We start from the raw sequence: 45,815 nt of genomic DNA, 5'->3' as shown, positions 1-45,815 counted from the left end.
ACCAGACCACCGCTGGTTGAAGCAAAGTTAACTACCGAAGCAACTAACTCTTAAATGGTGCACTCGACAGGATTCGAACCTGTGACCGCTCGGTTCGTAGCCGAGTACTCTATCCAGCTGAGCTACGAGTGCATTTGAAGCTGCGTATTATAGACCGTTGAATCTCTCTGCCAAGTGTTTTTTTCAATAAATTCAACAACTTACTGAAATGGCTAGATTCGAACGTGCTACATGAATAATGGCGGAGAAGGGGGGATTCGAACCCCCGACACCCTTTTGAGATGTACTCCCTTAGCAGGGGAGCGCCTTCGGCCACTCGGCCACCTCTCCGCAACACGGGGCGTATAATAACCAGCCTTTTCCCCGTATGCAACTAAAAACTTAAATAAAATTAAAGACTTGGTTCTTCATCCTTTTCCTTCTTGATCCGCAGGTAGATTTCCTCCCGATGAACAGCCACTTCCTTGGGCGCATTCACACCAATTCGCACTTGGTTTCCTTTGACGCCTAGCACGGTCACAGTAATTTCACCGTCGCCTATGATCAGGCTTTCTGCGCACCGGCGAGTCAGAATCAGCATACGTTTCTCCTCACGCTTTCATTTCAGGAACAACAGTCTGCAAAAAAAAAGGGCTTTGGCCTACTAGCTAATCAGCTAAATCGACCTTGCGCCCTTAGTATTGACCAACATGACAAAAGTTAAAGTTTTCGGTCACACCAATCAAAAAACAAAGGGCGCGGATCAACCGCGCCCTCTGGGCAAAGCTTTACTCACCCTGTCGGGCAGGTGCATCCAATTCAAAAGCGGTGTGCAGGGAACGCACAGCCAGCTCAAGGTACTTCTCTTCAATCACTACCGAGACTTTGATCTCAGAGGTCGAGATCATCAGGATATTGATGTTCTCTTTGGCCAGCGATTCGAACATGCGGCTGGCAACACCCGCATGAGAGCGCATGCCCACGCCGACAATCGACACCTTGGCAATGTTGGTATCGCCGACCACTTCACGCGCACCGATCTCACGCGAGGTATTTTCCAGAACCTGATAAGCAGCCTGGTAGTCGTTGCGGTGTACCGTGAAGGTGAAGTCGGTGGTGTTATCGTGCGCAACGTTCTGCACGATCATGTCGACTTCAATGTTGGCCGCACTGATCGGGCCCAGGATCTTGAACGCCACGCCCGGGGTGTCTGGCACGCCACGGATGGTCAGCTTGGCTTCGTCGCGGTTGAAAGCGATGCCAGAAATGATCGGCTGTTCCATGGATTCCTCTTCATCAATAGTAATGAGGGTACCCGGACCCTCTTTGAAGCTGTGCAATACGCGCAGCGGAACGTTGTACTTGCCTGCGAACTCGACAGCGCGGATCTGCAACACCTTGGAACCCAGGCTGGCCATTTCCAGCATTTCTTCGAAGGTGATCTTTTCCAGACGCTGAGCCTTCGCCACAACCCGTGGGTCAGTGGTGTAGACGCCATCAACATCGGTATAGATCTGGCATTCATCAGCCTTCAAGGCTGCTGCCAGCGCCACGCCGGTCGTGTCCGAGCCGCCACGGCCCAGGGTGGTGATATTGCCGCCTTCATCCACGCCCTGGAAACCTGCAACCACAACCACGCGACCGGCCTTGAGGTCGGCGCGAATCTTCTGGTCATCAATTTTCAGGATGCGGGCTTTGGTGTGCGAACTGTCGGTCAAAATGCGCACCTGGCTGCCGGTGTAGGACACCGCGGGCACGCCGCGCTTGTTCAGCGCCATCGACAGCAGGCCGATCGTCACCTGCTCGCCGGTGGACACAATCACATCCAGTTCACGGGGCAACGGCTGATCGCTGATCTGTTTAGCCAGCTCAATCAAACGATTGGTCTCACCGCTCATCGCAGACAGCACAATCACCAAGTCGTGGCCAGCTTCACGGAACTTCTTAACTTTATCGGCGACCTGCTCGATTCTTTCGACAGTGCCGACCGAGGTGCCTCCGAATTTCTGTACGATCAAAGCCATTTCAAAGCAGCCTCAGCCCATAAAGGGCGCCCATTTATCATTCAAACGACGCGCGGCCACTAGACGACCGCGCGTACTGGACCTCAGATACCCTGTTCGACAAAAGGCACAGTCAGGGCCAACGCAGCGTCCAGAGCCGCAGCGTCAACACCACCGCCTTGCGCCATGTCCGGACGACCACCGCCCTTCCCGCCCACTGCCGCAGCGGCCTGCTTCATCAAATCACCGGCTTTGAGTTGGCCAGTCAGGTCTTTGGTTACGCCTGCAACCAGTACGACCTTATCTTCATGAACACTGCCGAGCAGGATCACCGCGCGGCCGAGCTTGTTCTTCAGCTGATCTACCAACGCCAATAGCGCCTTGCCATCTTGACCGTCCAGGCGAGCGGCCAACACTTTCACGCCGTTTATATCCACTGCCGACGATGACAGATCATCGCCCGCAGCGCTTGCGGCCTTGGCCTGCAATTGCTCCAGTTGTTTTTCCAGCTGGCGGTTACGTTCCAGCACAGCCGACAGCTTGTCGACCAGGTTGTCACGCGAACCCTTGACCAGGCTCGCGGCTTCCTTGAGCTGCTCTTCGGCGGCATTCAAGTAAGCCAGCGCAGCTGCGCCCGTGACCGCTTCAATACGACGAATACCCGACGCCACACCGCCTTCGCTGGTGATTTTCATCAGGCCGATGTCACCGGTGCGCTTGGCGTGGATACCGCCACACAGCTCCACCGAGAAATCGCCGCCCATGCTCAGCACGCGCACGTTATCGCCGTACTTCTCGCCAAACAGCGCCATGGCGCCTTTTTGCTTGGCGGTTTCGATATCGGTTTCTTCGGTCTCGACCGGGGTGTTCTTGCGAATCTCGGTGTTGACGATGTCTTCCAGCGCCTTGATCTGCTCAGGCTTGATGGCTTCGAAGTGGCTGAAGTCGAAGCGCATGCGCTGACTGTCGACCAAAGACCCCTTCTGCTGAACGTGCTCACCCAGCACCTGGCGCAAGGCAGCGTGCAGCAAGTGAGTCGCCGAGTGATTCAGCGAGGTGGCATGACGCACATCGCCATCTACCTGAGCCTGAACGGTTTCACCGACTTTGAGGCCACCCGCAGCCACCACACCGTGGTGCAGGAACGCACCGCCGGTTTTGGTGGTGTCGCGCACGTCAAAGCGCGCTGCGCCAGCTTGCAGGTAACCGCAATCACCGACCTGACCACCCGATTCTGCATAGAAAGGCGTCTGGTCAAGAACGACCACACCCTCGTCACCTTCATTCAGGGTCGCAACGGACTGGCCTTCTTTATAGAGGGCAATCACTTTGGCCGAGCTGTGGGTCGCGTTGTAGCCGACGAACTCGGTTGGCACGTCAACTTTAACCAGCGTGTTGTAGTCCAGGCCGAATGAGCTGGCCGAACGTGCGCGCACACGCTGAGCTTCCATCTCGCGCTCGAAACCTTCTTCGTCCACGGTCAGGTTGCGCTCGCGGGCGATGTCGGCGGTCAGGTCCATCGGAAAACCGTACGTGTCATACAGTTTGAACACGACGTCGCCCGGCACCACAGTGCCTTTGAGATCAGCAAGATCCTGTTCGAGGATTTTCAGGCCCTGCTCCAGGGTCTTGGAGAACTGCTCTTCTTCGGCCTTGAGTACACGCTCAATGTTGGCTTGCTCGCGCACCAGTTCCGGGAAGCTCGCGCCCATCTCGGCCACCAGCGCCGCGACGATCTTATAGAAGAAGTTACCGGTAGCGCCCAGCTTGTTGCCGTGACGGCAGGCGCGACGAATGATGCGGCGCAGCACATAGCCACGGCCTTCGTTGGAAGGCAATACGCCATCAGCAATCAGGAAGCTGCACGAACGAATGTGGTCAGCCACGACTTTGAGCGATGCCTGGCCTTCGTTATTGCAGCCAATGGCTTGGGCGGCGGCGGCCAACAGGCTCTGGAACAGGTCGATGTCGTAGTTGGAGTTAACGTGCTGCATCACCGCACTGATCCGCTCCAGGCCCATGCCGGTGTCTACCGAGGGCGCTGGCAACGGATGCAACACGCCATCGGCGGTGCGGTTGAACTGCATGAATACGTTGTTCCAGATTTCGATGTAACGGTCACCGTCCTCATCTGGCGAACCCGGCGGGCCGCCCCAGATGTCCGGACCGTGATCATAGAAAATCTCGGTGCACGGGCCGCACGGGCCGGTATCACCCATGGTCCAGAAGTTGTCCGACGCGTACGGAGCACCTTTGTTGTCGCCAATGCGGATCATGCGTTCGGCAGGCACGCCCACTTGTTGGGTCCAGATGTCATAGGCTTCGTCATCGCTGGCGTAAACCGTGACCCAGAGTTTGTCTTTGGGCAGCTTCAAAACGCCGGTCAGGAAGGTCCAGGCGAAGTTGATCGCGTCTTTCTTGAAATAATCGCCAAAGCTGAAGTTGCCGAGCATTTCAAAGAAGGTGTGGTGACGAGCGGTGTAACCGACGTTTTCCAGGTCGCTGTTCTTACCACCGGCTCGCACGCACTTCTGGCTGCTGGTCGCTCGAGTGTAAGCACGTTTTTCTTGGCCCAGGAAGCAGTCCTTGAACTGGTTCATCCCCGCGTTAGTGAACAGCAGGGTCGGGTCGTTATTCGGGACCAAGGAGCTGGAAGGGACACGGGTGTGACCTTGCTCCTCGAAGAAGCGAAGGAAGGCTTCACGGATTTCTGCGCTTTTCATAGGTTCTTCCACGGAGGCTGCGGCCAGAGGCAAGTAAATCACGTCAATCGACAGTGCGACTCGCAAAGGGCCGCATTATATCGGCCCTTCGCCTCGGGTACAGCGTGTTTATACGATAGCGACAAGCAATTGGACGGATTGCCAGCTTATTGATGGGAAAAGGCGCTGAAAACCTCGATGGTTTGCTCGATCTGGCTGCGACTGACGTCCATGTGAGTCACCAGACGCAAGCGCGGTGCAGCACTGATCTTGATCCCGCGCTCTTGTGCAAAGTGTTTGAGCGCCTCAGCCTCGCCGTTGACCTGCGCATATACCATGTTGGTCTGCACCGGCTCAACCTCATAGCCTGCAGCACGCAGGCCTTCAGCCAGTAACTGGGCATTGGCATGGTCATCGGCCAGACGCTCGACCTGGTTGTCTAGCGCGTACAGGCCTGCCGCTGCCAGTTGCCCCGCCTGACGCATGCCGCCACCGAGCATTTTGCGCAAGCGCCGGGCCTTGCCGATCAGGTCCGCGGTGCCGCACAGCACCGAGCCCACGGGAGCACCCAGGCCTTTGGACAGGCACACCGAGACCGAGTCGAAATGCCGAGTAATGTCGCCTGCATCGACCCCCAGGTTGACCGCCGCGTTGTACAGCCGGGCACCATCAAGGTGCAACGCCAGACCATGTTCGCGGGTCAGTCGACTGGCGGCGGCCAGGTACTCCGGTGGCAAAACCTTGCCCTGCATGGTGTTTTCCAACGCCAGCAAGCGGGTGCGGGCAAAGTGAAAGTCGTCAGGCTTGATCGCGGCAGCGACCTGTTGCAGATCCAGACTGCCATCGGCCTGCACGTCCAGCGGCTGCGGCTGAATAGACCCCAGCACCGCCGCCCCGCCGCCTTCGTACATATAGGTGTGCGCCTTCTGCCCGACGATGTATTCATCGCCGCGTGCGCAATGCGCCATCAACGCCAGCAGATTGCTCATGGTGCCGGTGGGCACAAACAGCGCCTTGGTAAAGCCCAGACGCAAGGCCATCTCGGACTCCAGCTTGTTCACCGAAGGATCTTCACCATAGACATCGTCCCCCAATGCAGCACTCGCCATGGCCTCACGCATTCCGGCACTGGGTTGGGTCACGGTGTCACTGCGCAGATCAATAACCGTCATGTAAAAATCCTCAGCCATGTGAGATGAGCACCTCGGGATACTCATCGGAAATTTCCCTGTCGGACAAGAATACCCGCATACAGGCATCGGAAAAAACGATGGCTATTAGCAAAAAGCAGCGATGCATCTTTGAAACATATGTGATACAAAATGCCCGCCACCCGAAAAACGGGTGGTAACGTTCTCAGGGCGGGGTGCAACTCCCCACCGGCGGTAATTGCGCGCAATGCGTATAGCCCGCGAGCGCTTGGCACCGACAACAGCGTCTAGCTGAAAGAAGTGGCAAGGTCAGCAGACTCGGTGTGATTCCGAGGCCGACGGTCATAGTCCGGATGAAGAGAGAACGGGATTGGCGCCAAAGGGCCGTCAACCAGGCAGGTATGTACCGTCGCGTGATCACGGTATCCAGCCTCTGGGGCGCACCCTTAAATCCCATTCAATTCATATGCCCTGTTTTTCACACAAACAGGAGTCAGAACATGCAACCCACCACCATTCACCACAACGAACGCGTAGCTTTTATCCAGGCCAGCTGGCACAAAGAGATCGTCGATCAGAGCCGTAAAGGGTTTCTGGCCGAAATGCTGGTGCAGGGCTATCAGGAAAGTGACATCGACTTTTTTGAAGTGGGCGGTGCCTTTGAAATCCCGCTGCACGCCAAACTGCTGGCCAAAACAGGGCGTTATGCCGGTATCGTCGGCGCCGCACTGGTCGTCGATGGCGGCATCTATCGCCATGATTTCGTGGCCCAGTCGGTCGTTAGCGGCCTGATGCAAGTGCAACTGGAAACCGAAGTCCCGGTATTCTCGGTCAGCCTCACACCGCACCACTTCCACGCGGGCGAAGAGCATCAGAAGTTCTTCTTTGATCACTTCGTGCACAAAGGTCAGGAAGCAGCGAAAACATGCGTTGATACCTTGCAGAAAATCCGCGCTATCAAGCGCCTGGATACCCAGCAAAAACGCGCGATGTAATTAGCCCGCAAAACAAAACAGGCCCTTTTAAGGGCCTGTTTTAGGTTGGGCACATAACGTGAAGCCGCTGGTGCAGGCTGCAACAAGCCCCTAAGGGCCTTCGTTTACAGCTCAAAGACAGGGCCGCTGCGCAGGCAGCGCCTACAGGGTTGCAGGCTCGATGATGATCCCCGCACGCAGGCCATTCTTGACCTTGGGGTTCGGGAAGATGATTCGAGCGCCCTCCTCTTCGATAATCCAGCGGGTTTTCGGCGTGTCCTGCGCCAGCAGGTACCCCTTGGACAACTCGTAAAAGTTCTCGACATCAACCGGCAAGTGCAGCAGGAACGCATCGCTGTGCTTGATCACTTCACGTGCCACCTTAAACAGCTGCAAACCTTCCAGAGAAGCGTCTTCCAGTGGCGGCTCGGTGCCTTCAATGATTTGCTTTAGGCGCAATTCCAGACGTTCGACGTTCACCCCGGCGTTTTCCCCAAACGGCCGGGCCTTGCCCAGCTCAAGGGTAAAGGCCTCGGCACCCAACCGATCGTAGGTGAAGGCACTGAACACAATGGAAGGCTTGTTCTGCAACAACACCGCTTCCATCCCGGCAGCGCGCAGGCGTGCAAGCTCCAAGCGGGAGTGCTCACGCCCTTCTTTATAGGGATACAAGGCGAACTGCTCGATTTTCGAACCACGAATGGCCGTGTGCAGGTCGTAATGTAAGCGGGTGCGCTCAGGCTTATTGAAAAACGTCTCCGCCAGACGCTCAAGTTCACAAGCGCGCAAGGCTTCTGGCCCGCTGCTGCTTTCGTGGCGGCCATTGAACAGGCGGTTGAGGTCTTCTTCGACAAACCGTTTGCCGGAGCGCATGGCGCCGGGGTTGCCAAATAGAAACAGAATTCGGGCTCGCGGCTTTACGTCGCCACGAGCAATGGCGTTCAACAGGCGATCCAACAACTCGATCGGCGCAGTCTCGTTACCGTGGATGCCAGCCGACAGCAGCACATCCATGCCGCTGTCGTGCGCCTCGGGAGGACGCACCTCGAGTGCGCCCTCAGCCAGCCAGCGCATCCGCACGCCGTCGACAGTCAGTTGAGTTTTCTCGGCCGGCTCACGTCCGGCCAAGGTCAGTTCAAGCAGTTTGCCGAGAGCGAGCATAGAGCTTCCTTAATCAGTGATTACAGTCTGGGCCGTGTACGTGACCGTTTTCGCCATCTTCGTCACTCAAGTCAGCCGGCTCCATTTCCAGCTGCAGACTAACAAGGTTAGTCGCCAATGGACGCAGCAGAAGGTTGGCATATTCAGCATCGCCTTCTTCCACGTCAACACCGATCAACAACTGGCCACGGCCGTCTTGCTGAATCCACAGCTCTTTGCCCTGCCACAGGATTGCGACGCGGGTGCAGGAAGTTTCCAGTTGCGTGCCATCAGTGTCTTCAAGGATCAGCTGCAGGGAATCGCTCATAATTTCGCTCTCATTGGAAAGTCAGGTGGCGCGCCTAAAAGAGTCGGCGCGCACATCAATTGATCTGAAACGGGTAAACCGAGCCCAGTTTAAGGATTTGCGTCAGTTCATCCAGTGCCGTCCGGCATTCAAGCAACAACTGTGGGTCTGCCAGGTCGCTTTCGCGCAAGGCATCGCGGTAGTGCTTGTTCACCCAGCCGGTCAACGTGTCGTACAACGGGGCGGTCATGATAACCCCCGGATTGACCGCCGCCAGCTCAGTTTCGTTGAGCGCGACGCGCAGTCGCAGGCACGCCGGGCCACCGCCGTTCTGCATGCTCTGCTTAAGATCAAAGACCTTCACCTCACGAATCGGACCGCCTGCGCTGGTCAGGCCTTGCAGGTACTGCCAGACACGCGGGTTCGCGCGGCACTCTTCGGGCACGATCAGCAGCATCGAACCATCGGCACGGCTGAGCAACTGACTGTTGAACAGGTAAGAACGCACGGCATCGTCTACGGCCACCTGGTCACGCGGCACGCTGATGGACTGGAACTGCGCCCCACGTGCCGCCAGCTTGCGGCGCAACTCGTCGAGCATGGCTTCAGTATTCAGAAACGCATCCTGGTGATGGAACAACAATTCACCGTTACCGACCGCGATCACGTCGTTATGAAACACGCCCTGGTCAATTACCGACGGGTTTTGCTGGGCGAACACCACGCCCTCCTCGCTTAGGCCGTGCAGCCGTGCGACGGCTTGCGAGGCTTCAAGGGTCTGGCGAGCCGGGTACTTTTGCGGTGCCGGGTAACGGCTGTCGAACGCGCTGCGCCCGTACACAAAAAACTCAACCCCGGCCTCGCCATAGTCACGGCAAAAACGCGTGTGGTTGGCCGCGCCTTCGTCACCGAACTGGGCTACGGCAGGCAATGCCGCGTGGTGCGCAAAGTGTTGCTGATCGGCAAACATCGCCGCCAGCACACGGCTGGTGGTCGGGTGCTCGATGCTGCGGTGGAATTTACAGTTGAGGTTGGCGGCAGTGAAATGCACACGACCATCCGCGGTGTCGGCACTAGGGCTGACCGTGGCCGCGTTGGCCACCCACATGCTGGAGGCCGAGCAACTGGCAACCAGTAATGGCATGGCGTCTTTGGCAGCGCGCTCAATCACTTGCGCGTCGGTACCGCCAAAGCCCAGGCTGCGCAATGCGCCGACGTCCGGACGTTCTTGCGGAGCCAACACGCCCTGGACAAACCCCATGTCCATCAGCGCTTTCATTTTTTCCAGGCCTTGCAGCGCCGCTTCCTTGGGGTTGGAAGCCTGCTGGCTGTTGCTCTGGGACGCGACATTGCCAAACGACAAACCGCCGTAGTTATGGGTCGGCCCCACTAGACCGTCAAAATTGACTTCAAAGGATTTCATCGGTGAGGCTCCGGAAAACGGTGGTTATAGACATGACTCAAAATTCTGTAGCGGCTGCCAAAGGCTGCGATAAGGCCCCTCGCTTTTTATTTAAAAGCAGGGCCGCTTCGCACCCCATCGCAGTTTCGGCGGCGGCTACAAGGTCCGCATCAGGACAAGCGCACGCCCGGGGTCAGCGCCGCTGGTAATGCCAGGGTCGGGGTTTCCAGCGATGCCACCGGGTACGCGCAATAATCGGCCGCGTAATAGGCACTGGCGCGATGGTTGCCCGACGCCCCAACGCCCCCAAACGGCGCGCTGCTGGCTGCACCCGTCAGTTGCTTGTTCCAGTTCACAATACCCGCCCGGCTTTGCAGCCAGAATTGCTGGTAACGCGCCTCGGAGTCCGACAGCAAGCCCGCCGCCAAACCAAATGCGGTGTTGTTGGCCTCGGCAATCGCCGCGTCAAAGTCGGCGTAGCGAATCACCTGCAACAACGGCCCGAACAGTTCTTCGTCAGAGCGTTCGCTCACGGCGGTCACATCAATAATGCCGGGGGTCAACAACGCAGCTGTCGCATTCGGCTGGGTCATTCTCAGCAGTACCTGGGCACCGTTCTCGATCAGCAGCGTCTGCGCGGCCAGCAAATCACGCGCGGCCGAAAGGGAAATCACCGCCCCCATGAATGGCGCTGGCTGCTGATCAAACGCGCCGACGACGATGTCTTTACTGACCGCAACCAAACGCTCAAGCAGGCTGTCGCCCCAGGCGCCTTGCGGCACCAGCAAACGGCGAGCACACGTGCAACGCTGCCCGGCCGAGATAAAGGCCGACTGAATAATCGTGTAAACCGCAGCCTCCAGATCGGCCACCTGATCGACCACCAGCGGGTTGTTACCCCCCATTTCCAGCGCCAGAATCTTGTCCGGACGACCGGCGAACTGCTGATGCAGGCTATTGCCCGTGCGGCTCGACCCAGTGAAGAACAAGCCATCGATGCCCGCGTGCGCCGCCAGCGCCACACCGGTCTTGCGTGCACCTTGCAACAGGTTCAACACGCCGGCCGGCAGACCGGCTTCAATCCAGCACTTGACCGTCAGCTCAGCAACCTTTGGGGTCAGCTCGCTCGGTTTGAACACCACGCTATTACCCGCCAGCAAGGCCGGGACAATATGCCCGTTAGGTAAATGGCCAGGGAAGTTGTACGGGCCGAACACCGCAACCACGCCATGCGGCTTGTGGCGCAGGACAGCGGTGGCATCGCCCAGCGGACCGCTTTTTTCACCGGTGCGCTCGCGATAGCTTTGTACCGAGATGGCCACCTTGTTGATCATGCTGGTGACTTCGGTGGCCGACTCCCACAGCGGCTTGCCGGTTTCTTCACCGATGCAATGCGCCAGCTCATCGGCGTGGGTTTTCAGGCTCGCAGCGAAGGCTTCGAGCACCGTCAAGCGCTCCTCGAAAGAGCGCTTGGCCCAGGCTGGAAACGCCTGACGCGCGGCCTTGACCGCCTCGAAAACCTGTTCGGCATTGGCCGCGTTGCCGGTCCACAGCACCTGTTGGGTCACCGGATTCAACGATTCAATGGCTTCGCCCTGACCGTTCTGCCAGGCGCCTGCGATGTACAACGTGCTCATTATTTGGACTCCCGTGGGGCAACTGGCTGCGCGGACAACGGTACGGCGCGCACTTGATCGCCTGCACTCAGTTGCAGGCGTCTGGCGGTCAGTTTATCGACCACCAGGGTGCCGGCAGCCCAGCGCGCCGGGGCGGCAGTGATGCGGCAATCTTCGCGTTTGCGGTTATGAATCAGATAAGGCGTCGCGTCGTCGCCCGGCGTGCCAATGGCCAGCACCAGCGTTTCACTGTCACGCACGGCGCGAATCTTGGTGGTTTCGCATTCCACAGCCGGGCCAGCATCGAAAATATCGACGTAGCCCTGGTAGCTGAAACCTTCGCTTTTAAGCATGTTCAAGGCGGGCTCGGTGTGGGTATGCACCTTGCCGATCACCGCGCGAGCATCTTCGGACAAGAAGCAGGTATACACCGGAAATTTGGGCATCAGCTCAGCGATAAAGGCTTTGTTGCCCACGCCAGTCAGGTAATCAGCCTGGCTGAATTCCATTTTGAAGAAGTGCCGACCCAGGCTTTCCCAGAACGGCGAGCGGCCACTTTCATCCGACATGCCGCGCATCTCAGCAATGATCTTGTTGCCAAACAACTCGGGAAACTCAGCGATAAACAGCATCCGCGCCTTGGCCAGCATGCGGCCATTGAGGCCGTTACGGTAATCGGCACTGAGAAACAACGAGCACAGCTCAGAGTTGCCCGTCAGGTCGTTGGCCAAAAACAGGGTTGGAATTTCACGGTAGATCTTCAGCTCCTGGGAGGCGCTGACGGTCAAGCCAACCCGGAAGTTGTACCACGGCTCACGCAGGCCGACTGCGCCCGCAATGGCTGAAATGCCGACAACTTTACCGTCGTCATTTTCGAGCACAAACAGGTAGTCCGCATCGCCGCGCTCGGCTTCGCCACGGAAGGTTTTTTCAGCCCAGGTGACTCGGTGCAACAAGCGCTGCTCGTTGGCCGGCAAGGTGGTCAGGCCAGTGCCCGTGCTGCGGGCCAGTTCTATCAGGGCCGGTAAATCGCTATTGCGTACAGGACGAACGATCATGCTATCTCCTTAAACAGGGCGCGCTGGCGAACCCCGTGAAACTCGCTCAAACGCGTTAAACCGCAACCACTCGTACGCTGGCACCTTCGCCAACGCCCAGTGCTTCGGCCGCTTCCAGATCCAGCGTGACCGGCTTGCCCGGCGCCCAATCGAGCTCCAGCAATACGGCGCGGTAGTCCTGCAACTGGGCATTTGCCACCAGGTACTGGCGACCGCCGCCTTTGCTCAGTTCACCGATCTTGACCGGGACTACGCGACTTTGAGCGATCGAACGAATGCCCGAAACCCGCGCATGCAAGGTAGGGCCGCCGTCGAAAATGTCGATGTAATGATCAGTTTCAAAACCTTCACGCATCAGAATGTCGAAAGTGATTTGCGCGCGCGGGTGCACCTGCCCCATGGCCTCTTGAGCAGTATCGGGCAGCAACGGTACGTAAATCGGGTAATGCGGCATCAGTTCGGCGAGAAACGTACGGCTTTTCAGCCCGCACAAACGTTCGGCGGCGGCGTAGTTCAAGTCGAAGAAGTTGCGGCCAATGGCGTCCCAGAACGGCGAGTCGCCATTTTCATCGCTGTAACCGACGATCTCGGTCACGACCGAATCAGCAAAGCGCTCCGGGTGATTGGCCACAAACAGCAGACGACCACGGGAGTTGAGCTCGGACCAGGCCGTGCCGACCAGACCCGGAACTACGTAGAAACTGGTCAGCAGGCTGTTGCCGGTCAGGTCATGACACTGCGACAGCACGTGAATCTTGTTGTGGATCTTCAGCTCGCGCGAGGCGTGAACGAAGGTCTCGTTACGGAAGCTGTAAAACGGCTCGGAGTAACCGGCCGATGCCACGATGGCCGAACAGCCCACCAGCTTGCCGGTGGCCGTGTCTTCAAGAACAAAAAAGTAGCTTTCTTCACCGTTAAAGCTGACCTCGGCTGCAAACGAAGCTTCGGACGCCGCGATCTTGTCGCGCAGGCGTCCGGCGTCGTCCGGCAGTGAAGTGACACCAATCGGGCTGTCCGCAGCCAGACGCTGTACCTCGTCCAGGTCAGCCATTTGCGCGGGGCGCATCACCAGCATGGTGTCACTCCTTAATTCAGAAAATAAAAATGGGGGCCCTGCAGGCGCTCGCTCCATGACCTTTTCAAAGATCAAAAGATCGCGAGGCGAGCCCCTACAGGGGTGCGGTGTGGATCAAGCGGTCAGGTTTTTCACTGCGCGTTCGAAACGATCGAGGCCTTCGGTGATGTCTGCTTCTTCAATCACCAGGCTTGGCGCGAAACGCACCACGTCCGGACCTGCTTGCAGGATCATCAGGTTTTCTTTTTCTGCAGCGTTGAAGACGTCTTTGGCACGGCCTTTCCAGGCATCGCTCAAGACACAGCCGATCAACAGACCCAAGCCACGCACTTGCGTGAACAGGCCATAGTGCTGACCGATCTGCTCAAGGCGGGCTTTAAACAGCTCGTGCCTGACTTTAACGCCGCTCAACACCTCTGGCGTGTTGATCACGTCGATCACTGCGTTGCCCACCGCACACGCCAGCGGGTTACCGCCGTAAGTGGTGCCGTGCGTGCCAACCACCAGGTGTTTGGCCAACGCATCAGTGGTCAACATGGCAGCAATCGGGAAACCGCCGCCCAGGCTCTTGGCGCTGGTCAGGATGTCCGGGGTCACGCCGTAATGCATGTAGGCAAACAGCTCGCCAGTACGGCCCATGCCGGTTTGCACTTCGTCAAACACCAGCAGCGCATTGTGCTGATCGCACAATTGGCGAGCGCCTTGCAGGTAAGCCTGCTCAGCAGGCAGAACCCCGCCTTCGCCTTGAATCGGCTCCAGCACCACAGCACACGTCTTGTCCGAAATCGCCGCTTTCAGCGCGTCGAGGTCGTTGAACGGAATGTGCGTGATGCCGGTGATTTTTGGACCAAAGCCGTCGGAGTACTTCGACTGCCCGCCCACGTTGACGGTGAACAGCGTACGACCGTGGAAGCTGTTGAGGGCCGCGATGATTTCGTATTTCTCATCACCGAAACGGTCGAACGCCACGCGACGGGCCAGCTTGAAAGCGGCCTCGTTGGCTTCGGCGCCCGAGTTACAGAAGAACACACGCTCGGCGAAGGTTGCATCCACCAGCTTTTTCGCCAGGCGCAGCGCAGGCTCGTTGGTGAAGACGTTGGACACATGCCACAGGTTATTGGCCTGCTCGGTCAGCGCGCCAACCAGCGCCGGATGGGCGTGACCCAACACGTTAACCGCAATGCCGCCTGCGAAGTCGATGAGTTCACGCCCCGACTGATCCCACACTCGGGAACCGGCGCCACGCACAGGAATGAAAGCAGCAGGTGCGTAGTTCGGAACCATGACCTGATCGAAATCGGCGCGTTGCACCGGGGCTTGCTCAACGGACATCGGAGTCTCCTGATGAGAAACGCCTGCCTAGACTGGCAGGCGATAAGGGATTGTAAGGACACATGCACGAGACGCCTTGTCGCCAAGCGACAACTTCTTATAGCGCTCAACCACGTTTTCCCAAGGCTTTCGGCAATGCGACATATTGCGTCACAAAGGCGCAGTTTAAACGCTGAGCCTGGCAAACGGCAGCGCGATAACAGGTTGATTTATAGCGTGCCTGGCAGGCCGGTCCTACACCTGCAGATTAACGCTTGAGCGGGCGCTATTTATTTATTTGACCGCCGCACATTTACGATACGTCTGCGGCCCCTTCGAGCAGGTATTTGCGCTTTTTAAAACCGACATCGCGGACGATCTTAATCGCTCTAATTCATTGATTAATGAGCCGCTTTCATGAACAACGCCGAACTTGAAGATCTGCCCGCACAGCCACCCGCCAACGAAAACATGCGCCACAGTGAGGCTTTTTTTCTGGCGCATCACGCCCAGATCACCCGCTCGCTACCCCAGTGGCTGACACAGGCGCCGATCCACAAACAACAAGCACTGAAGAGTCTGCGGCCCAGCCCGGCGCACTGGCCCAAAGGGCTTTCGACCTCACAGCAAACCGCCCTTGATCAAGCGCACATAAACAGCTGGAAAGCCCATCAGGACGCCGAACAGGAACTTGAACACCTCAAGGATGTTTACGCCTTCGCCGAGCCTTTGCTCAAACAAGCATTGGTTGAGCACTTTCAGGTGGATTCAGCGCTCGATCTAAAAAACACCTTCATCAACCTTTACATCCCCCTGACAACGCCCTTGCTAGGCCGCAAAACCGGGGCATTTAAAAACTGGCGCGTGTCCATGCTGGATGCCGCCCTGCATAACTTCGAGGCTTTTGAAGCCCAGGCAGACGCTCACTCAGCTGACTCCGGATTCATTTCTCGCCCCAGCCCGAGCGGGCAATACCAGGCCATGGATGCTCTGACCCGACAACTGCCGGTCCCGGACTTCATCAAACTGTGCCGCCAGCTGGATATTGGCAAACTGTACAAGGCTCATCTGGACAGCGAACTGGTCCTCTGCGCGCCCCCCAAAGCACTGCGCATCAAAACAGCGGTGCGCCAGCACTTGAGAACGGCGCTCAACGCGGCGTCGCACCATGCGCTCGCACACCAACAGATCACACAAAGCATCCATGATGCGCTTTGCGATCCGGCCCAGGCGCCAGGCTGGACGAACCCGAACCCATCGACGCTTTATCCTCACAGCATGACGCTACTGGGTAGCCCGCTGACTGGCGTGCTGGTTTTTTCCACGAAAACGGCGCCTTCCTCATTGCACGGCGAGGTCATCGCCTACCTCCCGGATGACCCGCAACACCCTCTTAAGCGTCACGTTTCAATGACCGCCTTCGTCGAGCACCTGGCCATAAAATTACGTGAAGACAGCTACCAGCAATACTTCAGTCGCTTTGTTGATCACAAGGAACTGGGGCCGTTTTTGACCACCCTTAGAAGCAAACTTTTTTATACCCTGACCGACCCGGCACAGGTGCCTGAAGGAGAAGGACGGCCTGAGGACTTCCCTCTCGATATTCGTTCAAGCCCCGTTGCGCACCCTGCTCTGAGTTTCACGCTGCTCAATATCTCTCAGGACTACAGCGAATACCTTTTCAACCAAAAACGACGAAAGCTGCTGGCAGACGCCCCCTTGCTGGCTGTCAGTACCGACACTGAAGATCAGAAAACACGCCATGACCGCCAACAACGCCTGAAAAAAATCGGCGAGTGGGCCGTCAACTCGATTGAGTTTGTGGGCGCTTTCTTCATCCCGGGGCTCGGTGAGTTGATGATGCTGCAAATGGCGTATCAGGTCCTTGATGACACCTATGAGGGCATCAGGGACTGGACTCAGGGTAAAACCATTGAGGCCTGGGACCATCTGTTCAACGTGTTGTCCAGTGTCACCCAGATTGCAACCCTGACCATTGGCGGCAAAATAATCTCTGACGCGCTGAAGCCCGCCTCCTCTTTCGTCGCGGGTTTAAAACCCGTCACACGCCCCACGGGTGAAAAACGCCTCTGGGATCCGGACCTTACGCCTTACCAACATCCGACAGCCCTGCCCCCCGGCACGCCCGTCAACGACCTCGGGTTGATGCAGCATGAAGACGCCCAGTTTCTGACCCTCGAAAAAAGCACTTACCGCGTCGAACAAGAACCCCAAACCCTGCGCTACCGCATCAAGCATCCCTACCAAGCACGGGCCTATTCGCCACGCTTGCGGCACAACGGTTCAGGTGCCTGGACAGCCGAAACCGAGCAACCGCTCAACTGGGATGATCTGACACTTTTTAAACGCTTGAACCGAACCGCGGCCTCTTTTTCTGACCTCAACGCCTCACGTATTTTGACCATCACACAGACCGACACCGATGTGCTGCGCAGCCTGCATGCCGATGCGCTGCACACGCCAGGCTTACTGGCCGACAGTATCCAACGCTTCCAGATTGATGAAGACCTGCAGCGTTTCATCGAGCACATGCAAAGCCGCGACCCTTTGGTTCAGCAACTGGCAGACCCTCAAACCCAGTTGCAACTGCTGACCCGTGACGAGGCATGGAGCTCGTCGAAAAGCTTGCGGGTTGTCAATGACCGCGGTGAAACCGTGGCGAATTACCCTTCAGCCTCCTCTACAGCCGATCGCATTGAAATCACAGAGCAACAGGTGCGAGAGGGCCAATTGCTGAACACCATCCTCAAGGCACTCACGGAAAAAGACATTAAACACCTGCTCGGCATTAGCCCTGCGATGGCCGACCCGCTGCCTAACCCCACCGAACAAATAAACCTGCTCTGTAACCGACTGGCGCGCCAGGCACAGAGCAAACGCACCGACTTGTTCACATCACGTTATGCATCGCTGCAAAGCAGAGGCAATGCCGAGGTCAAACTGCTGCAGACAACCTATCCGGACCTGCCGACACTGGCAGCGCAAGAACTGATCTGGAATGCCCATGGCGACGAAATCCTGCAATTGCTCAATGAGCGAACCCTCCCCACACGTTTGCAGGAACTCGCGCTCCAACAGGTCCACGAAGCACGGGTCAATCGCGCCTTTGAAGGCCTGTTTCTCGACTCCGTGCACTCTGCAGACAGCGAGTGGCTCATTCTGAAAACGATTGAATCGCTCCCTGGCTGGTCAGACAACGTGCGCCTGGAAATTCGCGACGCCGACTTTGAAGGGCCACTGCTCAATAGCCTTGGGGACGAACATGCCCCGATACGAAAAGTGCTGATCAAATCACAAAACCGCTACAGCGCTCGGGATGCGCTGGATCAAGAGCTGCATGGTCCAGACGATCTGTATGCCGCTTTACTGCACGCCCTGCCGGACGCAGAGCGTCATCAACTGGGATTTCCCAATACCAAACAAGGCAACGCCTTGAAAAACGCAGTACGCCAGCAGCCTCTGTTGCAACGTCAACTTGTCAGCGCACACATGGAACCACCGCGCACTGCGCTGGACCTAAACCCTGAAGCCCGCCCGCGACTTAAAGCCACTGCTTATCCCTTATTAGGCGCCGACGCCCCGGGGCGGGTACCGAGCGCACTTGAGCAGCGCGTTCATGAGCTTTACCCCAGCCTGAATCAGCTCGAGCGGCTAAGAGTCATGCGTACCCTGCCCTCAGACCCGGCTCAAGCAAATCAAACCTTGACCGAATTGGGACAATCGCTGCAAACACTGCGTGATGATCTGGAAGTATGGACAGTCGACGCACCGGCCGTTAACCAGCGAACAGGCGATTTAATTGCGCCTATTGCCAGAATGGCGATTGTTCAAGACCGGCGCGCATTCAGCCGAGAACTCGAAAGATGCTGGCGCAGACAAACTGCGTTCGACAATCACTACGCCGACGCTGATCGAGATGGTTTTGAGCTGACGTTTACACGAACGATATTAGACAACATGCCTACCATTAACGCCGACTTCAGCCACGTGACTTACCTGTCTTTGAGAGGAACAGGCCCCGTCACTGGCGTTAGCGAATTCTTGCAGCATTTTCCACAATTACGCGTGTTGAAACTTCAAGGTTTTGCGCTTGATACACTGCCAGAGTCGCTGTTTTCAATGCAGCACATAACCGAGTTGTATCTCGAAGACAGCAACATCACGCTCTCTCCCACAAGCACCCAAGCCTTAGCGGGACTGGAAAATCTGGAACACATCGATCTTGATAACAACCCGCTCAACATCACGCCCGACTTCAGCAACATGCAAAACCTGAATTCCGTGTACTTGAGCAACACTGAACTCAGCGAGTTCCCAACCTCGCTGCTGGGGCTGCCCGATATTGAAACGATTGATCTAAGTGACAATCTCATCATCAATCTGCCGTCCGAACTCTTCGAGGCTCCTGCCTATATCACCGAAGCGCTCGACCTGGCAGGCAACCCCCTGTCCGAAGAGGCAGTGAGCCAGGTACACCGCTATTTCAGCCAGACCGGCATCGACATGAATGTTGCGTTCGACGGCCTGCCCCCCATCGATGTCAATATCGTTGAGCTTGATGAGTAGCTTCAGCCTCGCTCAGACGGCACCGAAGACAATTCAAACGGGCTGCTGCTACGACGCTGGTTGCGATCTTCACGCGGCGTTGCGCCAAAGAAGTTGCGGTACGCACTGGAGAAATGCGGCCCCGAGGAGAAACCGCACGACAGGCCGATCTGGATGATCGACTTGCTGGTTTGCATCAGCATTTGCCGGGCCTTGTTCAAACGCAGTTCAAGGTAATACTGGCTCGGCACACGATTGAGGTACTGCTTGAAAATCCGTTCCAACTGACGACGCGACACGCACACATGCTGGGCAATTTCGTCAGTGGTCAGCGGCTCTTCGATGTTGGCCTCCATCAACAGCACGGCTTGAGTCAGCTTGGGGTGGCTTGAGCCGAGGCGGTTTTGCAGCGGTATACGCTGACGCTCACCGCCTTCGCGAATCCGCTCGACGACCAACTCTTCGGACACCGCACCCGCCAGCTCGGCACCGTGATCGCGGGCCAACAGCGCCAGCAGCAAATCCAGTACCGACAGCCCGCCGCACGCGCTCAGACGATCACGGTCCCAGTCAAACAGATGGCTTGTCGCAATCACCTTGGGGAAACGCTCGGCAAAATCATCCTGCCAGCGCCAGTGAACCGCCGCCCGATAACCATCCAGCAAACCCAACTGCGCCAAGGGATACACGCCGGCAGACAGCCCGCCTATCACGCAACCGGCACGCACCAATTGCTTGAGCGCACTGCTTAGCGCAGGGGCTATCGAGGCTGGAGGCTCATCGGCCACCAGGAACAGTTTCTGACAACCTTCGAGCTTTCCGGCCCACGGCTCGCCCGGCAATTGCCAGCCGCCGGCGGCGGTGTCGGTCTGCGCTTCGGCGCACAAAAACACCAATTCATAGGTCACTTCCGGATGCACCCGCTGGGCGACCCGCAAGGCCTCCTCAGCCAGCGCCAGCGTCAACGCTTTCGTGCTGGGCCAAATCAGGAAACCTATTCGTTGGGCAGTCATGGCATGCAATCCAAAGCAAAACAGTGTTAATGCCGAAGGTGGCAACAACCAAGCTAGATCAGCCACCACAGAGCGGGCAAGCATGCACTAAGTTGGTGCAAAAAAGCAGTCTTACATCGCAATATTGTTCACTTAAGCGCTGCCCACAACTACTGCAGGAGCGAGCTTGCTCGCGATCTTTTGATCTTTTGAAGCTCGCTCCTGCAGGGTCTGCGTTATTACTTTAGGCTGCCCGACAAGAACTGCTGCAAGCGTTCGCACTGTGGATTGACCAGCACTTCACGCGGGTTGCCGCTTTCCTCAACAATGCCTTTGTGCAGGAATACCAGTTGGTTTGACACTTCGCGCGCAAAGCCCATCTCGTGCGTCACCACCACCATGGTCCGACCTTCGAGGGCGAGGTCTTGCATCACCTTCAACACGTCGCCAACCAACTCCGGGTCAAGGGCCGAGGTCGGCTCGTCAAACAGCATGACCTCCGGCTCCATCGCCAGCGCACGGGCAATGGCCACACGCTGCTGCTCACCCCCGGACATATGCCCCGGATAAGCCTCTTTGCGATGTGACACGCCGACCTTGTTCAGGTAGTGCTCGGCTTTTTCCCGCGCCTGGGCCTTGCTCATGCCCAGTACATGCACGGGCGCTTCCATGATGTTTTCCAGCGCGGTCATGTGCGACCACAGATTGAAATGCTGGAACACCATCGACAGGCGCGAACGCATGCGCTGCAACTGTTTAGGGTCTGCGGCGACCAGCGCGCCGTCTTTTTTCGCGACCAGCTTCAGCTCTTCATTGTTGAGCAGGATCTTGCCGGCATGCGGCTGCTCAAGCAGGTTGATGCAACGCAAAAAGGTACTTTTGCCTGAACCGCTGGAACCGATGATGCTGATCACATCACCTGCCTTTGCTGCCAGAGATACGCCTTTGAGCACCTCATGACTGCCATAGCGCTTATGCAGGTCTTGGACTTCAAGTTTGTACATGCTGTCGGTTCTCACAAAAACAGTGGGTCAGACGTTGAGCGTACAGCTCAACTCTCAGGCCTTGCGCGGGGCCATATAGCCCAGCCAGCGGCGTTCAGCCAATTTGAACAGGCGCACCAGAATGAAGGTCAGGCACAGGTAGAACACGCCCGCGGTGATATAGGCTTCAAACGGCAAGTAGTACTGCGCATTGACAGTGCGCGCGGCCCCGGTGATGTCGATCAAGGTCACGATGGACGCCAGACTCGTGGTCTGCAGCATCATGATCACTTCGTTGCTGTACTGCGGCAGCGCCCGGCGCAGGGCCGACGGCAGCAAAATACGGCGATACATTTTGCTTCGGGACATGCCCATGGCCTTGGCCGCTTCGATCTCGCCATGGGGCGTGGCCTTGAGGCTGCCCGCGATGATCTCGGCGGTGTAGGCACTGGTATTGATCGCAAAAGCCAGGCACGCACAAAACGTTGCACTGGACAACAAAGGCCATAGGAAGCTTTCACGCACAGTGTCGAACTGAGCCAGGCCGTAGTAGATCAAGAACAGTTGCACCAGCATCGGTGTACCGCGAATCACGTAGGTGTACAGCCACGCCGGGAAGTTGACCCACGCCAGCTTGGAGACCCGCATCAAACCCAGCGGCAAGGCGACCAGCAAGCCAAAGAACAGCGAAATACCCAGCAGCTTGAGCGTTTCAATCAGACCACTCAGGTACAGCGGCATGCTGTCCCAAATAACGTTGTAGTCAAAGATCATAGATCAGCCGCCTTTACGCCTACCGAGTAGCGCTTTTCAAGTTGTCGCAATGCCAACAGCGAAACACTGGTCAACACCAGGTACAGCGCTGCCACAGCCAGGAAGAAGGTAAAAGGTTCGCGGGTCGCGTCAGCTGCCTGCTTGGCCTTAAACATCATGTCTTGCAAGCCGACCACCGAAATCAGGGCCGTGGCCTTGGTCAATACCAACCAGTTATTGGTAAAGCCCGGAATCGCCAGACGGATCATCTGCGGGACCAACACCCGAAAGAACACCTGAAAACTGCTCATGCCATACGCCATACCGGCTTCAGCCTGACCTTTGGGAATCGCCATGAAGGCTCCGCGAAAGGTCTCGGACAGGTAGGCGCCAAAGATAAAGCCCAAGGTGAAAATACCGGCCAGCAATGGATTGAGGTCGATGTAATCGTCGTAGCCCAGCATCGGCGCGACATTGTTCAGCAAATTCTGCCCGCCGTAGAAAATCAGCAGGATCAGTACCAAATCGGGAATCCCGCGGATGACGGTTGAATACAGATCGCCGAGCCAGGCCAGCCAGCGCACTGGCGACAGGCGCAATGAAACACCAATCAGACCTAGAACAATGGCCAGGGCCATGGACGACAAGGCGAGCTGAAGCGTCAGCCAAGCGCCATCGAGGATGACAGCCCCGTAGCCTTTCAACATGATTCCGGCCCTCAAAAATTAGGATGAAAAAATGGCGCAAACTTCAGAGATCCTGTTGCTTGCGCCATTTCGGATTGACTGCTGCGACGATTTACTTAGGGTCTGCGCCGTAAATATCGAAGTCGAAGTATTTATCCTGGATTTGCTTGTATTTACCGTTGGCACGGATCGCCGCGATCGCTGCGTTGATCTGGTCCAGATGTTCCTTGTCGCCTTTACGTACAGCGATACCGATGCCGTCACCAAAGTACTTGGCGTCAGTGAACTGCGGGCCTACAAATGCGTAGCCTTTGCCCTGCGGGGTTTTCAGGAAACCGTCTTGCAGCAGGGTGGCGTCAGCAACCGTGCCATCCAGACGACCGGCTTCGACGTCAAGGTAGATTTCGTTCTGCGAGCTGTAAGGCACAACAGTGGCGCCTTTGGGAGCCAGCACTTCCTTGGCGAAACGATCGTGGATCGAACCGCGTTGCACACCGATCTTCTTGCCTTTGAGCTCATCAAGAGAGTCGGAAACTGTTGTCCCTTCCTTCATCACCAGGCGCGCTGGAGTGAGGTAGTAACGCGTGGTGAAGTCGACCGATTTCTTGCGATCGTCGGTAATCGACATCGAAGACAGGATCGCGTCGATCTTGCGCACTTTAAGGGCTGGGATCAGGCCGTCGAATTCTTGCTCGACCCAAACGCACTTGACCTGCATCTGCTCACACAGAGCGTTACCGATGTCGTAGTCAAAGCCCACAATGCTGCCGTCCGGCGCCTTGGAGGCAAACGGAGGGTATGCGGCTTCAATGCCAATTTTCAGCGGCTTTGCGTCAGCAAAAGCCTGCAAGGACAGCACGGAAAGTGCCAGGGCGCCAAGAAGCACGAGTTTCTTCATCTTAGGACTCCATCGGTAAAGGGCAATAAAGGCAGAGTGAGCGCGAGCCCAATATGCGGAGGTTAAACCGGGAATGCGGCGCCACGTCCTACTGGCGTTGCACTGAGAGCAGCGCAACTACGACGAGCGAGTGACCGGCATTCTAACGACAGGCTTCAAGCCGTAATTTCTTCAATGCGACAACAAATTACAGATGCACCGAGAAAGGCGACTCCAAGCATTGACAGCCCTTCAAATTCATGCAAGAGCAAAAGACATAGAACCTGTATGAGTTGCAAATAGCGGGCCTATTATTCGCAAACCCTTCTATTCCGGCAAGTGTAGCGTTTCATCTTATTTTTAAAGCCCTGCGCAAGGGCTCTAAAACAGTGCTTTAGGTGTCACAAAGCCCCGTTTTTGTGCGCACGGTTACACATGAGGTAACACCTTTAGCGACAACACAAAGCCTTCGGCAACCCTGCCTCCCGGAATTTCAGGAGCCTGTTCTTGTGTAGTAAAAATCCAACCACTTTCTAGAAGAGCCCCTACACACAAATCAGAAGCCACTGACTAGGAGTAACACGCTTAACTCTGCAACCTCTTGAAATACTGGTTTGAGAGCGGTCCAGCCCCATGAATCACACCCCAGCAGATCACTCGCCTAGCACATGGTGCTGGATCGGAAAAATCACACCGCCAAAAACTCTACTGACAACGCAAATACGCGAGGCGCTGCTGGCGTCTCTTCACGCGCAAGGCCAAATTCCCCTGTTGCTGGTGGTGGCACCCGCCGGATATGGCAAGACGGTCCTGCTCATGCAATGGCGTGAAGCACTGCTCAAAAAAACACCAAAGGCCAAAATTGCCTGGCTATCGCTGGACGAGGCTGATGGAGAACCCAATCGCTTTCTGGCCTATTTGATCCTGGCCCTGGAACACAGCGGGGTGAAAATGGGGCACTTATCCCGACTGGCCGAAACACAATCACTGGACGCCCAGCCCCAACGCACGCTTTGCGCTCTGGTCCACGCCCTTGAGCAGGCGGAGCATCCTGTCACCGTGCTGCTTGACGACTACCACGCGGTGGCGAATCACAAAGTCACTAGCATCCTGCAAACCCTCATTGAACAAGCTGCGCCATGGCTGCACCTGATTGTGGCCAGCCGCACCCGCCCCGCCTGGCCACTGGGCAATTGGCGGGCGAAGGGCTGGATGCATGAAGTGTCAGCACGCCAGCTGAGCCTTTCACTGGACGAAACCCGCAGCATTTTGGGGCCCCTAGTCGCGCCTGAAGATGTGCTGCAACTGCAGCAAACCACTGAAGGCTGGGCCGTGGCGGTCCAACTGGCGCGCCTGTGGCTGAGCAGCCGCGACGCCAGCCTGTACGGGCTAACCGGATTCGGCGGGGGCGTGATTGAAGTCGCAGAGTATTTAGCCGAGCAAATCCTCACAAGCCTATCGACGGAGTGCCAAGATTTTTTGCTCGAAACCTCATTGCTGGAACGCTTTAATGCCGAACTGGCCGACGCTGTCCGTAACCGTACCGACAGCGCACAGTTGCTCATGCACCTGCGCCCTCTCGACGCCCTACTCGTCCCATTGGACGCGGAACGTCAGTGGTTTCGCTATCACGGCTTGCTGCGCGACTTCCTGAGCCCCAAGGTCAACACCTGCCGGGCCCAGCACATCCATCGGGCTGCTGCTCAATGGCTGGCACACGCAACAGACTGGGTACAAGCTGTCGCGCATGCCTTACGGGCCCAAGACACCCCGCTTGCAATCAGTCTGGTGGTTCGGGCTGGCGGCTGGGCGCTGGTTCTGCGCCACGGAATTCGTTACGCACAAAGCCTGGTGCAACAGTTTGATCTGCAAACACGGCACACCGCGCCAGACCTTTTGCTATTACAAGCTTATCTGCACGCCAAATTAGGCAATCACGCGCTCTGTACCCAACTGCTGTGCCTTGCACAGAACTATGTTCAGGGTGAGCCGCGGCTGCTGCGCGACTTCCAGCTCATTCGAACCCTGTCCAATGCCTATCTGGACCACTTTGAGCAGGCGAATGAAGTACCACAGCGCCCCTGGACAGGTGCTCCTGATGAAATGCTCCTGCAAGCGACGCTGGAGTGTGTCGACACCCTGGCCTTACTGATCCGTGGCGACATTAAAGGGGCGCTTTTAAGCATTCGCGCAGCGAAGATCAAAATGCGCTTGGTGGCCAGCCCTCGCGGTGAAATTTACTGCAGCATTCATGAGTCACAGGCGTTGGCGCTGTCTGGGGATGTAAGGGCATCTGAGCAGTTGATCGACGAGGCGCTGACATGCGTACTCCGACAATTTGGCGGCGAAAGCTCGCTGAAGGCGCTGACCGGGTGTTTGAAGGCTCAACATTGTTACTGGCAAGGCAACTGGTCGCAGGTGACCCCGTGGCTAGAGAACGGCTGGGCATCACTGGAACATGCCGATGGCTGGCTGGAGATAGTGGCAAACACTGCCGAAGTGACCTGGCGTACGACATTGCGCGCCAAGGGTATGCAGCCCGCGCTGCTTGAGCTGGAACACGTTAAATTGCACGCCACGGCACGCAATTGGAAACGCCTGCATCTCCTGGTAAAGGCTTGGAGGGTCGATGTATTGGTGCAATGCGGGCTATTGGTCCAGGCACGCAAAGAAGCTGCACAGGCTGAACTCGACACCATGGCCACCCCCCTTGATGATTGGCGTACTCAGTTGGCCATCACCCTGGCCATGGCCAGACTTGAAATTGCGACAGGCGCAGCCCTTGTCGCCCTTAACCGGCTACAACGTGAGGGGCATCTGCTACGAGGCAAAGGCTTGCTGCTGCTTGGCTGGCGGCTGGATCTGATGGCCTTGGCGGCGACCTGCAGGTCCCAGATCGAGATAAGCCCGCAAGAGATCACGCGCATTTTGGCCTCGATCGCCCAAGAGGTGCTTCCCGGATTGCTCATGGAGGTTGGGCCCTGGCTGCTGCCTGCCCTGGAACGTACCCAGAATGCCTGTCCGTTCATTCCCAAGCTCATCAGTCGCCTGCGAGGCTGGCGAGCGCATCCGGTACGGCCAAAAATACCGTTGAGTGCCAAGGAAACCCAAGTACTCAGCCTGCTTGCCCACGGCCAGCCGAACAAAATCATCGCGCAAGGGCTGAGCCTTTCCGAGAACACCGTCAAGTTTCACCTTAAAAACATCTACACCAAACTCGGCGTAGACAGTCGTACCGCGGCGATCCACGCGGCCTTGCATCAAGGTTTGCTAAACCTCGATCACTGAAGAATCCCCCTACCCATGCGGGTAAGTCAGCTGCGTAAAACAAGCTGACCTACCCGCCCTGCCCGTTTAAACCCATACCCATTGCCTCCTAACATCGAACTCAACGGTTAAGACGCTCGGGCACTCTGCTCGGCTGGTTTCATACAACCAACAAGAACAAAAACCAGGAGTCACCCTGTGGGTATGAAAGAAAAAACTGTACGCGTAGCCACCGATGTGGGAGGCACTTTCACGGATCTCGTTTATTTCGAAAGTGACCCCTCGACCGGCCAGCAAATCATTCGCACGGCCAAGGTCGATACCACGCCACCCAACTTTGCTCAGGGCGTACTTAACGTCATCCACAAGGCCAACGTTGCCCTTGAGACGGTGGACTTTCTCGCCCATGGCACGACGGTTGTCATCAACGCGCTGACAGAACGACGGGGCGTTAAAACGGCATTGATTACCACCCGCGGATTTCGCGACATCCTGGAAATTGCACGCGCCAATCGTCCGGATTATTTCAACCTGAAATGGGTCAAGCCTGCACCTTTCGTGCCTCGGTATTTACGCTGCGAGGTCAGCGGTCGCCTGCATACTGATGGCCGTGAACGCGAGCCACTGGATCTATCTACCCTGCCTGACATGCTGGATGCCTTTCGCCACGACGGCGTCAAGGCTATCGCAATCTGCTTGCTGCACGCCTATGCCAATACAGCCCATGAACGAGCCGTCCTGGATGAAGTCAAGCTACTCTGGCCTGACGTGTCAGTGGTTGCTTCTCACCAGATCACCCGCGAGTGGCGTGAATATGAACGCACCAGCACCACAGTGCTTTCAGCCTATGTGCAGCCGATCGCCGCACGCTATCTCGACGAGCTGCAAGCTGGCTTAAGCGCTGCGGGCTATAAAGCGCCGCTGTACATCATGCAGTCCAACTGCGGCGTCGACAGCGTAGCGCATGCCAGGCAAATCCCCATCACCATGGTCGAGTCTGGCCCCGCCAGTGGCTTCTGGGCGGCCGCCGAACTTGGGCGCCTGATTGATGAGCCCGACCTACTGGGCCTGGACATCGGGGGCACCACTGCCAAATGCGCCCTGATCCGCAACGGCCAAGTCACGATCAAGACCGACTATTGGATTGAACGCAATCATGTCAACGCGGGTTACCCGATCATGGTGCCGGTCGTGGACCTGGTCGAAATCGGTAATGGCGGAGGTTCAATTGCCTGGGTTGATGATTTTGAAAAACTGCACGTAGGCCCACAGTCCGCAGGCGCCCAGCCTGGCCCAGCCGCCTACGGTAATGGCAGCGTCGAGATCACGACCACAGACGCCAATCTGGCCTTGGGGCGCATCAACCCGGATTACTTTTGCGGCGGCGAAATGGTTGCCGATTTAGCAGCCGTGGAGCATGGGCTCGACCTTTTAAGCCAGCGCTTGACCCTGCCGCCCGAAGAGATCGCCCGTGGCATTGTGCGCCTGGCCAACGACAACATGGTGAACGCCCTGAAGCTGGTGTCGTTAAGCCGGGGGCATGACCCACGCGATCTGACCCTGATGGCTTTTGGCGGTGGTGGTGCCCTTCACGCAGTGGCGCTTGCTCAAGAGCTGGGGGTCAAAAAGGTCATCGTGCCGCGCAGTGCGGCGGTGTTTTCAGCATGGGGCATGACCCTCTCTGACCTGCGCCGCGATTGGTTCATCAATCGCTTTGCCGACACCACGCAAGCGGATGCTCTGACAGAAACACAATGTTTTCTGGAGGGCTTGATGCGCTCAGGCTGCGAGCAGTTCGCCGCCGAACAGATTCCGACAGAGCAGGTGGCGCTGACTGTGTACTGCAAGTTGCGCTACCAAAATCAAGAACATGCGGTGGAAGTGCAACTCAATGACCAAGAGTCTATTGACCAACACTGGCCCCTGATCGAGCAACGTTTTCACCTCCAATACGAGCAGCACTACACCTACCGACTCCAGGCCCCGCTCGAGATCGTTGGTTTTCACCTGATAGCCGTCGCGCAAATCGGAAAGTTGCAGCCCGAAGCCCTGCCTGTTACCGGCCGAACGCTAAACGCCGCCTGCAAAGGGGTGCGCCAGGTGGATTACGCCTTGGAAGGCGTGCATGAAGCGACCCTCTACGACTACGCCCTGCTTGAGCCCCAGATGAGCTTCAGAGGCCCCGCCATCGTTGAGGACTGCGGCACCACCGTGTTGATCCACCCCGACAACCAGGTGCGAGTCGATCATCTGGGCAATTTACATATCATCTTAGAGGGTGACCAAGCATGAACATGCACACGCTCGACATTTTTACCCGCGATATTATCCAGAACTCACTGCAAGCCATTGCCGACGAAATGTTCGCAGCCATGCGCAAAGCCGCCATGAGCCCGATCATTTACGAGGTGCTAGACATGGGCACCGGCATTACCGACGCGCATGGCGAAATTGCCAGCTCCGGGGCCGGGATACCCGCCTTTGTCGGCGTGCTGGATAAGGCCGTAAAAAAGATATTGCTTGAGCACTCGCCCGAAGAAATTCAGGAGGGCGATGTATTTATCAGCAACGACCCGCACGACGGCGGTGCAGTGACCCACCTTAACGACGTAGTGCTGGCAATGCCGGTGTTCGCCAACGGCAAGCTGGTGGCCTGGACAGCCAACATTGCGCATTGGAACGATGTCGGCGGTATGGTTCCCGGCTCACTCTCGACCCAAGCCGTCGATATTTTCCAGGAGGGCTTGCGCCTGACGTCGGTCAAGATGATCAGTCAGGGGCGCGCCATTCGCTCTGTGCTGCAGATTTTGCAGGCCAACTCACGCATGCCCGACTTTATGGAAGGTGATCTTTGGGCAGGTGTTGCCGCTGTGCGCGGCGGGGCACTGCGCTTGCAACAATTGACACAGAAATACGGCACGGAGCTGTTTTTACTGGCGATGAAGGATTTTATGGACTTGGGCGAAAAAATCTCGCTCAAGGCACTACAGGCTTTACCCAATTGCAGCCTCGACCTTCAAGAAATGCAAGACGATGGCAGCGAATTCAAGCTCACGATCGACATCCGCGACCACGAAATGATCATCGACCTGCGAGAAAACCCCGATCAGTGCGCCGGACCTAACAACCTCAGCCGTGACGGGACAGTGGTTGCCGCACAAATGGCGTTCAAGGCGCTGACCGCACCGCAGGGTACGACCAACGGCGGCACCTTTCGCCCGCTCAAGGTGCTGACGCGGCCGGGGTCACTGTTTGATGCCCAGTCGCCTGCGGCCGAAGGCTTCTATTTTGAAAACCTGATTCGCGTCCACGATCTGATTGTGTGCTGCCTGGCCACCCAGTTTCCAGATCGCCTTCCAGCAGGCAACTTTGCCTCGGTCTGCGCCACCATCATTGGCGGACTGCACCCTGACACTGGACGCAGGTACACCCTGGTAGAACCGGAAATAGGCGGCTGGGGTGGAGAGTCAGGCCGCGATGGCAACAACGCCGTGTATTGCGGCCTGCACGGCGAAACCTACAACTGCCCCGTCGAAATCTGCGAAGCCCGTTACGGGCTCTACGTAGAGCGCATGGCGCTAAATGACGAACCCGGCGGCCATGGCCAATTTCGCGGAGGTCGAGGTATTTGTATCGACTATCGAGTCCGTACCGATTCCAGTTTCATGACCTGCGGTTACACGCGCTCGGTCATACCTCCATGGGGCCTGATGCACGGTGCAACGGGGTCACTCAATTATGTTGAAGTCATTCGTAGCTGCGGCCTGCGCGAGCGCTACGCCATGGCCAGCAGCATTAGCCTGGATGCAGGCGATCTGATTCGCGTGCGCACAGGGTCGGGAGGTGGCTATGGACACGCCAGCAATCGCTGCGAAAAGGCAGTGCGCGAGGACCTGAAAAACGGCTACATCGACGCCCAAACTGCCCGTACGGTTTACGGCATTACGGTGTAACGCGGCCCTTTCGCAAAGGTACTCAGCATGTTTACACCCGACGTTTACATCCAGCGCCGAAACACATTGCGTCAACGTCTGAGTAAAGGCGTTGCTCTGCTGATCGGTCATAACGAGGCGCCCATTAACTTTGCGCATAACACTTACCCGTTTCGCCAGGATGCGACGTTCAGCTATTTTTTTGGCCTCAACCAACCTGGGCTGATCGGACTCATAGAACTCGACAATGCCCAGGAGACGCTATTCGTCGAAGACAGTACCGATCCGGACGCAATAATCTGGCATGCCCAACACGCCTCACCCGCGCAGATGGCAACAGCTTCTGGGTGTGACACCGTCAAAAGGCGGCACCTTTTACAGGCTGCCATCAATAAAGTCCTGCGCTCAGGCCGACCTCTGCACTTTTTACCGCCTTACCGCAGCGACACGGCCTTGACCCTGTCACAGATGATCCAATGGCTACCCAAAGATCTAGGGCGGCTAGCATCGCGCAGTTTGACCCGCGAAGTCGTGGCCATGCGCGAGGTCAAAGAACCGCGAGAACGGGCCCAGATCGAAAGCGCCTTACGGGTCACCGACGAAATGCACCGGCTGGCAATGCGCATGACGCGCGCGGGGATGGTCGAAAGCGAAATAGTCGCTCACATGCGCCAGGTGCTCGGCCGCGAAGGTTTGCAAGAAGCCTACTCGCCGATTTTTACTCGCCATGGAGAGATCTTGCACAACCTTGAGCATGGAAACCATTTGCTCAAGGGTGATCTGGTTATCAACGATGCCGGTGCCTGTAGTCCACTGGGTTATGCCAGTGATGTGACCCGAACACTGCCTGTAGGTGGGCGTTTTGAGCCGCACCAGCGTGAACTTTATGAGTTGTTGCTGGACGTGCAAGAACACGCGATACAGCAAGCTCGGTCACACGTACGCTTTCTGGACGTGCACCTGGCTGCTGCACACCGGCTCGCTGACGGCATGAAAGCACTGGGTTTCTTCACGGGAAACACCGCAGACATCGTTGAGTCGGGTGCCTATGCCCTGTGTTTCCCGCATGGCCTAGGCCACCTGCTCGGCCTTGATGTACATGACATGGAGTCGTTAGGCGAGAACTGGGTGGGCTATGACCATTCTGTCTCCAGAAGCGAGCAGTTTGGTCTATGCAATCTGCGCCTGGGCAAGCCCTTGAAGCGCGGCATGGTGCTGACAGTGGAGCCCGGGATTTACTTCATTCCCGCACTGATCAAGCGCTGGCAAGCCGAACGCAGGCACACCGGCCTCATCAATTACGAACGTTTCATTGCCTACGAAAACTTCGGTGCCATGCGCATTGAGGACGTCGTACTCGTCGACGACAGCAGCGGCCAAGTGCTGGGGCCCACGATCCCCAAACACCCCGATGACGTAGAAAACTGCATGGCGTGATCGTGCCAGCTCGCGCCAACGCGCACTAAAACAACAATAAGAGAGCTTGAAGATGAACTCACCTCACTCATTGCGCTTAAGCGCAGGCCTTTCACTCGCCTTGCTTTTGGCTATTAGCCCGCACGCAAGTGCCGAACAATTCATTGGTTTTGCCCAGCCGGGCATTCCGGACAGTTGGGCGGTGGAGTCCTTCCCGGTGATCACCCGAACCAGCGATGGCAAGACCAGCATCGCCGCCAATACGGTGCTGGCCTACTTCTCCGAAACCGGTTTTACCGGCACTCAACGCGATCAGTTGCAGTTCTGGGTCGGGACGATTCCAGGCTTTGCCAGTACCAACGGTGCAAAAGACAGCAGCGCCTGGGGTGTTGCTTCACCCAACCTTGGGTTCGCCTATTACTACAACGTCGTAGAACCGAGCAGTGAGTACGGATCTGCGGACTACACCACTTTCTGGACAAACCCAACACTGATGGTCGAGTTTCCAAACGGGAATGACGAGATCGCTGGCCACGGTGCGTTCGCCAATCGATATGCCGTGAGTTTTAGCGTCGCCAATTATCTGCGCGTGGGCCGCTTTGCCGCCACCTTCACGCCAGTTGGCGTCCATTACGCCGCCCGAAACCGCAACCACACCGACTTCGACAGTGGCGACCCCACACGCCTGCGGGGTGGGGTCAGTGTGTGGCTGGCCGATGTTGCCGCGGGCTATCTGATTAACGAAGACCTGTGGTTGGGAGTGCATCACGTCTACAACATCAACAACACTACAGCGTCGGATTTCAAGGAATCGCGAGCCGGGAAGATCGGCCCCTCCATGACCTATACCGGGTTTTCCAAAGAGGGGTTATTCGTGTCTGCCAATCTGAATTTTGACTATTACCACACCGCCAATCTCAAACGCTCCAACACTTTGACCCTGGCACTGGTGAAGTTTTTCTAGCCCCAGGAACAACGACTGAGGATTTGTATATGGACACCCCCGCACTCACCTCGAACACGCATGATTTACCCGTATCCGTGCGCTGGCTAAACCCGATTGGTCACCCCACCTTTGATGCGCCGATTGCACACTTACTGCGCGCTATCAAAAACACTTCCACGCAGGTCGAAGTGGTATCCCTGGACCTGAAGCCCAGCCCTACACACTTGGAATACCGGGCCTATGAAGCACTGACCTATGACCCCATCGTGCGCATCTCCCGCGACAGCGCCCAGCAAGGGATAGATGCTCTGGTGGTGGGATGCTTTTACGATCCGGCACTGGAAGATGCCCGTGAAATTTCTGGCGACACCCTTGTCATCGCCCCTTGCCAGGCCAGCCTGCAAGTCGTGGCTAACCTGGCCAACCGCTTCTCGATCATTGTCGGGCGCACCAAATGGATGGAACAAATGCACGCCCGCGTTCAGGCATACGGCGCAGGGACCCGCCTGGCTTCAATGCGCCCCCTGGGCATGCGGGTGGATGAGTTCCAGCGTGATCACGCCCTCACCCGGCGAAAAATCATCGAGCAAGCGCGTCTGGCGGTCGAAGAGGACGGCGCGGAAGCCATCGTCCTTGGCTGCACCCTCGAGTTCGGATTCTTTGAGCAAGTTCAGTCTGAAATTGGCGTGCCGGTCATCGACCCAGTCGTCGCAGCCTTCAAGATGGCCGAAGCCCTGGCGGGCATGAAGCAGCGCTTCGGCTGGTCACCCAGCCGGGTCGGCAGCTGCGAGCCGCCACCCGAAGCCGAAATCCATGCCTTCGGCCTGTTTCAGGGGCCTGTGCCCATTGGCAATCGGGTTTAGGGTCTGTACGAAATGTTTTCGAGCGAAGGTCAGGCGAGCCTGTTTTCAACGCTGCATCACCGAGCGCAGATACATTTCGTAAAGAGCCTAGTCGAATGCGCGCACTACCGAGCACCCCACCTACTTGATTTCAACGGGATAACCTACCCATGAGTATCAGTCACCTATGCTCTTTACAGGCTCCAGATAGTGGCACAAACACCCTGCAGGTTGGGGATGTCTTCCGCGACGTACCCTTGACCCGCGAGCATTTGAAATGCTGTCTCGCGCTGTTCTTTGTCTTCGCCATCGAGGCGTGGGAGATGATGATCATCGTCTATACCGCGCCGTTGATAGCGCAGGATTTCGCCCTCGATACCCTTGCGGTGGGCAACCTGATTGGCGCCATGTTTATCGGTATGCTGCTGGGGTCTCTGGCTTGGGGCAAAGTAGCCGAATGCATTGGCCGTAAACGCGCAATCATCTGGAGCCTGGCGCTTTACGGGGTGATCTCGCTGGCGAGCGCTTTTGCCCCCAACTACATGTTCCTGTATGGCCTGCGGATGCTGTCGGGAGTCGCAGCGGTGGGCATGATGGTCGTCACGTTCGCCCATTTCCAGGAGTTACTGCCACTGCGCCATCGCGGCGCGTTATCGGTCTACCTGGCCGCGGGCTGGCCCATCGGAATGCTGCTGGCGCTGGGCGTAACCGTGTGGCTGCTGCCCTTGGGCTGGCGCGCGATTATTGTGCTCAGTTCACTGGGCAGCCTATGGGCGCTGGTCGTCGCGCGCTGGGTTCCGGAGTCGCCCTATTGGCTGGCAGGTGCCAACAAACAGCAGCAAGCGCGTTCTGTCATTGAACGGCTTAGCCTTGGCGCTGTGATAATCCCTGAACATATCCAACTACAAATCGACCAGACCACCCAGGGTCATCAACGTGAATTGTTCAGTGCTGCGTTATGCAAAATCAGCGTGCTGCAAATCGTCGTTAACTTCACGTTTTCGTGGGGATATTGGGGGCTGCAAACCTGGCTCCCGACACTGTTGCAACAACGCGGCCTGAGCCTGCCCCAGAGCTATGGTTTTATCGCCCTGTCAGCACTGTTCATGATTCCTGGCTACATGGCGGCATCATGGCTGACCACACGCTGGGGGCGCAAAAAAACCATCATTGCGTTTATCAGCGCCTCGGTCGTTGCGGGCTACGGTTTTGCGAACGTACAAAGCCTTGAAATGCTCTACGTGAGCAATTTTTCCCTGGCCTTCTTCAGCCTTGGTGCCTGGGGCGTTTGGGGCACATGGATCGGCGAACTGTATCCAACTCCGTTGCGCACTATTGGCTACGGCTGGGCCATTTTCGCCCAACGGGTGGCCAACATCATGGCGCCCAGCCTGATTGGCGCGCTCATCGCGTATGGCTCGTCCTTCAACCTGACCATCACCCTGATCAACGGTTTCATGTTCGTGACCGTGCTGCTGGTGCTGTTCATACCAGAAACCGAGGGCAAAGCGTTGCAATGATCAAATCCGGCAAAGGCTATTGTCCTTTCTTACAAAGTTACTAGACCCAGCCAATATTCCGGGCATCACAACCCCCTTTCAATACGGCGAGGCATGGATACGCCATCGCCCGTAAAGGAAGTCAACGACTATGACCGAACATACTTTGGCACAAGGACTGGTTTTTCAAATGTACCGTGGTCCATTCCAGAACAACGGAGCCACTCCATGGTACTCACCCCTGGCACTGGGTACCCCCGGCCAGCCGCTGAAACTGGCAATCGACTCTGGCACCAACATCACATGGGCAACCTCCACACTTTGCCCGCCGGATCAATGCCAACATTCCAGTACAGGCCGGTTTGATTACCAGAAGTCCAGCACATTTGCCTTTACTGATTGTCTGCAACGCCCCTATAGCTTTGGGCCGTGGGGCACGATGCAGGTAGCGACCGGATCTGATGCTCTGGCATTGCCCAATGGCACCTCAGTGGCGATGAATTTATTTTTGGCAGCGAACTATTCGGGCGAGCAGTTCCGGCAGTTGGATTGGGACGGCGGCATTGGTCTTCCGTCCAGTAGCGCTTATGTCGAAGGTCGCAGTTCGTTTTTATTTCAAGAATTGATTCGCAACGCAGCTATTGACTCGACCCGGCCCTATGTCTGCTTCGATTGGGACCCGGTAAAAAAGAGCGGCACCTGCGCGATGGGGACCATTGACGAGAACAAAACCAAAGGTGAGCACCTCTTTCTACCTTGGTCGGTCTACAGCAAATTATCCGGGGTGCAATACATCTGGTCGTCTGAGCTGAGTTCTTACGCCGTTGGCGGCGAAACGCTGGCCACCCATATCCACTTTGCGCTGGACTCCGGCTCTTCGCAGTTCAAGGGCGATGACACCCTCATGAAGCAGACGCTGGAACGCATCGCACGCGGTGGCAACCCCGACGTAGTGCTGGGGTTTGCCGACGGTGAAATCACCCTGGGTGCCAATCTCTATAACGTGCCGATCGAGGCAGGCCCACAAAAGGGGCAAACGATTCCACAATTTGCGCCATTGGGCTTAACCGATCTGGTGCTGGTCGGTTCACTCGTCATGGAGCATTGCTACACCGTTCACGAATATCAGGTCGTGCAGTGCAGCCCCAATATTTACTCTCTGGCCCCGGTCGGTATCTGGCTATTCAATCGCCCCGAAGGGCCACAAATCATCACTCGCTCATCCTCAAGACCTTTCAACCCTGGACGAGGTACGGTCGCAACTGAAAAAACCAGCCCTGCCCCCTCCTCATCGGCACCCGATCTGCTTGGACGAGGCTCGGTCGCGGGCACTTGGCAAAATGAATATGGTTCCTTGATGACCTTGAGCGTATCCGGCCAGACCATATCCGGCGTCTACCAGTCCTCAACCGGCTCTACAGGCATGTATGAAGTGGTGGGCCATCAGATGGAGGCAGCAGCCACTCAGACTTTGGGCCAACCCGTGGCGCTGGCGATCGAATGGCATTCGATGGGTGAAGGTTCAATTGACCCTAGCTGGAACTGGGCCTCGGGGCTTTATGGCCAAATCAGCCTGGTGGGTGCTGAGGAAGTGCTGACACTTTCGCATTTGTTAGTCGCCAGCAGTGACTTCCCAGGGTTAGCCAAGGAAGGCACCTATGTCGACAAGCTGACTTACCGGCGCAGTGTGGCCCTAGAGCACGAAGTTCAAAGCACTGCCCCGCCAGTGCCGCAGAGCAGTAAAAGCAGTAAAAGCAGTAAAAGCAGTAAAAGCAGTAAAAGCAGTAAAAGCAGCCTGGCAGGTACATGGGAAGCCAGCGACGGTACATGTTTGAAACTGTATGTCGAAGCGGCAAGAGAAGCTCGCTTCGGTCGGGTACACGGCCGTTTGAGCCTGGCTTCAGAGCAGTCGCCGATATCCGGCTTCACCGACATCAATGCCGAAAAAATGGGGTTGTCACGTCAATCAGTGGCGATCACCAGCGCTCATAAAAACAATGTACTGACACTGTGCGGGACCTTGCAGCTCAAGGACGATGCGCTGGAGTTGATGATGTTGACCGGCGAGCCAATTGCGCCCACGCATGCCTACGTGCAGACCCGAATGTCAGCGCTGACATTCAGGCGCAAGGGTTAAGAGCCAACAGGCACGCACACAACCTGTGTAGCCGCAGCCGAAGGCTACGCTGGAGCGCGAAGCGGTCCTGTTTTTAAACATTGAAGGCGAAGGTTCTTCTGCCCTTATCGCCGCCTGCGGCAGCGGCTACAAGCCTATAAAAAAGCCCCGCCGGGCATGACCTAGCGGGGCTTTGTGGGTGCTAAAGGCGCATTACGCGACCTTCATGCTCTTATGGGTTTCAATCAAATGTTGCACCACGCCCGGATCAGCCAGGGTCGAAATATCCCCCAGGCCGTCATATTCACCGGTGGCAATCTTGCGCAGAATACGGCGCATGATTTTGCCCGAGCGCGTCTTCGGCAAGCCCGGCGCCCACTGGATGACATCAGGGGATGCAATCGGACCAATCTCTTTGCGCACCCAATTTTTCAATTCCAGACGCAACGCTTCGCTGGGTTCTTCGCCACCATTTAGCGTGACGTAGACATAAATGCCCTGCCCTTTGATGTCATGCGGCACGCCCACAACGGCAGCCTCGGCCACTTTAGGGTGCGCAACCATCGCGCTTTCGATTTCAGCGGTGCCCATGCGGTGGCCCGACACGTTGAGCACGTCGTCCACACGACCGGTGATCCAGTAGTAACCGTCTTCATCGCGACGCGCCCCATCCCCCGTGAAGTACATGCCGCGGAAGGTCTTGAAGTAGGTATCAACGAAGCGATCATGATCGCCGTACAAGGTACGCGCCTGACCCGGCCACGAATCCAGAATCACCAGATTGCCCTCGGCCGCGCCTTCGATCAGGTTGCCCAGGTTGTCTACCAGGCCCGGCACTACGCCAAAGAACGGACGCGCCGCAGACCCAGGCTTGAGTGCGTGCGCACCCGGCAGCGGGCTCATCATGCAAGCGCCGGTTTCGGTCTGCCACCAGGTATCAACAATCGGGCAGCGTTCTTTACCAACCGTCGTGTAGTACCAGTTCCAGGCCTCAGGATTGATCGGCTCACCTACCGAACCCAGCAAGCGCAAGCTGGAGCCATCAGCATCTTTAACCGCCGCCTGACCTTCCGCCATCATGGCGCGAATGGCCGTTGGTGCGGTGTAGAGGATGTTGACCTTGTGCTTGTCGACGATTTTTGACACGCGGGTGATGTCCGGATAATTCGGCACACCTTCAAACAATAAGGTAGTCGCGCCATTGGCCAGCGGACCGTAGACGATGTAGGTGTGGCCCGTGACCCAGCCCACGTCAGCCGTGCACCAGTAGACTTCACCCGGACGGTAATCGAACACACGCTCGTGCGTCAGCGCGGCATACAGCAGGTAACCGCCAGTGGTGTGCTGCACACCTTTTGGCTTGCCCGTGGATCCCGAGGTATAGAGGATGAACAGCGCTTCTTCAGCGCCCATTTCTTTGGGAGCGCAGTGGGTCGACGCCACCGCCATCAAGTCGTGATACCAAATGTCACGGTGTTTGTACCAGGCAATGTCGCCGCCGGTACGTTTGAACACGATGATTTTCTGCACGCTTGAGGTGTCAGGGTTGGTCAGCGCCACGTCGACATTGGCCTTGAGTGCTGTGCGCTTGCCGCCACGCACGCCTTCGTCGGCCGTGATCACCACTTTGGATTTGCAGTCGATGATCCGACCGGCCAGCGCCTCAGGCGAGAAGCCGCCGAACACCACCGAGTGAATGGCGCCGATGCGGGTACAGGCCAGCATGGCGACAACCGCCTCAGGCACCATGGGCATATAGATAGTCACCACGTCACCGCGATGGACGTCCTGGCCACGCAAGGCGTTCGCCAGCTTGCACACTTCTTCGTGCAGTTCACGGTAAGTAATGTTGCGCTGCTCGGAAGGGTCATCACCCTCCCAGATGATAGCGACCTGATCGCCGCGCTCGGCCAGGTGGCGGTCCAGGCAATTGTAGGAAACGTTAAGAGTGCCGTCCGCGAACCATTTAATGTCGACATGGTGGTCGTCGAAGGAGGTCTGTTTGACAGTCGTGAACGGTTTGATCCAGTCGAGGCGCTTGGCTTGCTCGCGCCAGAAGCCATCCGGGTTGACGACGGACTGCTGGTACATCGCCTTGTAGGTCGCCTCATCAGTCAGCGTATTGGCTGCAACTTCAGGGCGTACGGGATACAGGGAAGCGGCACTCATGTCTCATACCTCAATGTTTGTAGTTGTTGTTTTATGACCCTGTTTTAGCCGGGCCTGCGCGTGAGATCCATTCGACGTTGGTAGTAAGAAACACACAGAAAAATCATGGCTTTTCTGCGCAAGGCTCAAGAACAACACTGACAGCGCTTTATCCATCGCTGCCGAGCTCAAAAAACCTGAAAGCACAGCCTGTTTTCGACGATTGTTGCAGATTCTGTCAACAGTCTTTATCAAAAGTCCCTCTATATGCCTGCACGGCACAGGCCTAAAATTCATCTCGCCAACCAAGGCACTGCGATTAACGCAAGTTACAGCCCCCACGAAGGCCTATTTAATCGCTCTTAATTAATCCAGTTTCACACGCAGCCTCACAAGGGTTGCGTGACCCAACTCGACCCAAGACAGGTAAAAAATAAATGAAAGCGTTGTTAGTTCTGGCCCTCAGCAGTGTGTGTTTAAGCGCTTTTGCTGATGAAGCAAGTACTCAGGTTTCGCAGCCAACACCAGCGGTAGAACACTATTCTTACTCTTCCGACCTGGACATCGCCAAAGTGATTTCCATGAGCGAGATCCCCAGCGTTTGCGAAGTAGTCCCCGCGCAAATGGTTTATCTGGACTCGCACGGCATGCAGCACACCCTTGAATACCGCGTCATGGGCAACGGCTGCTCCAACGGTTGATTGATAGGCTCATCGCTTACTAACGCTCAATCACCTTATTGGTTAATGCGATCCAACGCGGCACTTAACTGCAACTTTTAATGTTCCAACTTACTTGATTGCAGAGTTACCTGCCTGCGCTTACATCGCCAGGGATTTATAAAATGAAACGCGCTTTAATCATGGCTTTTAGTTTGTCCGTACTTGCTGGCGCTGCCTTTGCTGCTGACGGTTATGACAACACCCGCTCAGCCACATTTGCCGAAGACGGCTACGACAACACCCGTTCAGCTACATTCGCCGAAGACGGCTATGACAACACCCGCTCAGCCAAATTTGCTGAAGACGGTTACGACAACACCCGCTCGGCCACATTCGCCGAAGACGGCTATGACAACACCCGCTCAGCCAAATTTGCTGAAGACGGTTACGATCGCACCAACGGTCATCGTTTGAGCTAACACCGCCTCGACTTAACGCCCGGTTTCGACCGGGCTTAGTCTGCCCCGCAAAAAACCCCGCCACACTCTCCCCTCGCCCCAGCCGTAGCTATGCTTATGTCCAGGCCAAATCTAGGGCATTTCGTCGCATCGACCAAAAAAAAACTGGCTGAAATACCCTGTACAAAACCCTATACTGGCGCCTTCCAAAGGGAGCACAAACCCTTGAGCGGGCTGTAGACCACGCTACTCCGGCCTTCAGGGCCAGGGCGACCCTAACGTCCCCCGAGCGACAGCGGAGCAGCCCTCGAAAACATTCATGTTTTTGCGTGCGTTAACCGCTACTGCAAGCAACATTTCTTAGATCCAATCGGCCAATGGCCATGTGACAACCCGACCATAAGTGTTATCACACGGCCATCAGGCCCTCACGCAGGAGACGACACGTCATGCTGAGCTGGGACGAATTCGACAAAGAAGACGAAGGCGAAGTCGCTGTTAAAGGCGCCAACGCTGGCCACGCTACCGAAGCCAACATGGACCGCCTTGACGCCGCAGGCGGCGTTGCAGCGCAGGAAGCCCGTGCAGTCACTGCCACCGATTCCACTGCAATCAAGCGTGCCAAGGCAGCACTGGACAACCTCGACATCGCTGAAGGCCTGGCCGAGCTCGAAGGCGCCAGTGCTCGAGTTGCTGTCGATGAAAAGATGATGATCAACTGCCGCGCCGACCTTAACCAGCTCGTACCGTTCAAGTACGACTGGGCGTGGCAGAAGTATCTGGACGGTTGCGCAAACCACTGGATGCCGCAAGAAGTCAACATGACCGCCGACATCGCCCTCTGGAAAAACCCGGAAGGCCTGACCGACGACGAACGCCGCATCGTCATGCGTAACCTGGGCTTCTTCTCCACCGCTGACTCCCTGGTTGCCAACAACCTGGTGCTGGCCGTATACCGCCTGATCACCAACCCGGAATGCCGCCAGTACATCCTGCGCCAAGCGTTCGAAGAGGCAATCCACACCCACGCCTACCAGTACTGCATCGAATCGCTGGCCATGGATGAAGGCGAGATCTTCAACATGTACCACGAGATACCTTCGGTCGCTAAAAAGGCCACGTGGGGTCTGAAGTACACCCGTTCGATCTCCGATCCGAAGTTCGAAACCGGCACCGTCGAGACTGACAAAGAGCTGCTGCGCAACCTGATCGCCTACTACTGCGTTCTGGAAGGCATCTTCTTCTACTGCGGCTTCACCCAGATCCTGTCAATGGGTCGCCGCAACAAGATGACTGGCGTTGCCGAGCAGTTCCAGTACATCCTGCGTGACGAATCCATGCACCTGAACTTCGGCATCGATGTGATCAACCAGATCAAAATCGAAAACCCGCACCTGTGGGACGCCGAAATGAAGGAAGAAGCTTCGCAGATGATCCTGCAAGGCACCCAGCTTGAGATCGAATACGCACGTGACACCATGCCACGCGGTGTACTGGGCATGAACGCGGCCATGATGGAGGACTACCTCAAGTTCATCGCCAACCGCCGCCTGTCGCAAATTGGTCTGAAAGAAGAGTACCCAGGCACCACTAACCCATTCCCATGGATGAGCGAAATCATGGACTTGAAGAAAGAGAAAAACTTCTTCGAGACCCGGGTTATTGAGTACCAAACTGGCGGCGCACTGAGCTGGGATTGATTCCGGTCTTGATCTGACTGCTGTTGAAAGGGCTGCCACAAGGCGGCCCTTTTTATTGGGTGTCTAGTCCTGAAATAGGTTTACACCTGTTTCACCCCAACGCCCGATGCATTGCATCGGGCGTTTTGTATTTCAAAGACTGGTGCGGACGCTCGCCGTTGTAGATCGATATCGACTCACTCACCATCTTCTTCGCCTGCGTTAAGTCGTGTGGTCGCTCAAGCAGAAGCTCTGTTTTCAAGATCCCGTTGACCCGCTCTGTCAAAGCATTTTGGTAGCAGTCATAGCCGTCCGTCATCGAACACCGGATGCCGTGTTTCGCGTGCAGTTCCTGGTACATTCCCGAGCAATACTGGCTGCCTCTGTCCGAGTGATGAACCAGCGGCTGCGTGGTTTGACGCTGACTCACGGCTCGACGCAACGCTTGCACTACCGACTCGGTGTGTAGACTTTCATGGACGTGGTAACCCACGATCTTTCGCGAAAAAGCATCCGTCACAAGGCTCAGATAGGCCACACCCTCCCGAGTGGGCAGATAGGTGATGTCAGCAACCCAGACTTGTTCCGGGCCGGTTGGAACAACCTGATCCGGACCCGGCTTGAGTAGGTTTGGATGGCGCCGAAAGCGATGATGGCTGTCGGTCGTCTTGTGATACGCCCGCTTGCGGGCCACCAGTAAACGCCTTTCGCGCAGGATCGAAAACAGCCGATCTCGCCCCACTTGCAGCTCAAGTTGAGGCTGGCAATGCAGCAAGTGGTGCAGCTTTCGGGTACCCAGACGCGGCTGACGCTGACGTTTTTGCTGAACGAAGTCGGCAACTTTCTGATCCAGAACCAGGCGAGTTGCATCGGCGCGATTGCGTTTGTAGTAAGCCTGTCGGCTTATCCCCATGAACTGGCAAGCCCTGCTGATGCTCAGGTTTTGGATTCGTTTTTGCGCGAGGACTTGCCGGGACGCTTTTTTACCACAGAGAGACCGTAGTCATTTTTCAAGACATCCACGACCGCCTCGAAAAACTGGGCTTTCTGATTGGACAGCGCCAACTGTTGTTCAAGCTCTTTGATCCGTTGCTCTGGCGTTAGTGATCGGTTTTTGTCGGGCATAGACCCCATCCTCGGCGAGCCAATGTATGTGCCAGGGCTCCAATCTTGCCGACCATGCTTGCGTAACCACGTCAGAACGGTCGTTTTGCCTTGAATCCCGTAGCGCTCCTGAGCCTCTTTATAGCTCAGCTCACCTTTTTCGACTTGGTCGACGACCGACAATTTAAAGGTCAGCGTGTAGTCTCGCTGACTACGCCTTTTACTTGTCTCCATTACGCCCTCCTGAAAATAGATCAGAAGGTGTAAACCTTATTCAGGACGGGACAGGGCGCACAAAAAGGGGCGACTCACTATCGAAAATTTCGACTGTTGCTTGCCATGCAAAAGGCTTCAACCAAGGCAAGGTTGCTCACTTATGAGCTGCACAAGCACCGACAGAATCCGATGTCGCTTAAGTGAGCCGCAGTGCTGAGCCAAGGGCTGGAACCGATTCAAAAAATGAGTTTGATAGCCTTTGAAAACAACTGTATAAAAACACAGTATATTTTCAAGCACTGACTCAGCCCTGGAGACTCTCCCATGCCCAACTCAGCCATGCGCAGCACCTTAGAACGAATCGTTATCAACCAATTCACCCCGCTGCACTGTGCACAAGCCCGTGAAATGCTCGGCTGGAACTTCGAACATCTGAGTGAGCGGTCCAAGGTCTCGGTTGCGGCCATTCAACGCTTTGAAGCCGGCGAGCCGGTGCGCGATGTCACGCGGCTCGCGCTGGCTTACTGCCTGGAAGCCGAAGGCCTGGTGTTCTTTCCCGGCTTTGCACCGGGCCGGGGCGGCAATATTCGGGGCACCACTCCCGACCCGATAGGCCGGGAAGACTTCACCCTCATCGAGTAACAATGCCACGCCTCAGAGGCGAACCTGTTTGCCTGGCACCGCATCAGCGGCTTGCACCTCGAGCCACCAGGCGCGCCCCTTGTGGGGCTCCAACAGGTTGAACGCCTCGCCCATTGCTGGCGTTGAAAGGAGCACATTGCGCTCGTTTGCCAACGCCACAATGCGGTCAAACGGTTCGTGCCAGGCGTGAAAGGCCAAATCAAAAGTACCGTTGTGAATCGGCAGCAACCAGCGGCCTCTCAGGTCGATGTGAGCCTGCAAGCTGTGCTCGGGCTGCATGTGCACGTCTGGCCAGTCAACGTTGTAGGCACCCGTTTCCATAAGGGTCAGGTCGAAGGGGCCAAACTGCTCGCCGATTAATTTAAACCCGTCGAAGTAACCTGAGTCGCCACTGAAGAAAATTCGTACGTCATCGATGATGATCACCCACGACACCCACAGGGTCTTGTTGTGATCAAACACACCACGACCTGAGAAGTGCTGGCAGGGCGTGGCGATAAAACGAATACCTTCGCGCTGAGTTTCTTGCCACCAATCCAGTTGCTGGATTTTTTGCGCGGGAACGCCCCACTTGATCAGCAAATCACCGACGCCCAGCGGGGCCAAAAAGTGCTGCGTTTTGGCTGCCAGTTGCAGCACTGTTTTTTGATCAAGGTGATCGTAGTGGTTATGCGAAAGGATCACGCCTTCGAGCGGCGGCAGTTCATCCAGGCTAATCGGCGGCGCATGAAAACGCTTGGGCCCCGCCCACTTGAAGGGTGATGCACGCTCGGCATACACCGGGTCTGTGAGCCAGAACTTGCCTTTGAGTTTGAGCAACAGGGTTGAGTGCCCCAGGCGAAACACGCTTAAATCCGGGGTGTTCTCCAAAACCTCACGGGTCAGGGATTTAACGGGAATCGAAGCCGCAGGTCGGGTATCCGCGGGTTTGTGAAAAAACATTTTCCAAAAAATGCCCAAGGTTTTCCCCAGGCTCACTGCCGGCCTGACACCGTGATTTCGAAACCGCCCTTGATACTGCTCGGCAGGTTTTAGCCTGTTCGCTTCAGATGGCTCGATTGGCATGCTGCAAAGACTCCCCGGCGCAAAACGTGATTATTACGCCTGTTTTTTGAACGATAGAAGGCCAATCGTCATTTTCTATCGTCAAAAACGCCTGCAGGATGCTATTCCTTTAACATTCCTTGTAGGTTACTGAATATTGCTGGCGTAATAATCGACGATGCCCACCCGTGAAAACGATAAAACATCGTGCCCACTGGCGGCGGCTGCCCCCCCAAGCCTCAACACTTTACGTAGATAACTATGGATGC

33 protein-coding genes, 2 tRNA genes, 1 pseudogene and 1 riboswitch (1 of these 37 running past the window's edge) are annotated in these 45,815 nt (G+C 56.6%); of the genes and pseudogenes, 15 read left to right on the top strand and 21 right to left on the bottom strand.

The genetic code is table 11. The annotated features are described in order from the left end of the window. Positions 1-55: 55 nt before the first annotated feature. From ACIQYF_RS10720 to ltaE, 6 genes are all read right to left on the bottom strand, one after another. Positions 56-132: transfer RNA gene (locus tag ACIQYF_RS10720), tRNA-Arg, on the bottom strand. A 107-nt stretch (positions 133-239) separates the two neighbouring features. Beyond that, positions 240-330, bottom strand: a tRNA-Ser gene (locus ACIQYF_RS10715). Positions 331-391: 61 nt separating this feature from the next. Further along, the gene (gene csrA / locus ACIQYF_RS10710) at positions 392-580 is read right to left on the bottom strand and encodes a carbon storage regulator CsrA (protein ID WP_003175645.1); all 189 of its coding nucleotides are present in this window, start codon (positions 578-580) and stop codon (positions 392-394) included. Positions 581-767: 187 nt separating this feature from the next. Continuing rightward, positions 768-2,003, bottom strand: coding sequence for an aspartate kinase (locus ACIQYF_RS10705; RefSeq protein ID WP_402860669.1), 1,236 nt, complete (start codon positions 2,001-2,003; stop codon positions 768-770). Positions 2,004-2,086: 83 nt separating this feature from the next. After that, positions 2,087-4,705, bottom strand: a complete 2,619-nt coding sequence (gene alaS, locus ACIQYF_RS10700; protein ID WP_402860666.1) for an alanine--tRNA ligase — start codon at positions 4,703-4,705, stop codon at positions 2,087-2,089. 146 nt (positions 4,706-4,851) lie between these two features. After that, entirely contained in the window at positions 4,852-5,856 is a 1,005-nt protein-coding gene (gene ltaE, locus ACIQYF_RS10695; RefSeq protein WP_402860663.1) for a low-specificity L-threonine aldolase, read from the bottom strand. 176 nt (positions 5,857-6,032) lie between these two features. Next, positions 6,033-6,205, top strand: a riboswitch (FMN riboswitch). Between the two features lie 130 nt (positions 6,206-6,335). Here ltaE and ACIQYF_RS10690 point away from each other — a divergent pair. Continuing rightward, positions 6,336-6,830, top strand: coding sequence for a 6,7-dimethyl-8-ribityllumazine synthase (locus ACIQYF_RS10690; protein WP_402860660.1), 495 nt, complete (start codon positions 6,336-6,338; stop codon positions 6,828-6,830). Between the two features lie 141 nt (positions 6,831-6,971). Here ACIQYF_RS10690 and astE read toward each other — a convergent pair whose 3' ends face one another. The 7 genes from astE to ACIQYF_RS10655 form a co-directional block, all read right to left on the bottom strand. Next, entirely contained in the window at positions 6,972-7,970 is a 999-nt protein-coding gene (gene astE, locus ACIQYF_RS10685) for a succinylglutamate desuccinylase (RefSeq protein ID WP_402860657.1), read from the bottom strand. A gap of 13 nt (positions 7,971-7,983) precedes the next feature. Further along, complete coding sequence (locus ACIQYF_RS10680) at positions 7,984-8,277, bottom strand: topoisomerase II (protein WP_402860654.1); 294 nt, start codon at positions 8,275-8,277, stop codon at positions 7,984-7,986. Between the two features lie 55 nt (positions 8,278-8,332). Continuing rightward, positions 8,333-9,679, bottom strand: a complete 1,347-nt coding sequence (gene astB / locus ACIQYF_RS10675; protein WP_402860651.1) for an N-succinylarginine dihydrolase — start codon at positions 9,677-9,679, stop codon at positions 8,333-8,335. 149 nt (positions 9,680-9,828) lie between these two features. Further along, complete coding sequence (gene astD / locus ACIQYF_RS10670) at positions 9,829-11,298, bottom strand: succinylglutamate-semialdehyde dehydrogenase (protein WP_402860794.1); 1,470 nt, start codon at positions 11,296-11,298, stop codon at positions 9,829-9,831. Further along, a complete protein-coding gene (gene astA / locus ACIQYF_RS10665; protein WP_402860649.1) occupies positions 11,295-12,332 on the bottom strand; it encodes an arginine N-succinyltransferase in 1,038 nt (345 codons plus the stop codon). Before astA ends, astD begins: the two co-directional genes overlap by 4 nt. A 55-nt stretch (positions 12,333-12,387) precedes the next feature. Beyond that, positions 12,388-13,407, bottom strand: a complete 1,020-nt coding sequence (gene aruF / locus ACIQYF_RS10660; protein WP_402860646.1) for an arginine/ornithine succinyltransferase subunit alpha — start codon at positions 13,405-13,407, stop codon at positions 12,388-12,390. 114 nt (positions 13,408-13,521) lie between these two features. Then, entirely contained in the window at positions 13,522-14,739 is a 1,218-nt protein-coding gene (locus ACIQYF_RS10655) for an aspartate aminotransferase family protein (protein ID WP_402860644.1), read from the bottom strand. 396 nt (positions 14,740-15,135) lie between these two features. Here ACIQYF_RS10655 and ACIQYF_RS10650 point away from each other — a divergent pair, with 396 nt between their 5' ends. Then, complete coding sequence (locus ACIQYF_RS10650) at positions 15,136-19,305, top strand: dermonecrotic toxin domain-containing protein (RefSeq protein ID WP_402860641.1); 4,170 nt, start codon at positions 15,136-15,138, stop codon at positions 19,303-19,305. Positions 19,306-19,307: 2 nt separating this feature from the next. Here the strand turns inward: ACIQYF_RS10650 and argR are convergent, their stop codons facing one another. From argR to ACIQYF_RS10625, 5 genes are all read right to left on the bottom strand, one after another. After that, a complete protein-coding gene (gene argR, locus ACIQYF_RS10645; RefSeq protein WP_402860638.1) occupies positions 19,308-20,297 on the bottom strand; it encodes a transcriptional regulator ArgR in 990 nt (329 codons plus the stop codon). A gap of 218 nt (positions 20,298-20,515) precedes the next feature. Further along, entirely contained in the window at positions 20,516-21,280 is a 765-nt protein-coding gene (locus ACIQYF_RS10640; RefSeq protein ID WP_402860635.1) for an ABC transporter ATP-binding protein, read from the bottom strand. Between the two features lie 54 nt (positions 21,281-21,334). After that, positions 21,335-22,033, bottom strand: a complete 699-nt coding sequence (locus tag ACIQYF_RS10635; protein WP_402860632.1) for an ABC transporter permease — start codon at positions 22,031-22,033, stop codon at positions 21,335-21,337. Beyond that, positions 22,030-22,719, bottom strand: a complete 690-nt coding sequence (locus tag ACIQYF_RS10630; protein WP_402860629.1) for an ABC transporter permease — start codon at positions 22,717-22,719, stop codon at positions 22,030-22,032. Before ACIQYF_RS10630 ends, ACIQYF_RS10635 begins: the two co-directional genes overlap by 4 nt. 91 nt (positions 22,720-22,810) lie before the next feature. Next, complete coding sequence (locus ACIQYF_RS10625) at positions 22,811-23,596, bottom strand: ABC transporter substrate-binding protein (protein ID WP_402860626.1); 786 nt, start codon at positions 23,594-23,596, stop codon at positions 22,811-22,813. A gap of 612 nt (positions 23,597-24,208) precedes the next feature. On the opposite strand from ACIQYF_RS10625, the gene ACIQYF_RS10620 reads away from it, so the two are divergent. From ACIQYF_RS10620 to ACIQYF_RS10585, 8 genes are all read left to right on the top strand, one after another. Beyond that, entirely contained in the window at positions 24,209-26,863 is a 2,655-nt protein-coding gene (locus tag ACIQYF_RS10620) for a LuxR C-terminal-related transcriptional regulator (RefSeq protein WP_402860623.1), read from the top strand. Positions 26,864-27,046: 183 nt separating this feature from the next. Further along, entirely contained in the window at positions 27,047-29,134 is a 2,088-nt protein-coding gene (locus ACIQYF_RS10615) for a hydantoinase/oxoprolinase family protein (protein WP_402860620.1), read from the top strand. Continuing rightward, positions 29,131-30,795 (top strand): hydantoinase B/oxoprolinase family protein, encoded by a 1,665-nt coding sequence (locus tag ACIQYF_RS10610; RefSeq protein ID WP_402860617.1) that lies wholly within the window; start codon positions 29,131-29,133, stop codon positions 30,793-30,795. Before ACIQYF_RS10615 ends, ACIQYF_RS10610 begins: the two co-directional genes overlap by 4 nt. A 27-nt stretch (positions 30,796-30,822) precedes the next feature. Next, complete coding sequence (locus tag ACIQYF_RS10605) at positions 30,823-32,211, top strand: aminopeptidase P family protein (protein WP_402860614.1); 1,389 nt, start codon at positions 30,823-30,825, stop codon at positions 32,209-32,211. A 52-nt stretch (positions 32,212-32,263) separates the two neighbouring features. Next, a complete protein-coding gene (locus ACIQYF_RS10600; protein WP_402860611.1) occupies positions 32,264-33,154 on the top strand; it encodes a hypothetical protein in 891 nt (296 codons plus the stop codon). A gap of 29 nt (positions 33,155-33,183) precedes the next feature. Then, a complete protein-coding gene (locus tag ACIQYF_RS10595) occupies positions 33,184-33,999 on the top strand; it encodes an aspartate/glutamate racemase family protein (protein WP_402860608.1) in 816 nt (271 codons plus the stop codon). Between the two features lie 149 nt (positions 34,000-34,148). After that, a complete protein-coding gene (locus ACIQYF_RS10590) occupies positions 34,149-35,498 on the top strand; it encodes an MFS transporter (protein ID WP_402860605.1) in 1,350 nt (449 codons plus the stop codon). A gap of 130 nt (positions 35,499-35,628) precedes the next feature. After that, positions 35,629-37,614: an avidin/streptavidin family protein gene (locus ACIQYF_RS10585; RefSeq protein ID WP_402860602.1), complete on the top strand. Its 1,986-nt coding sequence runs from the start codon at positions 35,629-35,631 to the stop codon at positions 37,612-37,614. Positions 37,615-37,806: 192 nt separating this feature from the next. Here ACIQYF_RS10585 and acs read toward each other — a convergent pair whose 3' ends face one another. Next, positions 37,807-39,762 (bottom strand): acetate--CoA ligase, encoded by a 1,956-nt coding sequence (gene acs / locus ACIQYF_RS10580; protein WP_402860599.1) that lies wholly within the window; start codon positions 39,760-39,762, stop codon positions 37,807-37,809. Positions 39,763-40,178: 416 nt separating this feature from the next. On the opposite strand from acs, the gene ACIQYF_RS10575 reads away from it, so the two are divergent. The 3 genes from ACIQYF_RS10575 to ACIQYF_RS10565 all read left to right on the top strand — a co-directional run bounded on the left by ACIQYF_RS10575 (position 40,179) and on the right by ACIQYF_RS10565 (position 42,561). Then, positions 40,179-40,442 (top strand): DUF2790 domain-containing protein, encoded by a 264-nt coding sequence (locus tag ACIQYF_RS10575; RefSeq protein ID WP_402860596.1) that lies wholly within the window; start codon positions 40,179-40,181, stop codon positions 40,440-40,442. A gap of 143 nt (positions 40,443-40,585) precedes the next feature. Next, complete coding sequence (locus ACIQYF_RS10570) at positions 40,586-40,882, top strand: hypothetical protein (protein ID WP_402860593.1); 297 nt, start codon at positions 40,586-40,588, stop codon at positions 40,880-40,882. A 428-nt stretch (positions 40,883-41,310) separates the two neighbouring features. After that, positions 41,311-42,561, top strand: coding sequence for a ribonucleotide-diphosphate reductase subunit beta (locus ACIQYF_RS10565; RefSeq protein ID WP_402860590.1), 1,251 nt, complete (start codon positions 41,311-41,313; stop codon positions 42,559-42,561). 63 nt (positions 42,562-42,624) lie between these two features. Here ACIQYF_RS10565 and ACIQYF_RS10560 read toward each other — a convergent pair. Beyond that, positions 42,625-43,878, bottom strand: a pseudogene (locus ACIQYF_RS10560) (IS3 family transposase). A gap of 306 nt (positions 43,879-44,184) precedes the next feature. On the opposite strand from ACIQYF_RS10560, the gene ACIQYF_RS10555 reads away from it, so the two are divergent. After that, entirely contained in the window at positions 44,185-44,502 is a 318-nt protein-coding gene (locus ACIQYF_RS10555; protein ID WP_402860587.1) for a multiprotein-bridging factor 1 family protein, read from the top strand. A 12-nt stretch (positions 44,503-44,514) separates the two neighbouring features. Here ACIQYF_RS10555 and ACIQYF_RS10550 read toward each other — a convergent pair whose 3' ends face one another. Continuing rightward, a complete protein-coding gene (locus ACIQYF_RS10550; protein WP_402860584.1) occupies positions 44,515-45,567 on the bottom strand; it encodes an MBL fold metallo-hydrolase in 1,053 nt (350 codons plus the stop codon). Between the two features lie 240 nt (positions 45,568-45,807). Here ACIQYF_RS10550 and ACIQYF_RS10545 point away from each other — a divergent pair, with 240 nt between their 5' ends. Beyond that, positions 45,808-45,815, top strand: partial view of a diguanylate cyclase gene (locus tag ACIQYF_RS10545; RefSeq protein ID WP_402860581.1) — the 5' portion only. Its footprint extends 1,066 nt past the window's final position; only the first 8 of its 1,074 coding nucleotides appear in the window; the start codon lies at positions 45,808-45,810; its stop codon lies off the right edge, out of view.

Source organism: Pseudomonas sp. NPDC096917 (assembly GCF_044762555.1).
Taxonomy (GTDB): Bacteria; Pseudomonadota; Gammaproteobacteria; order Pseudomonadales; family Pseudomonadaceae; genus Aquipseudomonas.
Note: the sequence above shows the minus strand (reverse complement) of the source record. Positions and strands in the feature narration are given on the sequence as shown.

Bases quoted from the DNA above. Each gene is read 5' to 3' on its own strand.
- csrA (WP_003175645.1), bottom strand. From the start codon at position 580: ATGCTGATTCTGACTCGCCGGTGCGCAGAAAGCCTGATCATAGGCGAC.
- ACIQYF_RS10705 (WP_402860669.1), bottom strand. From the start codon at position 2,003: ATGGCTTTGATCGTACAGAAATTCGGAGGCACCTCGGTCGGCACTGTC.
- alaS (WP_402860666.1), bottom strand. From the start codon at position 4,705: ATGAAAAGCGCAGAAATCCGTGAAGCCTTCCTTCGCTTCTTCGAGGAG.
- ltaE (WP_402860663.1), bottom strand. From the start codon at position 5,856: ATGACGGTTATTGATCTGCGCAGTGACACCGTGACCCAACCCAGTGCC.
- ACIQYF_RS10690 (WP_402860660.1), top strand. From the start codon at position 6,336: ATGCAACCCACCACCATTCACCACAACGAACGCGTAGCTTTTATCCAG.
- astE (WP_402860657.1), bottom strand. From the start codon at position 7,970: ATGCTCGCTCTCGGCAAACTGCTTGAACTGACCTTGGCCGGACGTGAG.
- ACIQYF_RS10680 (WP_402860654.1), bottom strand. From the start codon at position 8,277: ATGAGCGATTCCCTGCAGCTGATCCTTGAAGACACTGATGGCACGCAA.
- astB (WP_402860651.1), bottom strand. From the start codon at position 9,679: ATGAAATCCTTTGAAGTCAATTTTGACGGTCTAGTGGGGCCGACCCAT.
- astA (WP_402860649.1), bottom strand. From the start codon at position 12,332: ATGATCGTTCGTCCTGTACGCAATAGCGATTTACCGGCCCTGATAGAA.
- aruF (WP_402860646.1), bottom strand. From the start codon at position 13,407: ATGCTGGTGATGCGCCCCGCGCAAATGGCTGACCTGGACGAGGTACAG.
- ACIQYF_RS10655 (WP_402860644.1), bottom strand. From the start codon at position 14,739: ATGTCCGTTGAGCAAGCCCCGGTGCAACGCGCCGATTTCGATCAGGTC.
- ACIQYF_RS10650 (WP_402860641.1), top strand. From the start codon at position 15,136: ATGAACAACGCCGAACTTGAAGATCTGCCCGCACAGCCACCCGCCAAC.
- argR (WP_402860638.1), bottom strand. From the start codon at position 20,297: ATGACTGCCCAACGAATAGGTTTCCTGATTTGGCCCAGCACGAAAGCG.
- ACIQYF_RS10640 (WP_402860635.1), bottom strand. From the start codon at position 21,280: ATGTACAAACTTGAAGTCCAAGACCTGCATAAGCGCTATGGCAGTCAT.
- ACIQYF_RS10635 (WP_402860632.1), bottom strand. From the start codon at position 22,033: ATGATCTTTGACTACAACGTTATTTGGGACAGCATGCCGCTGTACCTG.
- ACIQYF_RS10630 (WP_402860629.1), bottom strand. From the start codon at position 22,719: ATGTTGAAAGGCTACGGGGCTGTCATCCTCGATGGCGCTTGGCTGACG.
- ACIQYF_RS10625 (WP_402860626.1), bottom strand. From the start codon at position 23,596: ATGAAGAAACTCGTGCTTCTTGGCGCCCTGGCACTTTCCGTGCTGTCC.
- ACIQYF_RS10620 (WP_402860623.1), top strand. From the start codon at position 24,209: ATGAATCACACCCCAGCAGATCACTCGCCTAGCACATGGTGCTGGATC.
- ACIQYF_RS10615 (WP_402860620.1), top strand. From the start codon at position 27,047: ATGAAAGAAAAAACTGTACGCGTAGCCACCGATGTGGGAGGCACTTTC.
- ACIQYF_RS10610 (WP_402860617.1), top strand. From the start codon at position 29,131: ATGAACATGCACACGCTCGACATTTTTACCCGCGATATTATCCAGAAC.
- ACIQYF_RS10605 (WP_402860614.1), top strand. From the start codon at position 30,823: ATGTTTACACCCGACGTTTACATCCAGCGCCGAAACACATTGCGTCAA.
- ACIQYF_RS10600 (WP_402860611.1), top strand. From the start codon at position 32,264: ATGAACTCACCTCACTCATTGCGCTTAAGCGCAGGCCTTTCACTCGCC.
- ACIQYF_RS10595 (WP_402860608.1), top strand. From the start codon at position 33,184: ATGGACACCCCCGCACTCACCTCGAACACGCATGATTTACCCGTATCC.
- ACIQYF_RS10590 (WP_402860605.1), top strand. From the start codon at position 34,149: ATGAGTATCAGTCACCTATGCTCTTTACAGGCTCCAGATAGTGGCACA.
- ACIQYF_RS10585 (WP_402860602.1), top strand. From the start codon at position 35,629: ATGACCGAACATACTTTGGCACAAGGACTGGTTTTTCAAATGTACCGT.
- acs (WP_402860599.1), bottom strand. From the start codon at position 39,762: ATGAGTGCCGCTTCCCTGTATCCCGTACGCCCTGAAGTTGCAGCCAAT.
- ACIQYF_RS10575 (WP_402860596.1), top strand. From the start codon at position 40,179: ATGAAAGCGTTGTTAGTTCTGGCCCTCAGCAGTGTGTGTTTAAGCGCT.
- ACIQYF_RS10570 (WP_402860593.1), top strand. From the start codon at position 40,586: ATGAAACGCGCTTTAATCATGGCTTTTAGTTTGTCCGTACTTGCTGGC.
- ACIQYF_RS10565 (WP_402860590.1), top strand. From the start codon at position 41,311: ATGCTGAGCTGGGACGAATTCGACAAAGAAGACGAAGGCGAAGTCGCT.
- ACIQYF_RS10555 (WP_402860587.1), top strand. From the start codon at position 44,185: ATGCCCAACTCAGCCATGCGCAGCACCTTAGAACGAATCGTTATCAAC.
- ACIQYF_RS10550 (WP_402860584.1), bottom strand. From the start codon at position 45,567: ATGCCAATCGAGCCATCTGAAGCGAACAGGCTAAAACCTGCCGAGCAG.